Origin of the sequence: Streptomyces sp. NPDC058525, from assembly GCF_042719495.1 — a bacterium.
In the GTDB taxonomy this organism is placed as follows: Bacteria; Actinomycetota; Actinomycetes; order Streptomycetales; family Streptomycetaceae; genus Streptomyces.
The window spans coordinates 1-54,929 of sequence record NZ_JBHXNP010000050.1 but is presented as its reverse complement, the minus strand read 5'-3'; the positions used below and the strand labels follow the sequence as shown (position 1 = coordinate 54,929).

Annotated in this window: 57 protein-coding genes (1 of these 57 running past the window's edge); 36 read left to right on the top strand and 21 right to left on the bottom strand. The window is 73.2% G+C overall.

From position 1 onward, the window contains the following. The 8 genes from hisB to ACFWP3_RS23105 form a co-directional block, all read left to right on the top strand. A protein-coding gene (gene hisB / locus ACFWP3_RS23140) for an imidazoleglycerol-phosphate dehydratase HisB (protein ID WP_384224146.1) crosses the window boundary here: on the top strand, positions 1-166 show its 3' end. It extends 428 nt beyond the left edge of the window; only the last 166 of its 594 coding nucleotides appear in the window; its start codon lies off the left edge, out of view; the stop codon is at positions 164-166. 1 nt (position 167) lies between these two features. Further along, on the top strand, positions 168-335 hold the full coding sequence (locus ACFWP3_RS23135; protein WP_031148344.1) for a hypothetical protein: 168 nt from the start codon (positions 168-170) through the stop codon (positions 333-335). Next, positions 332-982, top strand: coding sequence for an imidazole glycerol phosphate synthase subunit HisH (hisH, locus tag ACFWP3_RS23130; RefSeq protein WP_384224144.1), 651 nt, complete (start codon positions 332-334; stop codon positions 980-982). The genes ACFWP3_RS23135 and hisH overlap by 4 nt, the downstream gene beginning before the upstream one ends. Further along, on the top strand, positions 982-1,719 hold the full coding sequence (gene priA / locus ACFWP3_RS23125) for a bifunctional 1-(5-phosphoribosyl)-5-((5-phosphoribosylamino)methylideneamino)imidazole-4-carboxamide isomerase/phosphoribosylanthranilate isomerase PriA (protein ID WP_384224141.1): 738 nt from the start codon (positions 982-984) through the stop codon (positions 1,717-1,719). Before hisH ends, priA begins: the two co-directional genes overlap by 1 nt. Continuing rightward, positions 1,716-2,105 (top strand): RidA family protein, encoded by a 390-nt coding sequence (locus tag ACFWP3_RS23120; RefSeq protein ID WP_384224139.1) that lies wholly within the window; start codon positions 1,716-1,718, stop codon positions 2,103-2,105. Before priA ends, ACFWP3_RS23120 begins: the two co-directional genes overlap by 4 nt. After that, positions 2,102-2,857: an imidazole glycerol phosphate synthase subunit HisF gene (gene hisF, locus ACFWP3_RS23115; protein WP_384224136.1), complete on the top strand. Its 756-nt coding sequence runs from the start codon at positions 2,102-2,104 to the stop codon at positions 2,855-2,857. Before ACFWP3_RS23120 ends, hisF begins: the two co-directional genes overlap by 4 nt. A 132-nt stretch (positions 2,858-2,989) precedes the next feature. Continuing rightward, positions 2,990-4,192, top strand: coding sequence for a DNA sulfur modification protein DndB (locus ACFWP3_RS23110; RefSeq protein ID WP_384224134.1), 1,203 nt, complete (start codon positions 2,990-2,992; stop codon positions 4,190-4,192). Between the two features lie 155 nt (positions 4,193-4,347). Next, entirely contained in the window at positions 4,348-4,995 is a 648-nt protein-coding gene (locus ACFWP3_RS23105; protein WP_384224132.1) for an NYN domain-containing protein, read from the top strand. A gap of 11 nt (positions 4,996-5,006) precedes the next feature. Here the strand turns inward: ACFWP3_RS23105 and ACFWP3_RS23100 are convergent, their stop codons facing one another. Continuing rightward, a complete protein-coding gene (locus ACFWP3_RS23100) occupies positions 5,007-5,639 on the bottom strand; it encodes a TIGR03085 family metal-binding protein (protein ID WP_384224130.1) in 633 nt (210 codons plus the stop codon). A 92-nt stretch (positions 5,640-5,731) separates the two neighbouring features. Here ACFWP3_RS23100 and hisI point away from each other — a divergent pair, with 92 nt between their 5' ends. The 11 genes from hisI (at position 5,732) to lgt (ending at position 14,841) form a co-directional block, all read left to right on the top strand. Next, a complete protein-coding gene (gene hisI / locus ACFWP3_RS23095) occupies positions 5,732-6,100 on the top strand; it encodes a phosphoribosyl-AMP cyclohydrolase (protein ID WP_384224128.1) in 369 nt (122 codons plus the stop codon). A 15-nt stretch (positions 6,101-6,115) separates the two neighbouring features. Next, the gene (locus tag ACFWP3_RS23090; RefSeq protein ID WP_384224125.1) at positions 6,116-7,606 is read left to right on the top strand and encodes an anthranilate synthase component I; all 1,491 of its coding nucleotides are present in this window, start codon (positions 6,116-6,118) and stop codon (positions 7,604-7,606) included. Between the two features lie 14 nt (positions 7,607-7,620). Beyond that, a complete protein-coding gene (locus tag ACFWP3_RS23085) occupies positions 7,621-8,271 on the top strand; it encodes a TIGR02234 family membrane protein (RefSeq protein WP_384224123.1) in 651 nt (216 codons plus the stop codon). A 121-nt stretch (positions 8,272-8,392) separates the two neighbouring features. Next, the gene (locus ACFWP3_RS23080; RefSeq protein WP_362300106.1) at positions 8,393-8,644 is read left to right on the top strand and encodes an HGxxPAAW family protein; all 252 of its coding nucleotides are present in this window, start codon (positions 8,393-8,395) and stop codon (positions 8,642-8,644) included. Between the two features lie 50 nt (positions 8,645-8,694). After that, positions 8,695-9,174, top strand: coding sequence for a DUF2752 domain-containing protein (locus tag ACFWP3_RS23075; RefSeq protein WP_384224121.1), 480 nt, complete (start codon positions 8,695-8,697; stop codon positions 9,172-9,174). Positions 9,175-9,346: 172 nt separating this feature from the next. Further along, positions 9,347-10,156 carry an indole-3-glycerol phosphate synthase TrpC gene (gene trpC, locus ACFWP3_RS23070; RefSeq protein ID WP_384224118.1) on the top strand — a complete coding sequence of 270 codons (810 nt, stop codon included), beginning with the start codon at positions 9,347-9,349 and terminating at the stop codon, positions 10,154-10,156. 7 nt (positions 10,157-10,163) lie between these two features. Beyond that, positions 10,164-10,388 carry a tryptophan biosynthesis modulator TrpM gene (trpM, locus tag ACFWP3_RS23065; RefSeq protein ID WP_384224116.1) on the top strand — a complete coding sequence of 75 codons (225 nt, stop codon included), beginning with the start codon at positions 10,164-10,166 and terminating at the stop codon, positions 10,386-10,388. A gap of 218 nt (positions 10,389-10,606) precedes the next feature. Continuing rightward, positions 10,607-11,857, top strand: coding sequence for a tryptophan synthase subunit beta (trpB, locus tag ACFWP3_RS23060; protein ID WP_384224114.1), 1,251 nt, complete (start codon positions 10,607-10,609; stop codon positions 11,855-11,857). Beyond that, positions 11,854-12,669: a tryptophan synthase subunit alpha gene (trpA, locus tag ACFWP3_RS23055; RefSeq protein ID WP_384224112.1), complete on the top strand. Its 816-nt coding sequence runs from the start codon at positions 11,854-11,856 to the stop codon at positions 12,667-12,669. The genes trpB and trpA overlap by 4 nt, the downstream gene beginning before the upstream one ends. A 95-nt stretch (positions 12,670-12,764) precedes the next feature. Beyond that, positions 12,765-13,739 carry a DsbA family protein gene (locus ACFWP3_RS23050; RefSeq protein WP_384224109.1) on the top strand — a complete coding sequence of 325 codons (975 nt, stop codon included), beginning with the start codon at positions 12,765-12,767 and terminating at the stop codon, positions 13,737-13,739. A gap of 88 nt (positions 13,740-13,827) precedes the next feature. Then, positions 13,828-14,841, top strand: a complete 1,014-nt coding sequence (gene lgt / locus ACFWP3_RS23045) for a prolipoprotein diacylglyceryl transferase (RefSeq protein WP_384224107.1) — start codon at positions 13,828-13,830, stop codon at positions 14,839-14,841. An 82-nt stretch (positions 14,842-14,923) separates the two neighbouring features. Here the strand turns inward: lgt and ACFWP3_RS23040 are convergent, their stop codons facing one another. The 7 genes from ACFWP3_RS23040 to ACFWP3_RS23010 all read right to left on the bottom strand — a co-directional run bounded on the left by ACFWP3_RS23040 (position 14,924) and on the right by ACFWP3_RS23010 (position 23,598). Then, complete coding sequence (locus tag ACFWP3_RS23040) at positions 14,924-15,739, bottom strand: HpcH/HpaI aldolase/citrate lyase family protein (protein WP_384224105.1); 816 nt, start codon at positions 15,737-15,739, stop codon at positions 14,924-14,926. Continuing rightward, positions 15,736-16,911, bottom strand: coding sequence for a CaiB/BaiF CoA transferase family protein (locus tag ACFWP3_RS23035; RefSeq protein ID WP_384224160.1), 1,176 nt, complete (start codon positions 16,909-16,911; stop codon positions 15,736-15,738). The genes ACFWP3_RS23040 and ACFWP3_RS23035 overlap by 4 nt, the downstream gene beginning before the upstream one ends. Before the next feature lie 227 nt (positions 16,912-17,138). Continuing rightward, positions 17,139-18,089, bottom strand: a complete 951-nt coding sequence (gene rbsK, locus ACFWP3_RS23030; protein WP_384224103.1) for a ribokinase — start codon at positions 18,087-18,089, stop codon at positions 17,139-17,141. Then, positions 18,086-19,984, bottom strand: a complete 1,899-nt coding sequence (locus tag ACFWP3_RS23025; protein ID WP_384224101.1) for an ADP-ribosylglycohydrolase family protein — start codon at positions 19,982-19,984, stop codon at positions 18,086-18,088. The genes rbsK and ACFWP3_RS23025 overlap by 4 nt, the downstream gene beginning before the upstream one ends. Then, entirely contained in the window at positions 19,981-21,126 is a 1,146-nt protein-coding gene (locus ACFWP3_RS23020) for an ADP-ribosylglycohydrolase family protein (RefSeq protein ID WP_384224100.1), read from the bottom strand. The genes ACFWP3_RS23025 and ACFWP3_RS23020 overlap by 4 nt, the downstream gene beginning before the upstream one ends. A gap of 7 nt (positions 21,127-21,133) precedes the next feature. Beyond that, positions 21,134-22,615, bottom strand: coding sequence for an ADP-ribosylglycohydrolase family protein (locus ACFWP3_RS23015; protein ID WP_384224098.1), 1,482 nt, complete (start codon positions 22,613-22,615; stop codon positions 21,134-21,136). Further along, positions 22,612-23,598, bottom strand: coding sequence for an ADP-ribosylglycohydrolase family protein (locus ACFWP3_RS23010; RefSeq protein ID WP_384224096.1), 987 nt, complete (start codon positions 23,596-23,598; stop codon positions 22,612-22,614). The genes ACFWP3_RS23015 and ACFWP3_RS23010 overlap by 4 nt, the downstream gene beginning before the upstream one ends. A 247-nt stretch (positions 23,599-23,845) precedes the next feature. Between ACFWP3_RS23010 and ACFWP3_RS23005 the strand changes: the two genes are divergently transcribed. The 5 genes from ACFWP3_RS23005 to ACFWP3_RS22985 all read left to right on the top strand — a co-directional run bounded on the left by ACFWP3_RS23005 (position 23,846) and on the right by ACFWP3_RS22985 (position 32,218). Further along, a complete protein-coding gene (locus tag ACFWP3_RS23005; RefSeq protein WP_384224094.1) occupies positions 23,846-24,577 on the top strand; it encodes a VIT1/CCC1 transporter family protein in 732 nt (243 codons plus the stop codon). Between the two features lie 394 nt (positions 24,578-24,971). Beyond that, positions 24,972-29,531, top strand: coding sequence for a glutamate synthase large subunit (gltB, locus tag ACFWP3_RS23000; protein ID WP_384224157.1), 4,560 nt, complete (start codon positions 24,972-24,974; stop codon positions 29,529-29,531). Further along, a complete protein-coding gene (locus ACFWP3_RS22995) occupies positions 29,524-30,984 on the top strand; it encodes a glutamate synthase subunit beta (protein ID WP_384224092.1) in 1,461 nt (486 codons plus the stop codon). The genes gltB and ACFWP3_RS22995 overlap by 8 nt, the downstream gene beginning before the upstream one ends. A 212-nt stretch (positions 30,985-31,196) precedes the next feature. Then, positions 31,197-32,033: a helix-turn-helix domain-containing protein gene (locus ACFWP3_RS22990; protein ID WP_384224090.1), complete on the top strand. Its 837-nt coding sequence runs from the start codon at positions 31,197-31,199 to the stop codon at positions 32,031-32,033. Continuing rightward, positions 32,018-32,218 (top strand): DUF397 domain-containing protein, encoded by a 201-nt coding sequence (locus ACFWP3_RS22985; RefSeq protein ID WP_384224088.1) that lies wholly within the window; start codon positions 32,018-32,020, stop codon positions 32,216-32,218. The genes ACFWP3_RS22990 and ACFWP3_RS22985 overlap by 16 nt, the downstream gene beginning before the upstream one ends. On the opposite strand, the gene ACFWP3_RS22980 is transcribed toward ACFWP3_RS22985, so the two are convergent. The 4 genes from ACFWP3_RS22980 to ACFWP3_RS22965 form a co-directional block, all read right to left on the bottom strand. After that, complete coding sequence (locus ACFWP3_RS22980; RefSeq protein ID WP_384224086.1) at positions 32,190-32,747, bottom strand: GntR family transcriptional regulator; 558 nt, start codon at positions 32,745-32,747, stop codon at positions 32,190-32,192. The genes ACFWP3_RS22985 and ACFWP3_RS22980 overlap by 29 nt on opposite strands. A gap of 56 nt (positions 32,748-32,803) precedes the next feature. After that, a complete protein-coding gene (locus ACFWP3_RS22975; protein ID WP_384224084.1) occupies positions 32,804-35,350 on the bottom strand; it encodes an ATP-binding protein in 2,547 nt (848 codons plus the stop codon). Between the two features lie 5 nt (positions 35,351-35,355). Next, positions 35,356-35,691, bottom strand: a complete 336-nt coding sequence (locus ACFWP3_RS22970) for a CU044_2847 family protein (RefSeq protein WP_384224082.1) — start codon at positions 35,689-35,691, stop codon at positions 35,356-35,358. A gap of 240 nt (positions 35,692-35,931) precedes the next feature. Beyond that, positions 35,932-36,357, bottom strand: a complete 426-nt coding sequence (locus tag ACFWP3_RS22965) for a hypothetical protein (RefSeq protein ID WP_384224079.1) — start codon at positions 36,355-36,357, stop codon at positions 35,932-35,934. A gap of 179 nt (positions 36,358-36,536) precedes the next feature. On the opposite strand from ACFWP3_RS22965, the gene ACFWP3_RS22960 reads away from it, so the two are divergent. From ACFWP3_RS22960 to ACFWP3_RS22950, 3 genes are all read left to right on the top strand, one after another. Continuing rightward, on the top strand, positions 36,537-36,761 hold the full coding sequence (locus ACFWP3_RS22960; RefSeq protein WP_384224077.1) for a hypothetical protein: 225 nt from the start codon (positions 36,537-36,539) through the stop codon (positions 36,759-36,761). After that, positions 36,758-37,858 (top strand): hypothetical protein, encoded by a 1,101-nt coding sequence (locus ACFWP3_RS22955; RefSeq protein ID WP_384224073.1) that lies wholly within the window; start codon positions 36,758-36,760, stop codon positions 37,856-37,858. Before ACFWP3_RS22960 ends, ACFWP3_RS22955 begins: the two co-directional genes overlap by 4 nt. Positions 37,859-37,953: 95 nt before the next feature. Beyond that, positions 37,954-39,255 (top strand): DUF1906 domain-containing protein, encoded by a 1,302-nt coding sequence (locus tag ACFWP3_RS22950; protein WP_384224071.1) that lies wholly within the window; start codon positions 37,954-37,956, stop codon positions 39,253-39,255. On the opposite strand, the gene ACFWP3_RS22945 is transcribed toward ACFWP3_RS22950, so the two are convergent. Then, positions 39,248-39,814, bottom strand: coding sequence for a pyridoxamine 5'-phosphate oxidase family protein (locus ACFWP3_RS22945; RefSeq protein WP_384224068.1), 567 nt, complete (start codon positions 39,812-39,814; stop codon positions 39,248-39,250). The genes ACFWP3_RS22950 and ACFWP3_RS22945 overlap by 8 nt on opposite strands. 137 nt (positions 39,815-39,951) lie before the next feature. Between ACFWP3_RS22945 and ACFWP3_RS22940 the strand changes: the two genes are divergently transcribed. Together ACFWP3_RS22940 and ACFWP3_RS22935 are read left to right on the top strand one after the other, a co-directional pair. Next, on the top strand, positions 39,952-40,692 hold the full coding sequence (locus ACFWP3_RS22940; RefSeq protein ID WP_384224066.1) for a glucose 1-dehydrogenase: 741 nt from the start codon (positions 39,952-39,954) through the stop codon (positions 40,690-40,692). Between the two features lie 45 nt (positions 40,693-40,737). Next, the gene (locus ACFWP3_RS22935; RefSeq protein WP_384224063.1) at positions 40,738-41,289 is read left to right on the top strand and encodes a hypothetical protein; all 552 of its coding nucleotides are present in this window, start codon (positions 40,738-40,740) and stop codon (positions 41,287-41,289) included. Between the two features lie 40 nt (positions 41,290-41,329). Here ACFWP3_RS22935 and ACFWP3_RS22930 read toward each other — a convergent pair whose 3' ends face one another. From ACFWP3_RS22930 to ACFWP3_RS22920, 3 genes are all read right to left on the bottom strand, one after another. Continuing rightward, positions 41,330-41,482, bottom strand: coding sequence for a hypothetical protein (locus ACFWP3_RS22930; RefSeq protein WP_384224060.1), 153 nt, complete (start codon positions 41,480-41,482; stop codon positions 41,330-41,332). A 77-nt stretch (positions 41,483-41,559) separates the two neighbouring features. Then, the gene (locus ACFWP3_RS22925; RefSeq protein WP_384224058.1) at positions 41,560-42,546 is read right to left on the bottom strand and encodes an acyl-CoA dehydrogenase family protein; all 987 of its coding nucleotides are present in this window, start codon (positions 42,544-42,546) and stop codon (positions 41,560-41,562) included. Continuing rightward, positions 42,546-43,691, bottom strand: coding sequence for an acyl-CoA dehydrogenase family protein (locus ACFWP3_RS22920; protein ID WP_384224056.1), 1,146 nt, complete (start codon positions 43,689-43,691; stop codon positions 42,546-42,548). Before ACFWP3_RS22920 ends, ACFWP3_RS22925 begins: the two co-directional genes overlap by 1 nt. 105 nt (positions 43,692-43,796) lie before the next feature. Here ACFWP3_RS22920 and ACFWP3_RS22915 point away from each other — a divergent pair, with 105 nt between their 5' ends. The 5 genes from ACFWP3_RS22915 to ACFWP3_RS22895 all read left to right on the top strand — a co-directional run bounded on the left by ACFWP3_RS22915 (position 43,797) and on the right by ACFWP3_RS22895 (position 48,637). Further along, positions 43,797-44,579: an SDR family oxidoreductase gene (locus tag ACFWP3_RS22915; RefSeq protein ID WP_384224053.1), complete on the top strand. Its 783-nt coding sequence runs from the start codon at positions 43,797-43,799 to the stop codon at positions 44,577-44,579. A gap of 12 nt (positions 44,580-44,591) precedes the next feature. Then, positions 44,592-45,242 carry a TetR/AcrR family transcriptional regulator gene (locus tag ACFWP3_RS22910; RefSeq protein ID WP_384224051.1) on the top strand — a complete coding sequence of 217 codons (651 nt, stop codon included), beginning with the start codon at positions 44,592-44,594 and terminating at the stop codon, positions 45,240-45,242. A gap of 18 nt (positions 45,243-45,260) precedes the next feature. Further along, the gene (locus tag ACFWP3_RS22905; protein ID WP_384224049.1) at positions 45,261-46,418 is read left to right on the top strand and encodes an acetyl-CoA C-acetyltransferase; all 1,158 of its coding nucleotides are present in this window, start codon (positions 45,261-45,263) and stop codon (positions 46,416-46,418) included. A 237-nt stretch (positions 46,419-46,655) separates the two neighbouring features. After that, positions 46,656-46,859 carry a cold-shock protein gene (locus ACFWP3_RS22900; RefSeq protein ID WP_030028954.1) on the top strand — a complete coding sequence of 68 codons (204 nt, stop codon included), beginning with the start codon at positions 46,656-46,658 and terminating at the stop codon, positions 46,857-46,859. Positions 46,860-46,960: 101 nt separating this feature from the next. Continuing rightward, a complete protein-coding gene (locus tag ACFWP3_RS22895; protein WP_384224047.1) occupies positions 46,961-48,637 on the top strand; it encodes a DEAD/DEAH box helicase in 1,677 nt (558 codons plus the stop codon). Between the two features lie 63 nt (positions 48,638-48,700). Here the strand turns inward: ACFWP3_RS22895 and ACFWP3_RS22890 are convergent, their stop codons facing one another. From ACFWP3_RS22890 to ACFWP3_RS22870, 5 genes are read right to left on the bottom strand one after another with little or no spacing between them, the layout of a single operon-like run. After that, positions 48,701-49,633, bottom strand: coding sequence for a tyrosine-protein phosphatase (locus ACFWP3_RS22890; protein WP_384224045.1), 933 nt, complete (start codon positions 49,631-49,633; stop codon positions 48,701-48,703). Between the two features lie 30 nt (positions 49,634-49,663). After that, positions 49,664-50,737 (bottom strand): NAD(P)H-dependent flavin oxidoreductase, encoded by a 1,074-nt coding sequence (locus tag ACFWP3_RS22885; protein WP_384224042.1) that lies wholly within the window; start codon positions 50,735-50,737, stop codon positions 49,664-49,666. Between the two features lie 49 nt (positions 50,738-50,786). After that, positions 50,787-51,533: a CoA-transferase subunit beta gene (locus ACFWP3_RS22880; protein ID WP_384224039.1), complete on the bottom strand. Its 747-nt coding sequence runs from the start codon at positions 51,531-51,533 to the stop codon at positions 50,787-50,789. Further along, entirely contained in the window at positions 51,530-52,384 is an 855-nt protein-coding gene (locus ACFWP3_RS22875; protein WP_384224038.1) for a CoA transferase subunit A, read from the bottom strand. The genes ACFWP3_RS22880 and ACFWP3_RS22875 overlap by 4 nt, the downstream gene beginning before the upstream one ends. Continuing rightward, positions 52,381-53,130 (bottom strand): enoyl-CoA hydratase family protein, encoded by a 750-nt coding sequence (locus ACFWP3_RS22870; protein WP_384224036.1) that lies wholly within the window; start codon positions 53,128-53,130, stop codon positions 52,381-52,383. Before ACFWP3_RS22870 ends, ACFWP3_RS22875 begins: the two co-directional genes overlap by 4 nt. 56 nt (positions 53,131-53,186) lie before the next feature. On the opposite strand from ACFWP3_RS22870, the gene ACFWP3_RS22865 reads away from it, so the two are divergent. Together ACFWP3_RS22865 and ACFWP3_RS22860 are read left to right on the top strand one after the other, a co-directional pair. Next, positions 53,187-53,951, top strand: coding sequence for an SDR family oxidoreductase (locus ACFWP3_RS22865; RefSeq protein ID WP_384224033.1), 765 nt, complete (start codon positions 53,187-53,189; stop codon positions 53,949-53,951). Position 53,952: 1 nt separating this feature from the next. Further along, positions 53,953-54,867, top strand: a complete 915-nt coding sequence (locus ACFWP3_RS22860; protein WP_384224030.1) for an SDR family oxidoreductase — start codon at positions 53,953-53,955, stop codon at positions 54,865-54,867. The last annotated feature ends 62 nt before the right edge of the window (positions 54,868-54,929 follow it).

Genomic DNA, 54,929 nt, shown 5'->3' with positions numbered 1-54,929 from the left:
CGTCGCGCAGGCCCAGATCGCCCTGCACATCCACGTCCCGTACGGCCGCAACGCCCACCACATCGTGGAGTGCCAGTTCAAGGCCCTCGCGCGCGCCCTGCGCTACGCCGCCGAGTTCGACCCGCGCGCGGCCGGCATCCTTCCCTCCACGAAGGGCGCCCTCTAGCGTGAACGGGCTCAACACGATCCTGATCGTCCTCGGCCTGTTCCTGGCCGGCGGCGTCTACTCCTTCCAGAAGCAGCAGATGCCCAAGTCGGTCGTCATCCTGCTCGCCATCGGCTCCGCGATGTGCCTGGCCGCCGGAGTCCTGCGAATCCAAGGAATCTGGGAATGAGCGCAGCACGCCCCACCAAGAAGGTCGTGGTCTTCGACTACGGCTTCGGAAACGTCCGCTCCGCCGAGCGGGCCCTGGCACGCGTCGGGGCCGACGTCGAGATCACCCGCGACTACGACAAGGCCATGGACGCCGACGGGCTGCTCGTCCCCGGTGTCGGCGCCTTCTCCGCCTGCATGCAGGGCCTCAAGGACGCCCGCGGCGACTGGATCATCGGCCGCCGGCTGTCCGGCGGCCGCCCGGTCATGGGCATCTGCGTCGGCATGCAGATCCTCTTCGAGCGCGGCATCGAGCACGGCGTGGAGACCGAGGGCCTCGACGAGTGGCCCGGCACCGTCGGCCCGCTCAAGGCCCCGATCGTCCCCCACATGGGCTGGAACACCGTCGAGGCCCCGGCCGACAGCCAGGCCTTCGCCGGCCTGGACGCCGACGCCCGGTTCTACTTCGTGCACTCCTACGCGGTGCGCGAGTGGAGCCTGGAGGTCACCAACCCGGCGATCCGCGCCCCCCGCGTCACCTGGGCCACGCACGGCGAGCCGTTCGTCGCGGCGGTGGAGAACAGGGCCCTGTGGGCGACCCAGTTCCACCCCGAGAAGTCCGGCGACGCCGGAGCCCAGCTCCTCACCAACTGGATCGAGACCCTGTGATGACCGAGCCCGCAGCGAAGCTGGAACTCCTCCCCGCGGTCGACGTCCGCGACGGCCAGGCCGTCCGCCTCGTGCACGGGGTGTCCGGCAGCGAGACCTCCTACGGCTCCCCGCTCGAGGCGGCCCTGGCCTGGCAGCGCTCCGGCGCCGAATGGCTGCACCTCGTCGACCTCGACGCCGCCTTCGGCACCGGTGACAACCGCGCCCTGGTCGCCGAGATCACCCGCGCCATGGACATCAAGGTCGAGCTGTCCGGCGGCATCCGCGACGACGCCTCGCTCGCCGCGGCCCTCGCCACCGGCTGCACCCGCGTCAACCTCGGCACCGCCGCCCTGGAGACCCCCGAGTGGGCCGCCAAGGCCATCGCCGACCACGGCGACAGGATCGCGATCGGCCTCGACGTCCGCGGCACCACCCTCAAGGGGCGCGGCTGGACCAGCGAGGGCGGCGACCTGTACGAGACCCTGGCCCGCCTCGACTCCGAGGGCTGCGCCCGGTACGTGGTCACCGACATCGGCAAGGACGGCACGCTCACAGGCCCCAACCTGGAGCTGCTGAGGAACGTCTGCGCCGCCACCGACCGGCCCGTCGTGGCCTCCGGCGGCATCTCCTCCCTGGACGACCTGCGGGCCCTGTCCGAGTTGGTCCCGCTGGGCGTCGAGGGCGCGATCGTCGGCAAGGCCCTGTACGCCAAGGCCTTCACCCTGGAAGAAGCCCTGAAGGTGGTCAACGCATGAGCAGCCCTTCCGAAGTGCGCCGCATCTCCTCCGGCGGCCCCTACGAGGACGTCATCGGCTACTCGCGCGCCGTCCAGCTCCCCAACGGCCTCGTCCTCGTCTCCGGCTGCACCGCGGCCGACGGCGGAGGCCCGTACGACCAGGCGAAGACCGCCTTCGGCGTGGCCTTCAAGGCGCTCGCCGAGGCCGGTCTGGGCCCCGAGCACGTGGTGCGCACCCGGATGTACCTGACGCACGCCCGGGACGTGGACGAGGTGGGCCGCGCCCACAAGGAGCTGTTCGACGCGGTCCGCCCGGCGGCATCCATGATCATCGTCTCCGGCTTCGTCGACCCCGGCATGGTCGTCGAGGTGGAGGTCGAGGCATACAAGGAGGCGTCCGCATGACCCTCTCCGTACGGGTGATCCCCTGCCTGGACGTGGACAACGGCCGGGTCGTCAAGGGCGTCAACTTCCAGAACCTGCGCGACGCCGGCGACCCGGTGGAGATGGCCAAGCTGTACGACGCCGAGGGCGCCGACGAGCTGACCTTCCTCGACATCACCGCCTCCTCCGGCAACCGCGAGACCACGTACGACGTGGTGCGGCGGACCGCCGAGCAGGTCTTCATCCCGCTCACCGTCGGCGGCGGCGTCCGCACGGCGGACGACGTCGACAAGCTGCTGCGCGCCGGAGCGGACAAGGTGGGCGTAAACACCGCCGCCATCGCCCGCCCCGAGCTCATCCAGGAGATCGCGGAGCGCTTCGGCCGACAGGTGCTGGTCCTGTCGGTGGACGCCCGCCGCACCGCCTCGGGCTCCTTCGAGGTCACCACCCACGGCGGCCGGCAGGGCACCGGGATGGACGCCGTCGAATGGGCCCACCGGGCGGCCGAACTGGGGGCCGGTGAGATCCTGCTGAACTCCATGGACGCCGACGGCACCAAGGACGGCTACGACACCGAGATGATCACGGCCGTACGCAGGCACGTGACGGTCCCGGTCATCGCCTCGGGCGGCGCGGGCAAGCTGGAGCACTTCCCGCCGGCCATCGCGGCGGGCGCCGACGCGGTCCTCGCCGCCTCGGTCTTCCACTTCGGCGACCTGCGCATCTCCGAGGTCAAGGCCACCCTCCGCGAGGCGGGCCACCCGGTGCGCTGAGACCGGCCGGTTCCGCCGCGGGGCTTTCTCAAGATGACGGAAGTCTTTTCTCGAGAAAGCCCTGCGGCGAACTGGAGTTGACCCCTAACCTGGCTCTCATCAGCAACGGTGCCGAGGAGACGGGTGGGGACCATGGCAAAGCTGAGCACCGATGAGATCGACCTCTCCGCAGGGATGTTCATCCGCTGCCTGCCGGTCGACGACTGGACCACGCACATCCAGGTCCCCTTCAAGCACCTGAAGGTGATCACCCACGACCCGGTCGTGCTCCAGTCGGGAAACGCCAAGCAGCGGCCCACCGACGTCACGGACGAGGACATCGAGCTGCACTCGCTGGTGCAGCGCGGCCTGGAGCTGGGGAAGAAGACCAACATCCCCAAGTACGCCGCCTACATCCAGCGCTATGTGACGCGTGAGCGCGCCGCCGTGCTGCCCCCCATCCACCTGTGGACCGAACACCCCCTGTCCATCGTGCAGTCCACGCACCAGGGCGCCCTGCAGAACTTCCTCTGCGTCCCCCACGGCCTGAAGCTGATCGCCATCGACGGGGAGACCCAGCTGGCCAGCCACTACCACCTGGAGCGCTCCCTCACCGGCCGCGAAGAGGCCCGGGAGCAGCACGCCACCGCCTACCTGAGCGCGGTGGTGCACGACAACAGGACCCCGCTGGAGGCCCGCCAGTTCTTCTACGACCTCAACGTGCTGGGGGTCAGGGTGAATTCGGCCATCGCGCTCAGCATGGACACGGCCGACCCGCTGATGGAGGTCGTCGGGCGGCTCTCGGAGGAGATCCCGTTCTTCCGGGGGAAGGTCGAGCGGATCTCCCGCCAGATCAAGAAGAACAGCCCCAAGGTCGTCAAGCTCCAGGACCTGCGGCAGTTCGTGGTCAACATGGTCCACGGCATCGCCGGCGTCCAGTACGGAACCAAGCCCGCCCCCGTCGGCCACGTCGACCTGGCCGACCTGGAATCCGCCGGACGCGACTGGCTGTCGGCCTACGCCGAGGCCTTCGCGGAGGAGATCGCCGACCGCGAGCAGTGCGTGGCCGCGATGGGCAGCGTGCTGGCCGCCGTCGGAGCGATGGGCCGCGTGATCCTGGAGGCCCCCGCCGAGGACCGGGCGGACCGTCTCGAAGAGCTGCTCGACAGCCTCAGGAAGGTGGACTGGCGCAAGGGCGACCACTGGCTGGGCACGGCCCTGACCAAGACCCCGCAGGGCAAGTACACGATCAACGGTCCCAAGCAGTCCGCCTACGCCGTCTTCGGCGCCCTGAGCGATCCGGCGAGCCCCGCCTACGCGGTCGTCCGCGGCGAGCCGTCGTCACCGGCCCTCTGAGCCGCACCCCACGTACCCACGACGCGCACGACGCGCACGGCGCGCACGACGCGCACAAAAAAACGGCCCCGTCGCCGGGGCCGTTCCTGTCGGCGTGACCGCCGAACTCGTATGAAGCCACCGTAACAGGCGGGCCGTCCCCGCCGGGAGAACCTGTGAGCAGCGTCATCGCCTACGTCGACGGGCCCAACCTCGACTACTCCATCCGAGCGACCTACGGCCATCGCTACCTCTGGCTGGACCTCGCCGCGCTGGTGGAGCGGCTGCGGCCCGACGACACCCTCCGGCGCGTCCAGTACTGCACCACCCTGGTCGTCAAGGACCCCGCCGCCCTCGCGGACCAGAAGACGCACCTGGACGCCCTCGCCGCGCACCGCCCCCGCGACGTGCGGACCGAGCTCGGGCACTACACCGTGCAGAAGCCGCGCTGCTCCTCGTGCCGTCAGGGCTACCGGTGCGGCTGCACGCCGCCCCGCCGGTTCCGCCGGTTCGAGGAGAAGCGGACCGACGTGGCCATCGGGGCCCGCCTCGTCGAGGACAGCGCGCGCGGGGCCTCGGACGTCGCGCTGATCGTGTCCGCGGACTCCGACCTCGTGCCCGCGGTCGAGGCCGCCCGGCGCCTGGACCCGCTGCGCAGGATCTACCTGGCCCTGCCGCCCGGCTACGCGAGGCCGAGCCCGCACTTCCACTCGGTCGGCGCCTTCACGATCAACGAGGCCGCGCTGCGGGGCAGCCAGCTGCCCGAGACGGTCACCGAGGCCGCCACGGGCGCCGTGTACAGCCGTCCTGCCGGGTGGAAGTGAGGGCGCCCGGCTCAGATGCCCAGCTTGGCCGCCGTCAGCTTGGCGACGGCCTCCTTCTCGCCGTCCAGGGCGACCGCGGCGGCGTCCTGGCGGCCGAAGCAGAACAGGGTCAGCTCGCCGGGCTCGCCCGTCACCGTGACCACCGGGGCGCCCTTGCGCGCCACCGCCGTCCGGCCGTCCGGGCGGCGCAGGACCAGGCCCACCGGCGAGCGGCGGCCCGTCAGACGGGCCAGCTTCTCCAGGCGCGACCACAGGGAGTCCGAGAACACCGGGTCCAGCTCCCGCGGGGACCAGTCCGGCTGGGCCCGCCGCACGTCCTCCGCGTGCACGAAGAACTCCACCGCGTTCGCCGCCTCGTCGATCTGCTTCACCGCGTACAGCGACAGCTTCGGCGGCCCGGTGCGGATCAGCTGGATGAGCTCCTCGTACGGCTTGGCGGTGTACTCCGCCATCGCCGCGTCCAGCCGGTTCTTCAGCACGTTCAGCAGCAGGCCGCCCGCCGCGTCCGGGCGGCGCTCGCGCACCACCACGTGCGCCGCCAGTTCCCGGCAGGTCCAGCCGTCGCACAGCGTCGGCGCCTCCGGCCCGGCCGCCTCCAACAGGTCGGCCAGCAGCAGTCGTTCGCGCTTCGCATGGGTAGACATGCGGGCCAGCCTACGGCCGGAACGCGGCGCGCGCCCGCCCATCAGGCGGACGGGGATCCGTGCCGGGCACCGCGGCCCGGCACAATGGGCCCATGAGTACGTCCCCCCGCCCCGGCAGCCTCGATCCCGCCATCGCCGCACGCCTCAAGCGATCCGCCGACGGCCTGGTACCGGCCATCGCCCAGCAGTACGACACCGGTGAGGTGCTCATGCTCGGCTGGATGGACGACGAGGCCCTGCACCGCACCCTGACGACCGGCCGCTGCACCTACTGGTCCCGCAGCCGACAGGAGTACTGGGTGAAGGGGGACACCTCCGGCCACATTCAGCACGTGAAGTCCGTCGCCCTCGACTGCGACGCCGACACCGTGCTCGTCAAGGTCGACCAGGTCGGCGCCGCCTGCCACACCGGCGCCCGCACCTGCTTCGACGACGATGTCCTCCTCCGCGACGCCGACTAGGTAGGCCCCACGCACATGGATCTCGATACGTTCCGCAAGCTCGCGGCCGACCGCCGCGTCATCCCCGTGAGCCGCAAGCTGCTGGCCGACGGGGACACCCCCGTCGGGCTCTACCGCAAGCTGGCCGCCGAACGCCCCGGCACCTTCCTGCTGGAGTCCGCCGAGAACGGCCGCTCCTGGTCCCGGTACTCCTTCGTCGGCGTGCGCAGCGACGCGACCCTGACCGTCCGGGACGGCCAGGCGCACTGGATCGGCACCCCGCCCGTCGGCGTACCCACGGCCGGCGACCCCCTGGAAGCGCTCCGCGCCACCGTCGAGGCCCTGCACACCCCCCGCGACCTCGCCGGCGGGATGCCCCCCTTCACCGGCGGCATGGTCGGCTACCTCGGCTACGACATCGTGCGGCGCCTCGAGCGCATCGGCGAGCACACGGCCGACGACCTGCGGCTGCCCGAGCTGACCATGCTGCTCACCTCCGACCTGGCGGTCATGGACCACTGGGACGGCACCGTCCTGCTCATCGCCAACGCGATCAACCACAACGACCTCGACACCGGCGTGGACGAGGCGTACGCCGACGCCGTGGCGCGCCTCGACGCCATGGAGGCGGACCTCGCCCGCCCCGCCCCCTACACCCCGACCCCGCTGCCCGCCTCCGAGCTGCCGGAATTCTCCGCGCTGTGGGGCGGCGAGACCTACCAGGCGGCCGTCGAGGACATCAAGGAGCGCATCCGGGCCGGCGAGGCCTTCCAGGTGGTGCCCTCGCAGCGGTTCGAGACCCCCTGCCAGGCCTCCGCGCTCGACGTCTACCGGGTGCTGCGGGCCACCAACCCCTCCCCGTACATGTACCTCTTCCGCTTCGAGAACGGCTTCGACGTGGTCGGGTCCAGCCCCGAGGCGCTGGTCAAGGTCGAGGACGGGCGGGCCATGGTCCACCCCATCGCCGGCACCCGCCACCGGGGCGCGACCCCGCAGGAGGACAACGACCTCGCCGAGGAGCTGCTGGCCGACCCCAAGGAGCGCGCCGAGCACCTGATGCTCGTCGACCTCGGCCGCAACGACCTGGGCCGGGTCTGCGAGCCGGGCTCCGTCGAGGTCGTCGACTTCATGAGCATCGAGCGGTACTCGCACGTCATGCACATCGTGTCCACCGTCACCGGGCGGGTCGCCGAGGGCAGGACCGCCTTCGACGTGCTCACCGCCTGCTTCCCGGCCGGCACCCTCTCCGGCGCGCCCAAGCCCCGCGCCATGCAGATCATCGAGGAGCTGGAGCCCACCCGCCGCGGCCTGTACGGCGGCTGCGTGGGCTACCTGGACTTCGCCGGCGACTCCGACACGGCCATCGCCATCCGCACCGCTCTGCTGCGCGACGGCACCGCGTACGTGCAGGCCGGCGCCGGGGTCGTGGCCGACTCGGTGCCCGAGCTGGAGGACAACGAGTGCCGCAACAAGGCGGCCGCCGTGCTGCGCGCGGTGGGAGCGGCGAACCGCCTCCACGGCTCCTGAGGGCGTAGGGGATAGTGGGGTACGTGAGTGCCGTACCCCAGCCCCCGCCCCCCGCCGGTCACGCAGCCGAGGCCCCCGACAGCAGGAGCAGCCGCCGCAGCGTGGCCGTCGCCCTGCTGCTCGGCACCCTCGGCTCCACCGTCGTCCTGCTCGCCTCCGGCCGGGTCTGGGCCCGGGGCACGGCCGCCATCGGCGGCGATTCGCTCGCGCTGACCGCCGACGGCCGGGCCGTCACCGGGCTTCCCGCCGCCCTGGCCATCGTCGGCCTCGCCGCCCTGGTCGCCGTCTTCGCCGTACGCGGCAAGAGCCGGCTGCTGGTGTCGGGGCTGCTGGCGCTCAGCGGCCTGGGCGCCGGCCTGTCCGCGCTCCTGGCCGCCGACGGCCGCCGCGCCCTGGACGCGGAGGCCGCCCGTACGACCGCGGACACCGCCGCGCACGTGGCGGGGCTGACCCAGACGGCGTGGCCGTACGTCACGGCCGCCGGGGCCGCCCTGATCCTGGCCGCCGGGCTGCTGGCCCTGTGGTTCGGCCGGGGCTGGCCCGCCATGGGCGGCCGCTACGAGCGCGACGGCAGCCCCCGCCCGCGCAAGCGGGCCGTGGTGGATCCGGACCGGCCGGAGGATCTGTGGAAGGCTCTGGACCGCGGTGAGGACCCGACCAACTGACGGACCCCCGTGGACGGCGGCCCCGCCCGGTGCGGGACAATGGGCACCGAGCGTTCGACTACACACCGCGACACACCGCGCGCTCGACAGAGCACCGCGACAGAGCAACGAGGAGCAACTCATGGCGGGCACAGACCACGGACACACCCCGGCCGCCTGGACCGGTGTCATCATCGCCTTCATCGGCTTCTGCATCTCCGGCGCCTTCATGGTGCTCGCGAACCCGCTCGGCTTCTGGGCCGGCCTGGTCGTGGTCGTGATCGGCGGTGTCGTCGGCATGGCGATGAAGGCTGCGGGCATGGGTGCGCCGAAGGCCGCCCACAAGGACCTCGCCGAGGTCATCGCCGCCTCCAAGGTCCCCGCCAAGGTCTGAGCGGCACCGAGGATCCGAAAGGCGCGGCCCGTCGGGCTGCGCCTTTTGTCATGACCGGTGAGAATCAGCGGGTGGACGCCTTTCGCACCCCCGATGCCCTGCCGCCGCGGGCCGTGCCCGCCGTACCGGTGAGCCGGGCCCGGCGCCTGCGCGCACCGGCGCTCACCCTGGCCGGAGCGGTCGCGGCGTTTGCGTACGTAGGCACCGTGAACCCGAACGAACCGGGCCATTACCCGGTCTGTCCGCTGCTGCGGCTGACCGGAATCCTGTGCCCCGGCTGCGGCGGTCTGCGCAGCGCGTACGCGTTCGCCCATGGTGATCTGATCACCGCTTTCGGGGCAAATGCCCTCGCCGTCGCGGGCTACTTCGTCTTCGCGGGGTTCATGCTCCTGTGGCTGATCCGCGCCTTCCGCGGCGGGCCCGTGCCCCGACTGGCCTTGCGGCCGCTGTACTGGTGGGGGATCGGCGGGGCGGCCCTGGTCTTCGCCGTTGTCCGAAATCTTTCTTTCGGCTCCGCACTGGCCCCCTGAGGCCCTTACGGGGCCTGGATGAAGCCCCGATTCCGAATGTCCAGTTACTGGGACGGCGTCAACCGCGTGCGGAGGGCAAGGCCTCCTGCGGATACCATTTGATTGCTGACCTTGCAGTTGTACGTGTCTGCAAGGCGGCCGACCGTCATCGACCCGGAAGGGGGCCGCTCGCGTGAGTGTGCTCGACGAGATCATCGAAGGGGTCCGCGAAGACCTTGCCGAACGGCAGGCCCGCGTGAGCCTCGACGAGCTCAAGGAGCGTGCCGCCAAGGCGCCCCAGGCCAAGGACGGCGTCGCGGCACTGCGCGGTGACAGCGTGAAGGTGATCTGCGAGGTCAAGCGCTCCAGCCCGTCCAAGGGCGCGCTGGCCGCGATCGCCGATCCCGCCGGCCTTGCCGCCGACTACGAGGCGGGCGGTGCGGCGGTCATCTCCGTCCTCACCGAACAGCGCCGCTTCGGCGGCTCGCTGGCCGACCTCGAGGCCGTCCGCGCCCGCGTGGACATCCCGATCCTGCGCAAGGACTTCATCGTCACGGCGTACCAGCTCTGGGAGGCCCGCGCCTACGGCGCCGACCTCGTGCTGCTGATCGTCGCGGCCCTGGAGCAGGAGGCCCTCGTCTCCCTCATCGAGCGGGCCGAGTCCATCGGCCTCACCCCGCTCGTCGAGGTCCACGACGAGGAGGAGGTGGAGCGCGCCGTCGCCGCCGGAGCCAAGATCATCGGTGTCAACGCCCGCAACCTCAAGGACCTCAAGGTCGACCGCTCCACCTTCGAGCGCGTCGCCCCCGAGATCCCGGCCCACATCGTCAAGATCGCCGAGTCCGGCATCCGCGGTCCGCACGACCTGATCGCCTACGCCAACGAAGGCGCCGACGCCGTCCTCGTCGGGGAGTCCCTGGTGACCGGCCGCGACCCTAGGGCGGCCGTGGCCGACCTCGTCGCCGCCGGAGCCCACCCCGCCCTGCGCCACGGGCGGAGCTGACCGCTCCATGGCCCGCCACCGCCCCTCCGTCAGCACGCTGCACCGGCCGCCGGCATCCCGCCGCGGCCCGGTCGGCGTGCCGACGGCCCACGCGCCCCTGGCGCGCGGCTGCCGCCCCCGCGGCTGCCGCGCCCCGGCCCGGCGCGTGCACGGGCGGCGGGTCCGGTACGTGATCGGCTCCGAGCCCGGTCAGGTCAACGGCATGCGATGGCGCCGCGGAGACGCGCCGTAACGAGGGCCCCGCAGCGGGCGGTACGAGACGTACCGTGCCGCGCCCTGGCGGCCCCGTACGGCCCGCCGCCCGGGCCCGACGGCTCCGGACGACGGGTTCTCCCTCCCGCAGACAGCGCGGACCGACCCCCTGGGGGCGCGTCCGTGCGCGTGTCGCGGGCGGGCGGCGCCATACGGTGACAACCACTCGTCGCATCCCGTTCCCGTAGGAGCACTGGCATGTCCAGCCAATTCTTCATCCCGGACCCGGAGGGTCACGTCCCGAACGCCGAGGGTTACTTCGGTGACTTCGGCGGCAAGTTCATCCCGGAGGCGCTCGTCGCCGCCGTGGACGAGGTCGCGGTCGAGTACGAGAAGGCCAAGGGCGACCCGGCCTTCGCGGCCGAGCTGGGCGACCTGATGGTCAACTACACCGGCCGCCCCAGCGCCCTCACTGAGGTGCCCCGCTTCGCCGAGCACGCCGGCGGCGCGCGGATCTTCCTCAAGCGCGAGGACCTCAACCACACCGGCTCGCACAAGATCAACAACGTGCTGGGCCAGGCGCTGCTCACCAAGCGCATGGGCAAGACCCGCGTCATCGCCGAGACCGGCGCCGGCCAGCACGGCGTGGCCACCGCCACCGCGTGCGCCCTCTTCGGCCTCGAGTGCACCGTCTACATGGGCGAGATCGACACCCAGCGCCAGGCCCTGAACGTGGCCCGCATGCGCATGCTGGGCGCCGAGGTCATCGCCGTGAAGTCCGGCTCCCGGACCCTGAAGGACGCCATCAACGAGGCGTTCCGCGACTGGGTCGCCAACGTCGACCGCACCCACTACCTCTTCGGCACCGTCGCCGGGCCGCACCCCTTCCCGGCCATGGTCCGCGACTTCCACCGGGTGATCGGCGTCGAGGCCCGCCGCCAGATCATCGAGCGCGCCGGCCGGCTGCCCGACGCCGTCGCGGCCTGCGTCGGCGGCGGCTCCAACGCCATCGGCCTCTTCCACGCCTTCATTCCCGACACCGGGGTCCGCCTGGTCGGCTTCGAGCCCGCCGGGCACGGCGTCGAGACCGGCGAGCACGCGGCCACCCTGACCGCGGGCGAGCCCGGCATCCTGCACGGCTCCCGCTCCTACGTCCTCCAGGACGAGGAGGGCCAGATCACCGAGCCGTACTCCATCTCGGCCGGCCTGGACTACCCGGGCATCGGCCCGGAGCACTCGTACCTCAAGGACACCGGCCGCGGCGAGTACCGCGCGGTCACCGACGACGCCGCGATGCAGGCCCTGCGCCTGCTCTCCCGCACCGAGGGCATCATCCCGGCCATCGAGTCGGCGCACGCCCTCGCGGGCGCCCTCGACCTGGGCAAGGAGCTGGGCAAGGACGGCCTGATCGTGGTCAACCTGTCCGGCCGCGGCGACAAGGACATGGATACCGCTGCCCGCTACTTCGGGCTGTACGACAGCGAGAAGGCCGAGGGGGAGTCGAAGTGAGCAACGGCAACATCCAGCTGCTGAGCGACACGCTTGCCAAGGCGAAGTCCGAGGACCGCGCGGCCCTCGTCGCCTACCTGCCGGCGGGCTTCCCGACCGTCGACGGCGCCATCGAGGCGGTCAAGGCCGTCATCGCGGGCGGCGCGGACGTGGTCGAGGTCGGCCTTCCGCACAGCGACCCGGTCCTGGACGGCGCGATCATCCAGACCGCCGACGACATCGCCCTGCGCGGCGGGGTCAAGATCGCCGACGTGATCCGGACGGTCCGCGAGGCGCACGAGGCCACCGGGGCCCCGGTCCTGGTGATGACGTACTGGAACCCCATCGACCGCTACGGCGTCGAGCGGTTCACCGCCGAGCTGGCGGCGGCGGGCGGCGCCGGCTGCATCCTGCCCGACCTGCCGGTCCAGGAGTCCGCGCTGTGGCGCGAGCACGCCGACAAGCACGGTCTGGCGACCGTCTTCGTCGTGGCCCCCAGCAGCAAGGACGAGCGCCTCGCCACCATCACGGCGGCCGGCTCCGGCTTCGTCTACGCGGCCTCCCTGATGGGCGTCACCGGCACCCGCGCCTCGGTCGGCGCCGAGGCGAAGGAGCTGGTCGGGCGCACCCGCCGGACCACCGACCTGCCGGTCTGCGTGGGCCTGGGCGTCTCCAACCCGGAGCAGGCCAGGGAAGTCGCCGGATTCGCGGACGGCGTGATCGTCGGTTCGGCCTTCGTCAAGCTGCTGCTGGACGCGCCGGACCTGCCGGCCGGGCTGGCCGCCGTACGGTCGCTGGCGGGCGAGCTTGCGGAAGGCGTACGCAGGAGCTGACGGGAAACGCACACCTGAACGGGTTCTGTAGCCCGATCAGGTGGAAGTGGGGGCGGGGAGGCACGCGAGTGCCTCCCCGCTTCGTTTGGCCGAACGTGAGCGAGAAGAACGACGGTGCGAACCGCGATGCGACCAAACGATCGGCCCGCGAGCGACTCCAGGTGGAGCGCGACCGGCAGAAGGCCCGGGACAGGCGTCGGCGCACGCTCGTCGTGTCGGCGGCGGTGGTCGGCGTACTCGGCCTGGCCGCCGTCGTCGGTCTGATCGCGGCCAACACCGGCAAGGACGGCGGCGGCAAGGCCGGCCCGGTGGTCGCGCCCTCCGGGGCCACCGGCAAGGACGCGCTGGCCATCCGGACCGGCAAGGACGAGGCCAAGTCCACCCTGACCGTGTGGGAGGACTTCCGCTGTCCCGCCTGCAAGGCCTTCGAGGACAACTACCGGGACACGGTCCACGAGCTCGAGGCCAAGGGCCTGCTCAAGGTCGACTACTACTTGGTCACCCTCATCGACGGGAACATGGGCGGCAGCGGCTCCCTGAAGGGGGCGAACGCAGCGGCCTGCGCGCAGGACGCCGGCAAGTTCGCGGCCTACCACGACCTCCTCTTCAAGAACCAGCCGCAGGAGGTCGACGACGCCTACGGCAAGAACGAGCGGCTGATCGAACTGGCCGGCCAGGTGGACGGCCTGGACACCCCCGCCTTCCGCAAGTGCGTCGAGGACGGCACGCACAACAGCTGGGTGGGCAAGGCCCACGAGGCCTTCCGCGCCGGAAACTTCCGGGGCACGCCGACCGTGCTGCTCAACGGCAAGGACATCTTCTCGGACAAGGCCGATCCGCTGACCCCGCAGAAGCTGAAGGAGCGGGTGGAGGCGGAGGCAGGGGCTTCCGGCAGCGGGGCGGAGGCCTCGAAGGACGCGGGGAAGGCGGCCGGCAAGGGCGCGCCGTCGGCCGGCACGGCGTCCGGGGCCACCCCGGGCGCGACCCCCGGGGTGAAGGCCTCACGGGCGCCGGGGACGGCGTCGAAGACGCCCGCGAACAGCGGATCGGACGGTTCCGCGGGGAACTGAGCGACACCCGTGCCGTGTGTTGATTCGGTATCGGCTTGCCGGGCGGGTTGCGGTGTGCACCGCCCGGCAGGGTAGCGTCGGGTCTGCCATGGACATTGCTTACATCCCCAGTCCGTCGACCGGCGTGATCCATCTCGGACCGATCCCGCTCCGCGGCTACGCGTTCTGCATCATCATCGGCGTCTTCGTCGCTGTCTGGCTCGGCAACAAGCGGTGGGTCGCGCGCGGCGGAAAGCCGGGCACGGTCGCGGACATCGCCGTGTGGGCGGTGCCGTTCGGCCTGGTCGGCGGTCGCCTCTACCACGTGATCACCGACTACCAGCTCTACTTCGGCGAGGGCCGCAACTGGGTCGACGCCTTCAAGATCTGGGAGGGCGGCCTCGGCATCTGGGGGGCGATCGCGCTCGGCGCGGTGGGCGCCTGGATCGGCTGCCGGCTGCGCGGCATCCCGCTGCCGGCCTGGGCGGACGCCCTGGCCCCGGGCATCGCGCTGGCCCAGGCCTGCGGGCGCTGGGGCAACTGGTTCAACCAGGAGCTGTACGGCAGGGCCACCGACCTGCCGTGGGCGGTGGAGATCAGCGCGGGCCCGAACCGGGACGCCGGCACCTACCACCCGACCTTCCTGTACGAGTCGCTGTGGTGCATCGGCGTCGCGGTCCTGGTCATCTGGGCCGACCGCCGCTTCAAGCTCGGGCACGGACGGGCGTTCGCCCTGTACGTGGCCGCGTACTGCGTGGGCCGCGGCTGGATCGAGTACATGCGGGTCGACGAGGCGCACCACATCCTGGGCCTGCGGCTGAACGTGTGGACCTCGATCGTGGTCTTCGTCCTGGCCGTCGTCTACTTCGTCCTGTCGGCGAAGCTGCGACCGGGCCGCGAGGAGATCGTCGAGCCGGACCGCTCCGGCGACGAGGGCGGCAAGGGTTCGGCTCCGGCCGACGCGGACGCGGCCGACGCGATCAAGGAGGCCGAGGCCAAGGACGCGTTGACCAAGGACGCCGCGAGCAAGGACGCCGAGCCCGACGCACCCAAGGCGGACCTCGCCAAGGCGGACCTCGCCAAGGCCGAGCCGGCCGAGGCCCCGGAGGCCAAGAAGCTCTGACCACATCGGTCACACAAGGGGCGCCGCACACCGTGCGGCGCCCCTTCTGCACGCCGTGCTGCCGCAGCAGGGGCTCACACCGTCAGCGCCCTGCCGACCGCGCGGCGAGCGCGAGGGTGCGGTGGGCCGCCGCCACCACCGCCGGGTCGACGAAGCGCCCGTCCGGCAGCGCCAGCGCCCCCGGCGTGGCCCGGGCCGCCGACAGCACCTCCTGCGCCGCGGCCACCTCCGACGGAGCCGGCAGGTACGCCCGCTCGATCACCGGCAGCTGGCGCGGATGGATCGCCGCCCTGCCGAGGAAGCCGAGAGCCCGGCCCCGCGCACAGGAGTCGGCCAGCGCCTCCAGGTCCCGGATGTCGGGGAACACCGACTGGGCCGGGGGCGCCAGCCCGGCCGCGCGGGCCGCCACCACCACCCGGGAGCGGCACCAGTCCAGGCCCGGCTCCGCACTGACGGCCAGGTCGGCCCGCAGATCGGCCTCGCCCAGCGACAGCCCGCGCAGCGCGGGGTGCGCGCGGGCGATCTCGTAGGCGCGCTCCACGCCCAGCGCCGATTCGAGCAGCGCGTGCAGCCCGACCCCGCCGGTGCGGTCGGCGGCGGCGACGACCTGTTCGGGCGCGCTGATCTTGGGCAGCCGCAGACCGGCGAGCCCGTGCAGCCCGCCGAGGGCGGTCAGGTCGGCGCCGCCCCAGGGGGAGTCGAGCGCGTTGACGCGGACGTGGACGGGGAGCGGGGGCCGCTCGCCGAGCAGCTCGGCGGTGGCGGCGCGGGCGTACTCCTTGCGGGAGACCGGTACCGCGTCCTCCAGATCCACGATGACCGCGTCGGCCCCGCAGCCGATGGCCTTGGCCACCACCGCCGGGCGGTCGCCCGGCGCGTACAGCCAGGTCAGGATCACAGCGCCCCCTCCGTGCGCAGTGCGCTGATCTCGGCTCCGGTCAGGCCCAGCTCGGTCAGCACCTCGTCGGTGTCCGCGCCGTGCGGGCGGCCCGCCCAGCGGATCCCGCCGGGGGTCTCGGAGAGCCGGAAGAGGATGTTCTGCATCCGCAGCGGGCCGAGCTCGGGGTCCTCGATCTCGGTGACCGTGTCCAGGGCCGCGTACTGCGGGTCGTCCATCACGTCCCGGACGTCGTAGACCAGGGCGACGGCCGCCTGGGCCTCCTCGAAGGCCGCGACGACCTCCTCGGCCTTGTGGCGGGCGATCCAGCCGCCGACCGCGTCGTCCAGGACGTGCGCGTGGGCGGCCCGCCCCGAACCGGTCGCGAACCAGGGCTCGGCGATCAGCTCCGGCCGCCCGACCAGGCGCATCACGCGCTCGGCGATGGACTGGGCGGAGGTGGAGACCGCCAGCCAGCGGCCGTCCGCGCTGCGGTAGGTGTTGCGGGGGGCGTTGTTGGTGGAGCGGTTGCCGGTGCGCGGCTGGACGTAGCCGAGCTGGTCGTACCAGAGGGGGTGCGGCCCGAGCACGGTGAGGATCGGCTCGATGATCGCCAGGTCCACGACCTGGCCGTGGCCGGTGCGGTCGCGGCCCGCGAGGGCGGTCATCACCGCGTACGCGGTGGTCAGCGCGGCGATCGAGTCCGCGAGCCCGAAGGGCGGCAGGGTCGGCGGCCCGTCCGGCTCCCCGGTGATCGCGGCGAAGCCGCTCATCGCCTCGGCGAGGGTGCCGAACCCGGGGCGGTGGGCGTACGGGCCCTGCTGGCCGAAGGCCGTGACGCGGGCCAGGACCAGGCGGGGGTTGGCGGCGGACAGCTCGGGCCAGCCCAGCCCCCACCGCTCCAGGGTGCCGGGGCGGAAGTTCTCGATGACCACGTCGGCGGTGGCGGCGAGGCGCAGCAGGGTGTCCCGGCCGCCGGGGGTGGACAGGTCGAGGGTGATCGTCCGCTTGTTCCGGCCGAGCAGCTTCCACCACAGGCCGATGCCGTCCTTGGCGGGGCCGTGGCCGCGGGAGGGGTCGGGGCGGTCGGGGTGCTCGACCTTGACGACCTCGGCCCCGAAGTCGCCGAGCAGGGTGGCGGCCAGCGGCCCGGCGAAGAGCGTGGCGAGGTCGAGCACGCGCAGCCCCTCCAGTGGCCCGTGCCCGGGCCGGGCGTCGGCGGGGTGGGGTGCGGTGCCCGTGCCGGGGGCTTCGGTGGGGGCGGTGGCTTCGCCGGGGGCGGTGGCTTCGGTGGGGCCGGGCGCGCGCCGGGGCGTCTCCTCGGGCGCCGAACGGTGCCCGGGGTCGGATAGTTGCGCGGCGGTGCGTTCGGCGCCCTGCGGGGAGCGCCCCCGCACGCTCCCGGCCCCTGCGGAGTGCGTCACGAGGTGGCCTCGGCGCCGCCGGCCGGGGCCGGCCGCCCGTGCCCCGCCTCCCACGAGGCCAGCGCGAAGGCGTCCGTCTCGGCGCGGGTCGGCATCGAGTCCTGGGCGCCGTGCCGCTGGACGGACAGGGCCGCCGCCGCCGAGGCCCAGCGCAGCGCCTCGGGCATCGGCCGGCCCTCGCCGAGGGCCACGGCCAGGGCGCCGACGAAGGTGTCCCCGGCGGCGGTGGTGTCCACGGCCCGCACCCGGGGCGCGGGCACGGCGAGGGGCTCCCGGCCGCGCGCCGCGTACAGCACCCCGGCCGCGCCGAGGGTGATCACCACTTCGGGTACGGCCTCCAGCAGGGCCGCCGCGCACCGGCCCGGGTCGGTGAGCCCGGTGAGGGCGGCGGCCTCGTGCTCGTTGGGCACCAACAGGTCGGTGGCGGCGAGGAGTTCGGCGGGCAGTGGCTGGGCGGGGGCCGGGGTGAGCACCGTACGGACGCCGTGCGCGCGGGCGGCGACGGCGCCGGCGAGGACGGCCTCCAGGGGGAGTTCGAGCTGGAGCAGCAGGGCGTCGGCTGCGGCGATCCGGGACGCGTCGCCCGACTCCAGGCCGGTGACGCGGGCGTTGGCGCCGGGGATGACGATGATGCTGTTGCCGCCCTCGTCGTCCACCGTGATGTGGGCGGTGCCGCTGGCGCCCTCGGCGGTGCGCAGGGCCGCGGTGTCGATCCCGTCGGCCGCGAGGGCGGAGCGCAGCCGTACGCCGAACTCGTCGGCCCCGACCGCGCCGATCATCACCACCCGCGCGCCGCAGCGGGCGGCGGCGACGGCCTGGTTCGCGCCCTTCCCGCCGGGGACGGTGCGGAAGGCGCGGCCGGTGACGGTCTCCCCGAGGCGGGGGGCCTTGGGGACGTAGGCGACGAGGTCCATGTTCGTACTGCCGAGCACGGCGATGGCCGTCATGAGCGTGCTGCCTCCTGTGCGGTGAGCCGGTGGGTGAGGTGGGCGAGGGTGTCGAAGCCGATGCCGTCGAAGCCGGGTACGGAGGTGGCGAGGCGGTTCTTGAGGGGCGCGGCCCAGCGGTGCGGGACCTCTCCGGTGATCAACGCGCAGAGGGCGCCCGCGGTGGCGCCGTTCGAGTCGGTGTCCCAACCGCCGGACACCGTACGGCAGATGGAACGGGTGAAGTCGCCGTCGGCGTGGGTGAGGGCGGCGGCGATCAGCGCGGTGTTGGGGACGGCGTGCACCCAGTGGTAGTGGCCGTAGCGCTCGTGCAGGCGGTCCACGACGCGGTCGAAGTCGGCTTCCTCGTGGGCGGATTGGATCCCGGAGCGGACGGCCTCGGCGAGGCGGGAGCGGGGCGGTACGACGGCCAGCCCGGCCCGCAGCGCGGTGTGCACGTCGGCCCGGCCGGTGGCGGCGGTGGCGGTGGCGGCGGCGACGAAGAGGGCGGCGTAGACGCCGTTGCCGGTGTGGGTCAGGGCGGCGTCGCGGTAGGCCTGGGCCGCGGCGGCGGCCGGGTCGCCGGGGTTGGTCCAGCCGTGGACGTCGGCGCGGATCAGGGCGCCGATCCATTCGCGGAACGGGTTGTGGTGGGTGGCGGTGGCGGGCGGCTCCAGCCCGAGGAGGAGGTTGCGGTAGGCGACGCGCTCGGCGGTGAAGGTGCGGCCGGCGGGCAGCTCGTCGAGCCAGAGGCGGGCGACGTCGGCGGTGGTGAAGGCCTTGCCGTGCCGCTGGAGCAGGAGCAGGCCGAGGAGGGGGTAGTTGAGGTCGTCGTCCTCGGGCATGCCGTCGATGTTCTCGGCGAGGGAGGTGGGGGCGGAGCGGCGGTTCCAGGGGTACGCGGCCAGCAGCTCGGTCGGGACGCCGCGTGCGCTGAACCAGTCGTCCAGCGGCCAGTTCCCGCCGGCCCGGGCCAGCGCCCGGATCCCGGCGAGCGGCAGCTTCTCGACGGGCTTCCCGAGCAGACACCCAACGGCCCGCCCCACCCACGCGGCCTCCAGCCGCCCCTGCGATCCGAGCGCGCGCCCACTGCCCCGGGCGTACTCGGTCCCCTGCGGGCCGGGGCGGGGCGGGGCATACGCCGGCCCATGCGGGCCTTGGCAGGGCTGGGCGGCGTACTCCGGCCACTGAGGGCCGGGGGTGGCGGAACGAACCTCCGTGGGTGGTGCCGGTGCGGGTCCGGCTGCCGCCGGTTCGCGCGGGCCGGGCCCCGCGAGGTGGCCCTCGGCGGAGGCGGCGGGTTCCGGCCCGCCGGGGTGCAGCCCCGCGCACGGGGCGGGGTCGCGCCGGTGGTGGGTGGCGTAGGCGGCGGCTGTTTCGGGTCCGGGAGCAGGGTCCGATCCCGGCGGGTTGGGGGCGGCGGTGGGGCCCGCCGGGGGCCAGGTCGCGCGGATGGCGGGCCAGGACTGCGGCTCGGCGGCGGCCGTCGGGGAGGGCAGGGCCGCCAGCTCGTCCAGCAGGCGCACGGCCAGGGCGCGGAGCTGCGGCGGAGCCGGGACAGGGGAGGCACCGGCCCGGGCCGGCGCCGGGTGGCCGCCCGCGGCCAGCCAGGCCCGCAGCGCGGGTCCGGCGTCACGGCCGTCCTCGGCCGCCTGGCGCAGCTCGTGCCCGACGAGATCCTCGGGCTGCACCCAGGTGAGCCGCACCGCCTGGGCCGGGCCGTCCACGGGTGGCGGGGGCGGCTCGGCGTGGGCGGTGGGGGCTTGGGGTTGACGCCCGGTGGGATGTCCCGGGTCGGCTGCCGGCGGGTGGGGTGGGCCGTTGTCGATGGGTGGGGGTGGCTCCGCGTGGGTGGTGGGGGCCTGGGGGTGGGTGGTCTGCGGGGGGTTCGCCGCAGGCGTGGGGTGGGGGGTCATCGGGGGGTGGTGAGCGTGGTGAAGGCCGCCTCGTGGGCGCGGCGGCGGGATCGGTCCAGGGCGAAGACCTCGCGGGCCACGGCGGCCAGCGCCCCGGCCGGGGCGTGCAGGTCGAGGCGGCTGGCCTCGGCGACCTGCTTGGACCAGGCGGCCGGGATCACCGGCTCGCCGCCCAGGGCCCCGGCAATCGCCCCCGCCATGGTGGCGATGGAGTCGCAGTCCCGGCCGTAGTTGACCGACCCGAGCACGGAGGTCTCGTACGCCCCGTCCGCGATCAGCAGCATCCCGAGCGCGATCGGGAGTTCCTCGATGGAGTGCAGGCGGGAGGGGCGCCGGGCGCCGAGGGAGGGGGCGCGGTAGTCGGTGCCCACGGTGTCGTACGGGGCGACCGCCGCCCGCAGCGGGACCAGCGCCGACTCGAAGTCCCGGTGGCGGGAGGCCACTTCCGCGACGGCCGCGATGGCCGCGCGCGTGCCGTCCTTGGCCAGGGCGAGCGCGGTGTCCACCACGGACGCGGCCGTCGCCCCCGGCAGGCACGCGGCCGCGACCGCCGCCGCGAACACGCCCGCCGCCTCCCGCCCGTACGAGGACTGGTGCGCCCCGGCGACGTCCAGGGCCTCCGCGTACGCGCCCGCCGGATTGCCCGCGTTGACGATGCCGACCGGGGCCATGTACATCGCGGCACCGCAGTTGACGATGTTGCCGCTGCCGGCCTCGCGCGGGTCGACGTGCGCGTAGTGCAGCCGGGTCACGATCCACTTCTCGGCGAGGAAGATCCGCTGGAGCGGGAGGGCCTCGGCCTCCAGCTCCGGGATCCACCGCGGGTTGGTCATCAGGTCCGGGACCAGGTGCTCGGCGACCGCGTAGGCGTCGAGGTGGTCCCGTACGGCCTCGTAGACCCGTACCAGGGCGTGCGTCATGAGGGTGTCGTCGGTGACGTGCCCGTCTCCCTTGTAGTACGGGGCGATCGGGCGGGCCGTGCGCCAGTCCGCGTACCAGGGGCCGACGATGCCGTGCACCCGGCCGCCGTGCCGTTCCACGATCTGGTCGGGGCTCCAGCCCTCCACCGGACCGCCGAGCGCGTCGCCGACGGCGGCGCCGACGAGTGCGCCTGCGGCCCGGTCCTCCAACGTGAGCGTCATGTCTGAATCATCCCTTGTGCGAGGTGAGTTCCGTGCGAGCGAGGAGCGCGGCGAGTTCCACGAGGTCCGTGCCGGCGAGGCGGGGGAGGGCGCAGCCGGAGAGGGTGCGGCAGGCCTCGCGCCAGGCGGCGGGGATCGAGTCGCCGCCGCCGAGCGCGCCGGTGAGGGCGCCGGCCAGGGCGGGGGCGGAGTCCGCGACGCGGGACAGGCAGGCGGCGGCCGGTACGGCCTCGGCCGTCCTGCCGCGGGCGGCGGTCGCGAGGGCGAGTGCGACGGGGACGGTCTCGGCGGCGGCGATGCCGTAGCTGTAGACGTGGTCGACGATCTCGTGTTCGAGGGTGGGGACGATGGCGAAGGCGCCGCCGCCGCCCGTGTGGGTACGGGCGAGCTTGACGGCGTGCCGGGCGTTGCGGCCGATCTCGGTGGCGGCGGGGAGCTGGGCGAGCGCGGCCTCGACGGCGGCGTCGACCCCGGCGCCGGCCAGGGCGGTCGCGAGGGCGGCGGCCATGGCCCGGGCGCCGTGGACGCCGTCGCCGTCCTGGGTGTAGCGGGCGTCGAACTCGGCGAGGTCCGCCGCCGCGTCGGGGTCGCCGGGGTGGACGACGGCGAGCACGCAGGCGCGGACGCAGGCGGCGTCGTCGAAGAAGTGCGGGTTGTCGTGGCCGGTGGCGGGCGGGCGCAGGCCGGCGGCGAGATTGCCGAGGCCGGCGCGGACGGAGATCCGGGCGCGCAGGGGCAGTACGGCGGACTCGACCTCGGGGGCGCGTTCGGCCGCGGCGGCGACCTCGGAGGCGAGGGCGTTCCAGGCGAGGTCGATGGCGGCGCGCATGCGGCGGGACCGGGAGAGGTCGCTGAGCAGCACTCCGGAGGCGGTGAGGACGGACTCGGCGACGAAGGCGGCCCACTCGGCGTCGTCGGACGGGCCCAGGCGCAGGGGTTCGGGGGGCTGGTTGAGGGCGATGGGGACGGGGAGGGTGGTGGTGGCGTTCTGCTCGGCGAAGGTGTCGAGCTCGCGGGTGAGGCGGCGGGTCCACTCGGGCATCCGGCTGGCCCGGTGCCGAGCGGCGGGCCACCCGGCCGCGTCGCCTGCGGCGAGCCCGAGAAGCAGCCCCTCGATCCGCCGGACCCCTGCGGGGGGCTGGGCGGGGACGGGGCCCGTACGGGATCGCGCGCGCTCGGGGTCGGCGAGGGCGCCCGGGGGTTCCGGCGGGGCGGTGAGCTCCCCCACCCCGCCCCTTCCCGGACCGGGGCTGCGCCCCGGACCTCGCGCCGCAGACGCCGGAGGGGCCGAACATGCGGCCCCTCCGGTGTTCGAGGCGCCGGGGGTCCCCGCAGCGGCAGCCGGGCGAGGGTTCGGGGGCGGAGCCCCCGCCGGGTCAGGGGCGGAGCCCCGGGACGGGGGGCCGGCGGCGGAGCCCCGCGCAGCGGCCCCGGCCTGGTCCGAGGGGGAGGCGGGGGCGTGGTCCGGGGTGAACGGGGACGGGGTCATCGGGGGGCCTCGTATTCGGGGGTGAGGAGGTCCGCGATGTCCAGGACGTGGTAGCCCCGCATCGAGGGCAGGCAGCTGCCGCGGACCGGGCCGATCGCCGAGGACCACTCGGCGGGGACCGCGGCGGCTCCGGACAGGGCGCCGGACAGCGCGCCGGCCACCGCCGCCGTGGTGTCCGCGTCCCGGCCCATGTTCACGGCCATCAGGACGGAGGCGGGGAAGTCGCCCCCGCAGGCGGCGAAGGCGCCGAAGGCCAGGCCCACCGCCTCCGGGGCGAGGTCCGTCCACGGGTAGCCGCCGATGACCACCGCCGAGCGCACCGCCCGTTCGCCGCGCGGGGCGGCGGTCACGGCGCGGCGCAGGGACCGGGCCGTCCAGGAGTCGGCGGGGATCACCGACAGGGCGGCGGCGACCACCGACGGGGGACCGGCCCCCGCCATGGCCGCGGCCACGCCCGCGGCGACGGCCTGGCCGCCGTAGATGCCCTCGCCGTCGTGGCTGACGCAGCCGTCGATCGCCACGAGCCGCGCGGCCTCCGCCGGGCGGCCCGCCGCGAACACCCCGAACGGCGCCGCCCGCATGGCCAGGCCGTCGGACCACGCGTGCCGGTGCTGGGCCGAGATGGGGGCCGCGAGCCCCCGCCGCAGGTTCTCCAGGGTGCCGCGCTCGGAGAAGCCCGCGCCGCGGAAGGGGCCCTCGTCCAGGTCCGCGATCCAGTGGTGCCAGGCCCGCTCCACGTGGGAGACGGTCAGCGCGGAGCCGTGCCGGGCCAGCAGCAGCCCGGAGAAGATCGCGTACTCGGTGTCGTCCGTGCCCGCCGGGTCCTCCGACACGAAGCCCTCGATCCGGCCCCACTTCGCCCGGATCTCCGACGGCTTCATGTTCTCCGCGGGGGCGCCCAGCGCGTCACCGACCGCGAGTCCCAGAAGAGCGCCCCTGGCCCGTTCGAGGAGGACCTGCGGATTGCATGCAATCAGCTCCATGGCGCGCCTCTCCACTTGATGGGACTCATATTGAGCCCTTGGGGGATTTGTGCCATGACATGAGGTTTGTCGCTCGGCGCGAAACACCCCGGGCACACCCTCGTCACCCGGTCGCCGACCCGCAAAACCGCAGGTAAGTACGGCCTTCCTTGCTGGCGGGGAGCTGAATTCGTGCGTAGTTTCGAGGTGTTCCGGGGGAGCGGGACGCCGCATGACGCACGTTCGCACAAAAGGGGAGATACACCGCATGTCCATCATCGACATCGAAGCACCGCTGCACACCGCCCACCGCGACAACCACACCCACCGCGACGTCAACGGTGGATGGCTGCGGCCGGCCGTGTTCGGTGCGATGGACGGGCTCGTCTCCAACCTCGCCCTGATGACCGGTGTGGCGGGCGGCGCCGTCGCCCCGCACACCATCGCGATCACCGGACTGGCGGGCCTCGCGGCCGGAGCCTTCTCCATGGCGGCCGGCGAGTACACCTCCGTCGCCTCGCAGCGCGAGCTGGTCCTCGCGGAACTGGACATCGAGCGCCAGCAGTTGCGCAAGCACCCCGTCGACGAGATGGAGGAGCTGGCCGAGCTCTACGTCTCCCGCGGCGTCGAGCCCCCGCTCGCCCGCGAGGTGGCCATGCAGCTGTCCCGCGATCCCGAGCAGGCGCTGGAGATCCACGCCCGCGAGGAGCTCGGCATCGACCCCGACGACCTGCCCTCGCCGCTCGTCGCCGCCGTCTCGTCCTTCGGCTCCTTCGCCCTGGGCGCGCTGCTGCCCGTACTGCCGTACCTGCTCGGAGCCACCTCGCTGTGGCCCGCGCTGCTGCTGGCGCTGGCGGGGCTCTTCGCCTGCGGTGCGGTCGTCTCCCGGGTCACGGCCCGGTCCTGGTGGTACAGCGGGCTGCGCCAGCTCGCACTGGGTGGCGCCGCCGCCGGTGTGACGTACATCCTGGGAACCTGGATCGGCGGGGCCATAGGCTGACCGGGCAGGTAGTGAGACACTATGCACCGCACCACATAAGTAGTCCATTACTCGGCGGTTTCGCTCACGTGTCCGCCGGGTACCAGAACAGGGCTGCGGGCAATGATGCCCGCCCCCGCGCCGGGACCTTCGACCCGTCATCGCGTCTCGAGACTCTTGAGAACCCTTGAGAACCCTGTGAAGGTCCCCCTTTTCTGCCCCGTGCAGTGTCCGCATGTTGGAATGGCATATCCGCTTCGCGGGATTGTCGTCATCATGTAATCTGCACGAAATTTCGCAGAGGGCCAACGTCGTCCCTCGGCTATGCACATATGCCACGACGACGACGGGAGAGCCGATGCGTTCCGCATCCACGCACTCCGCGACCGGCCCCAGCACCACCGCCTGGTCGCCCATGGACGGTCGCCCCGCCCAGCAGGGCATGTACGACCCGCGCAACGAGAAGGACGCCTGCGGCGTCGGATTCGTGGCGAACCTCACCGGCGAGGCCACCCACACGCTCGTTGAGCAGGCCCTGACCGTTCTGCGGAACCTCGAGCACCGTGGCGCCACCGGCTCCGAGCCGGACTCCGGCGACGGCGCGGGAATCCTGTCCCAGGTGCCGGACGCCTTCCTCCGCGAGGTCGCCGGATTCGAGCTCCCCGAGGCCGGCGCCTACGCCGTCGGCATCGCCTTCCTCCCCGCCGACGGCACCGCACAGGCCGTCGCCGTGGAGCAGATCGAGGCCATCGCCGCCCAGGAGAACCTCACGGTCCTCGGCTGGCGCGAGGTCCCGGTCACCCCGGACCTGCTCGGCAACGGCGCCCGCGCCACCATGCCGGCCTTCTCGCAGCTGTTCGTTTCCAACGGCAGCAGCGGCATCGAGCTGGACCGCAAGGCGTTCGTGCTGCGCAAGCGCGCCGAACGCGAGGCCGGGGTGTACTTCCCGTCGCTCTCCGCCCGCACCATCGTCTACAAGGGCATGCTGACCACCGGCCAGCTCGAGCCCTTCTTCCCGGACCTCTCCGACCGCCGCTTCGCCTCGACGCTGGCCCTGGTCCACTCCCGGTTCTCGACGAACACCTTCCCGTCCTGGCCGCTCGCCCACCCGTACCGCTTCGTCGCGCACAACGGCGAGATCAACACGGTCAAGGGCAACCGCAACTGGATGAAGGCCCGCGAGTCCCAGCTGGCGTCCGACGCCTTCGGCGACGGCGTGCTGGACCGGATCTTCCCGATCTGCACCCCCGACGCCTCCGACTCGGCCTCCTTCGACGAGGTCCTGGAGCTGCTCCACCTCGGCGGCCGGTCGCTGCCGCACAGCGTGCTGATGATGATCCCGGAGGCGTGGGAGAACCACACCTCCATGGACCCGGCCCGCCGCGCGTTCTACAAGTACCACTCCACGATGATGGAGCCCTGGGACGGCCCGGCCTGCGTCACCTTCACCGACGGCACCCAGGTCGGCGCGGTCCTCGACCGCAACGGTCTGCGCCCCGGCCGCTACTGGGTCACCGACGACGGCCTCGTCGTCCTCGGCTCCGAGGTCGGCGTGCTCGACATCGACCCGGCCAAGGTCGTCCGCAAGGGCCGCCTGCAGCCCGGCAAGATGTTCCTCGTCGACACCGCCCAGAAGCGGATCATCGAGGACGACGAGATCAAGGACGGGCTGGCCGGCGCCGCCCCGTACGCCGACTGGCTGGAGACCGGCGAGATCGAGCTGTCGGACCTGCCCGAGCGTGAGCACATCGTGCACACCCACGCCTCGGTCACCCGCCGCCAGCAGACCTTCGGTTACACCGAGGAAGAGCTGCGCGTCATCCTCGCGCCGATGGCCCGTACCGGCGGCGAGCCGCTCGGCTCCATGGGCACGGACTCCCCGATCGCGGCCCTGTCCGAGCGCCCCCGGCTGCTCTTCGACTACTTCACCCAGCTCTTCGCGCAGGTCACCAACCCGCCGCTGGACGCCATCCGCGAGGAGCTCGTCACCTCGCTGCTGTCCTCGATCGGCCCGGAGTCCAACCTCCTGGAGCCGACCGCCGCGTCCTGCCGCAGCGTGACGCTGCCGTTCCCGGTGATCGACAACGACGAGCTGGCCAAGCTCATCCACATCAACGCCGACGGCGACATGCCGGGCATGAAGGCCGCCACCCTCTCGGGCCTGTACCGGGTCTCGGGCGGCGCCGAGGCGCTGGCCGCGCGGATCGCCGAGATCCGCACCGAGGCCGACGCCGCCATCGCGGCCGGCGCCCGCCTGATCGTCCTCTCGGACCGCCACTCGGACGCCGAGCACGCGCCGATCCCCTCGCTGCTGCTCACCTCCGCCGTGCACCACCACCTCATCGCGACCAAGCAGCGCACCCAGGTGGGCCTGCTCGTCGAGGCCGGCGACGTCCGCGAGGTCCACCACGTGGCCCTGCTCATCGGCTACGGCGCCGCCGCGGTCAACCCGTACCTCGCCATGGAGTCCGTCGAGGACCTGCTGCGCGCCGGTACCTTCCTGTCCGGCCTGGAGCCGGAGCAGGCCATCAAGAACCTGATCTACGCGCTCGGCAAGGGCGTCCTGAAGGTCATGTCCAAGATGGGCATCTCCACCGTCGCCTCCTACCGCGGCGCCCAGGTCTTCGAGGCCGTCGGCCTGAACGACGAGTTCGTCGAGACCTACTTCAACGGCACCGCCACCAAGATCGGCGGCGCGGGCCTGGACGTCATCGCCAAGGAGGTGGCCGCGCGCCACACCAAGGCGTACCCGGCCTCCGGCATCGCGGCCACGCACCGTGCGCTGGAGATCGGCGGCGAGTACCAGTGGCGCCGCGAGGGCGAGCCGCACCTGTTCGACCCGGAGACCGTCTTCCGCCTCCAGCACGCGACGCGCGGCCGCCGGTACGACATCTTCCGGCAGTACACGGACCGGGTGAACGAGCAGTCCGAGCGCCTGATGACGCTCCGCGGCCTGTTCGCCATCAAGACCAGTGAGAACGGCAAGGGCGACCGCCCGTCGATCTCCATCGACGAGGTCGAGCCCGTCTCCGAGATCGTCAAGCGCTTCTCCACCGGCGCCATGTCGTACGGCTCCATCTCCAAGGAGGCGCACGAGACCCTCGCCATCGCCATGAACCAGCTGGGCGCCAAGTCCAACACCGGTGAGGGCGGCGAGGACCCGGAGCGCCTGTACGACCCGGCGCGCCGCTCCTCCATCAAGCAGGTCGCCTCCGGCCGCTTCGGTGTCACGAGCGAGTACCTGGTCAACGCGGACGACATCCAGATCAAGATGGCGCAGGGCGCCAAGCCCGGCGAGGGCGGCCAGCTGCCCGGCCACAAGGTCTACCCGTGGGTCGCCAAGACCCGGCACTCCACCCCGGGCGTCGGCCTGATCTCCCCGCCGCCGCACCACGACATCTACTCCATCGAGGACCTGGCCCAGCTGATCCACGACCTCAAGAACGCCAACCCGGTCGCCCGCATCCACGTGAAGCTGGTCTCCGAGGTCGGCGTCGGCACGGTCGCGGCGGGTGTCTCCAAGGCCCACGCGGACGTCGTCCTGATCTCCGGCCACGACGGCGGTACGGGCGCCTCCCCGCTCACCTCGCTCAAGCACGCGGGCGGCCCCTGGGAGCTCGGCCTCGCCGAGACCCAGCAGACCCTGCTGCTCAACGGGCTGCGCGACCGCATCGTCGTCCAGACCGACGGCCAGCTCAAGACCGGCCGCGACGTGGTCATCGCCGCGCTGCTCGGCGCCGAGGAGTTCGGTTTCGCGACCGCGCCGCTCGTCGTCTCCGGCTGCGTCATGATGCGCGTCTGCCACCTGGACACCTGCCCGGTCGGCATCGCCACGCAGAACCCGGTCCTGCGCGAGCGGTTCTCCGGCAAGCCCGAGTTCGTCGTCAACTTCTTCGAGTTCATCGCGGAGGAGGTGCGCGAGATCCTCGCCGAGCTGGGCTTCCGTACGATCGAGGAGGCCGTCGGCCACGCCGAGCTGCTGGACACCACCAAGGCCGTCTCGCACTGGAAGGCGCAGGGCCTCGACCTCGAGCCGCTCTTCTACGTGCCCGAGCTGCCCGAGGGCGCGGTCCGCCACGCCCTCATCGAGCAGGACCACGGTCTGGAGAAGGCCCTCGACAACGAGCTCATCGAGCTCGCGGCCGACGCGCTGAGCGCCGAGTCCGCCGAGGCGGCCCTGCCGGTCCGCGCCCAGGTCGCGATCCGCAACATCAACCGGACCGTCGGCACGATGCTCGGCCACCACGTCACCAAGAAGTTCGGTGGCGCGGGCCTGCCCGACAACACCATCGACCTGACCTTCACGGGCAGCGCCGGCCAGTCCTTCGGCGCCTTCGTGCCGAAGGGCATCACCCTGCGCCTGGAGGGCGACGCCAACGACTACGTCGGCAAGGGCCTCTCCGGCGGCCGGATCGTGGTCCGCCCGGACCGCGGCGCCGACCACCTCGCCGAGTACTCCACCATCGCCGGCAACACCATCGGCTACGGGGCCACCGGCGGCGAGATGTTCCTGCGCGGCCGCACCGGCGAGCGCTTCTGCGTCCGCAACTCCGGCGCCCTGGTCGTCTCGGAGGGCGTGGGCGACCACGGCTGCGAGTACATGACCGGCGGCCAGGCCGTCGTCCTGGGCGAGACCGGCCGCAACTTCGCGGCCGGCATGTCGGGCGGCACCGCGTACGTCATCGACCTCGATCCGCACAACGTCAACGTCGGCAACGCGGGCGCGGTCGAGGCCGTCCTCTCCGACACCGACAAGCAGTGGCTGCACGATGTGGTGCGCCGCCACGAGGAGGAGACCGGCTCGACCGTCGCCGCGAAGCTCCTGGCTGACTGGGACGCCGCGGCGGCCCGCTTCAGCAAGATCATCCCGACCACGTACAAGGCAGTGCTCGCCGCCAAGGACGCCGCTGAGCTGGCCGGACTCTCGGAGTCCGAGACCACTGAGAAGATGATGGAGGCGGCGACCCATGGCTGACCCGAAGGGCTTCCTCACCACCCCGCGCGAGACCGCCTGCTCCCGTCCCGTGGCCGAACGGCTGCAGGACTGGAACGAGGTCTACGTCCCGGGCTCGCTGCTCCCGATCATCAGCAAGCAGGCCGGCCGCTGCATGGACTGCGGCATCCCGTTCTGCCACAACGGCTGCCCGCTGGGGAACCTGATTCCCGAGTGGAACGACTTCGCGTACCGCGAGGACTGGTCGGCGGCGAGCGAGCGCCTGCACGCCACGAACAACTTCCCGGAGTTCACCGGGCGGCTGTGCCCGGCCCCGTGCGAGTCGGCGTGCGTGCTCGGCATCAACCAGCCGGCCGTCACGATCAAGAACGTCGAAGTCTCGATCATCGACAAGGCCTGGGACAACGGCAACGTCACCCCGCAGCCGCCGGAGCGGCTGTCCGGCAAGACGGCCGCCGTCATCGGGTCGGGCCCGGCGGGCCTGGCCGCGGCCCAGCAGCTGACCCGGGCCGGGCACACCGTGGTGGTGTACGAGCGCGCCGACCGCGTCGGCGGGCTGCTGCGCTACGGCATCCCCGAGTTCAAGATGGAGAAGGTGCACATCAACCGCCGCATCGAGCAGATGCGCGCGGAGGGCACCAAGTTCCGTACCGGCATCGAGGTCGGCCGCGACATCACCGCCACCGACCTGCGCAAGCGGTTCGACGCGGTGGTCATCGCGGCGGGCGCCACCGTCTCCCGCGACCTGCCGGTCCCGGGCCGCGACCTGAACGGCATCCACTTCGCGATGGAGTACCTGCCGCTCGCCAACAAGGTGCAGGAGGGCGACTTCATGGCGCCCCCCATCACCGCCGAGGGCAAGCACGTGGTCGTCATCGGCGGCGGCGACACCGGCGCGGACTGCGTCGGCACCGCCCACCGCCAGGGCGCGGCCTCGGTCACGCAGCTGGAGATCATGCCGAAGCCGGGCGAGGACCGCAACGCCAACCAGCCCTGGCCGACGTTCCCCATGCTGTACAAGGTCACCTCGGCGCACGAGGAGGGCGGCGAGCGGGTCTACTCCGTCTCCACGACCCACTTCGAGGGCGACGAGGACGGCAACGTCAAGGCCCTGCACCTGGTCGAGGTCGAGTTCGTCGACGGCAAGCTCGTCCAGAAGCCCGGCACCGAGCGGGTCCTCCCGGCCCAACTGGTCACCCTGGCGATGGGCTTCACGGGCACCGACCAGGCCAACGGCCTGGTGGAGCAGTTCGGCCTGGCGATGGACGCCCGCGGCAACATCGAGCGCGACGCCTCCTACGCGACCAACGTCGACGGCGTCTACGTCGCCGGCGACGCGGGCCGCGGCCAGTCGCTCATCGTCTGGGCCATCGCGGAGGGCCGCTCGGCCGCCCGCGGCGTGGACCGCTTCCTGACGGGCACCAGCGCCCTCCCGTACCCGGTCAAGCCGACGGACCGCTCCCTGACGGTCTAACCCGTCACCCCCCTCCCTCCGGGGAGGACCCCTCATACGGTCCGTACAACGACGTGCGGAACTCTGACACCGCGCCCGCCATGTCCCCGACCAGGGATGGCGGGCGCTGTGGCGTTATGTAGTCACATCAATGCGTTCCGTTGTCGCTTCGGCCGGGCGGGGGCTACGCTTCTTCGCAGAGCAAGGGCACTGCGGAAGCGGGGAGTTGGCTCATGGCGAGGCCGGAGGATCTGAGCGGAGCGCAGACGCCGGAGGAGTTCGCCCGCGAGGAGCTGCGGCGGCATCGTGCGGCGGCCCGGCTGAGCCAGGAGGGTCTGGGCGAGCGCATCTTCACGAGCGGGGCGTACGTCGGCCAGATGGAGTGCGGGGCGCGGCGGCTGCGGCCGGAGCTGGCGGTGCTGATCGACAAGGCGCTCGGCACGGGGGACTACTTCACCCGCCTGGCCCAGGCGTTCAAGTCCAAGCACGTAGAGTACTTCGCGATCGCGGCCGAGCTGGAGGGTCTGGCGACGGCCATCTACGACTACGCCCCCACGCTGGTCCCCGGCCTGCTCCAGACAGCGGACTATGCGCGCGCCGTAGTTCGTGCCACTAGTCCCACCGGTCAGGCGGATCGCGTCGACTCCCTGGTTGCGGCTCGTATAGAGCGTGCGCGACTCCTTGATAACCCGATGACGCCCGAATTGTGGGTCGTTCTGCACGAGGCCGTACTGCGTACGGCAGTCGGTGGGCACGCTGTGATGGCTGCTCAGCTGCGGCATATCTCCTCGTATATCCGTGCGCATCGGATCACTGTCCAAGTGGTGCCGTTCGCGGCGGGTGCCCATGGTGCTTTGGGGGCATACGTGCGCATCATGCAGTTCGCCGACGCACCCGACGTGGCCTACACGGAGGGGCCCCACGCAGGACAGCTGCTCGACTATCCGGCTCTGGTGGGGCGTCATTGGAGGTCATACGATCTTGCGAGGGCTGCCGCACTGTCGCCGGAGGTGTCCCTGGCCCTGATCGAGTCGGTGGCGGAGGAGCATGAGGAATGCGCGCAGACGTGAACAGCCTGTCTTGGCGGAAGTCCTTGCACAGCAACGGGGAGGGTGGAGAGTGTGTCGAGGTGTCTGACGACCTGCCCGGCGTCGTCCCCGTCCGCGACAGCAAGCTCGCGGGCGCCGGTCCGGTGCTGGTGTTCCCGGCCGCTGTGTGGGCTCCGTTCATCCAGACTGTGAAGGTTCAAGCCTGATCTCGTACCGCAGCTGCTGGCGTCCGGCGGGCATGACCATCAGGTCCGCCTGGATGGGGCGGTCCGCCGCATCGTAGGTGATGCGGGCGAGCTCTAGTACGGGCTCGCCCACCCCGATGAGCAGTTGCTCCCGCTCCTCGGCACTGGGCATCCTCGCCATCACGTTCTCGATGACCCGCACGCCGATGTGCCCGAGTGCGGCCAGCAGCGTCACGGCGCCACCGCGGATCTTCGCCGTGCAGGCCAGTGCGGTACCGGCTGCGATGTCGGCGGGGTAGTAGGTGTCCGTCAACTCGATCGGCTCACCGTCGAGTTCGATCACCCTGCGGCGGGCCACGACGGTTTCCGCGCCCGTCAGGCCCAGCATCTGTACCACCTCCGCCGGAGCGGTGACCTCCGCGGCGTGGAGGATGCGCTGTCCGCCGCGGCGGCCCGCGGCCGAGGCTTCGTCCGTCCAGGCGTCGGTATCCCCGGGGGAGCGGGGGGTCAGGTACGGCAACGAAGTGCTGGTCCGAACGATCCCGGCCATGCTGCCTCCTGTGCGTCCGATTCGCTGTTGCGTCCCACGGTAGGTGACGGTGCCTTTCACCGTGCTTTCCCGTTCCCGTCGAGCCAGTGGTGGATCAGGGGGAGGAGTTGTTCGCCGTCGTGGGAGGTGGTCGTGTAGTCGGATGCGCCCGCCGTCAGGGCCTTTTCGCGGCCCAGGGGGGTGGTCTTGCGGGCCAGGGCGATGACCGGGCGGGACGTCGGGCCCGCGAGTTGGGCTATGACCGAGGCTGCCGCGGAGGCCGCGGTCATGCCCTGGGTGGGGAGGCGCAGGAGGACGAGGGACACCTCCGGGTCGGCGGTGACGGTGGCGATGGCCTGGGGGACGCGTTCGGACCACAGCACCTCCAGGCCGTGGCGTTCGAAGTCGGTGGTGAGGGCGAAGGCGGCACGGACGTCGTCGTCCACGATCAGTACCTTCTCGCCGCTGAAGCCGTACGAAAGGGCGCGAGAAGTGGGGGCGGCGGTCGGGTGGTCCGGGGGCGCGGCGACGGGGGTGTCCCGTAGGTCGGGGTGGGGCAGCGGGCCGCCCGACACGAGCGGCAGGTAGAGGGTGAACACGGAGCCGAGGCCGCGTTCGCTCGCCACGTGGATCTCGCCGTCCATCAGCCGGGCGATCTCCCGGCTGATGGACAGCCCGAGCCCCGTCCCGACGTGCCGGGTGTCGGCCGGGTCGCCGGCGTGCGTGAACGCTTCGAAGATGGCCTTCAGCCTGCCGTCGGGGATCCCGATGCCCGTGTCGGCCACCGAGAAGGCGATCAGCTCCGCCGCCTTCATGTCGGCGAGCCGGGCGTCGTCGCGATCCGCGGCGACGGGCTGGATGTCGAGCCGTACCTCGCCCCGGTCGGTGAACTTCACGGCGTTGGCCAGCAGGCTCCGCAGGATCTGGAGCAGCCGGCGTTCGTCCGCGTGCAGCGTCTCCGGCAGCTCGGGCGCCACCCGTACGTGCAGCCCCAGCCCCTTCTCCTCCGCCAGCGGCGAGAACGCCGCGTCGAGGTGGTCGGCGACCTGGAGCAGCGGCACCCGGACCGGGACGATCTCCATCCGTCCCGTCTCCGCGTCGGAGAGGTCCAGGATGTCGTCCAGGAGCGACAGCAGGTCGCGGCCCGCACCCTGGATGGCCCGGGCGTACTCGACCTGCTGGGGCGTGAGCGTCCCGCCCGCGTTGTCCGCGAGCTCCTGCGCCAGCAGCTGCAAGGAGCTCAGCGGAGTGCGCAGCTCGTGCGACATGTTCGCCAGGAACTCGCTCTTGTGCCGGATCGACACCGCCAGCAGCTCGTTGTGCTCCTGCAGGGCCTGCCGGGCCTCCTCGATCCGGGCGAACTGGACCTCGATCTCGCTGTTCTCGTGCGCCAGCCGCGCCGCCTTCTCCTCCAGCTGCCGGTTGGCGGCCTGGAGCGCGCCCTGCCGGTTCTCCAGCATCGTCGACCGCTCGCGCCACTGCTCGGTCAGCTCCTGCGACTTGGTCAGCAGTACCTCGTTGTGCCGCTGGACGAGGACCGCGGCCGTGCTGAGCGCGAGCCGGCGGCCGGTGAGCAGCGCGATCCGGGTCGCGACCGGCCAGAACCCCTCTTCGCGCACGGCGCGCGCCCGGCTCTCCAGACGCTCCAGCGTGTGCTGGGCGCGGGGGTCCTCCAGGTCCAGCAGCGCACGCGCCACCGAGTCGTACGGGGTGGAGCCGGGCCGGAAGCTCGCGACGGTCCAGCCGTCGGCGGCCAGCGCCGGTTCCAGGCCGGCCGCGACCAGCGAGGACTTGCCGACGCCCGAGGGCCCGGCCACCACGACACAGGGCTGGTTCCCGAGCATCGCCCGGAGCCGTTCGATCTCCCTCTCCCGGCCCACGAACACCCCCGCCCGGGCGTCGGCCGCGGTGAAGGGCTGCAGACCGCGGTAGGGGCACGGGGGCAGCACGCTGCGCTCCAGCACCTCGGGCCAGGCCGAGGCCATCTCCGACAGGGGGACGGCGTACGCGTCCTCGTGCTCGCCGCCCCGGCTCGCGACGGCCAGCATGCCGATCACCGCGTCCCCCCAGCGGTCCGACAGGATCGCGGGCGCGCCGCTGTAGCCGGGCTGGGCGCGCAGCGCGGACTCGGCGGAGGTGTCGAGCTGGACCAGCCCGCCGCCGACGGCGCCGCGCAGTACGCAGCTGCTCCAGGCGCCGTTGGCCTTGCGCGGGGGGCTGCCCGGGTAGCCGAAGACGGACACCTCGGTGCTCTCCGCGAGGCCGTTGCGCGGATCGACGAGCCGGGCCGGGCCCGCCCCCACCGGCAGGGTGTCCCCACCCACCAGGACGAGGCCCGCGATGTCGCGGCCCGGCCGCCCGGGCCCCGGGGGCGGATCCCAGGCCGCGATCCGGCAGTTGCGCAGCGGGCCTCCCTCGGCGTCGCCGAGCAGCACGAACTCGACCTGGATGCGCGCCTCGTCACCCGGCCGGTCGGCGGTCCCCTTCGGCCGGCCCAGGGCCACGCTGACGACGTGCGCGCAGGTCACGATGTGCTTGTCGCCGACGACGAAGCCGACCCCGACGGGGACGTCGGAGGTGCCCTGCCGGATCTTGACGACGAACCCGTCGCGCCGCGCCCCCATCCGGCTCAGGGGCGGTGCCAGACGAGCCGGACGGCGAAGTTCACCTCTGCCGTGCCCTTGGCGACGATGACCCCGGTCTCGCCGCCCATCTTCAGCCCGAACTCGATCTCGGCCTCGTCCGGGCCCAGTTCGCGCACGGTCCGGGCGACCTTCGCCAGCGTGGGCTTCACCTGGTCCAGTGCGTCCTGCACCGAGACGCGGGCCCGCCCCACCAGCCCGTCCCCGGCCGCCAGCTCCAGGTCGGAGCCCGCCAGGTCCCCGTCGACCTCGAACACGACGGCGGTCTCTTCGCCGCCGTCCTCCAGTGCCATCGCGATCAGCTGTCCTGCCACGTCCGCCACGCCCCCCATGGCTCCGGGACCGCCCGCGGCCCCCCTCGCACCCGACAGGCACATCCTGGGGCACCCCGGACCGGTCGCGCAGGGATATGGCCCAGTTACCGGGGCACGGCCTCCGCCCCCCGGGCCCGCCCCCGCCGCCCCCGGGGCCCGCCCCCGCCGGCCCCGAGCCCGCCCCCGCCGCCCCCCGGGCACGGCCCCCGTCACGCGGGCGCGCCCCCCCGTCACCCGCGCACCGCCCCGCTACTCGGGCTGGACGACCGTGGCGCCCCAGCGCACGGACGGGGACGAGGCCGTCACCGTGGCGACGAAGCCGCCGCGAAGGCCCGTACCGAGCGGGACGGTGACGCGGGTCGGGGTGCTGTCGGGGCAGTCGACCGTGAAGGGGGCCGGGTCGCGGTCCGGATGGTTGACGAGGTGGAAGGCCACCTCGATGCTGCCGCCGTCGGCGCAGCCGAAGTTGACGAACGTGTCCAGGTCCGGCGCGAGGCCGCCCGAGACGAAGCCGCCGTCGCCGGTCTTCTCGGCGATCCAGATCAGCCCGTCGGGTCCCGGGTAGCCGATGATCTCGTCGCCCGGTGCGGCCTGGGCCGGCGCGGCCGCGAGTGCCAGGGTGACCGCCGCGGTCAGCGCGGCGAGGGTGGTGGCCTGCTTCTGCAACTTCTTCATGTGATCCCCCATGTGATCCCCCATGTGATGTCGTGCCGATCGACTCGACATCCGCGACGTTAGCCAGGGGCACTGACAGTCGCCTGAGTAGGCGTACTTACCCGCGAGTATTGACTAATAGTCAATACGGGGCCACGCTCACGGCGAGCCGTCGTCTTCTCTCGTCCGGGAGGTCACCCGTGAGTGTGGATCAGGAACTGGCCCGACTGGCAGCCGAGTTGGGCGGAGTACGGCCGCCCGGATCGTTCGGCGGACTGGACGCCGGGGACGTGGCGCGGCTGGCCGACGCCGTGCGCGGGCAGCGGGAGCGGCAGGCCGACGGGCTGAACGAGGCCGCCGAGGAGGCGCTCAAGCTGGTGCCCGCCCTCGCCCGCGGGGCCGTGCGCAAGGTGCTGTTCCGGTGAGCGCCGCGCGCCGCGCCGAGGTGGAGAAGACCGCCCGGCTGGTGGGCGTGGACGCCGGCGGCCTCGGATTCCTGGCGGGGCTGCCGGGCGAGGACGTACGGGCCTTCCGGGAGCAGGCGGGCGCCGCGCTGAACGACGGCGCCCCCGAGATGCTCGACCGGATCGCCGCCGCCACCAAGCTGGTGCCCGCCCCAGTCGCCGCCGCCATCTCGCAGAAGGCGCTCGGCCCGCGGCTCGCCGCCGCGGTCGCCGGACGGCTGGAGGCCGGCCGCGCCGCCGACATCATCGCGCGGCTGCCCGTGGACTTCACCGCCGAGTCCTGCGCCCACCTCGACCCCAGGAAGATCGCCGGGATCGTGGACCGGCTGGAGGAGGGCCTCGTCGTACGGATCGCCGTCGCCCTCGCCGAACGGCGCGACCACCTCACCATGGGCCGGTTCGTCGGGCACCTGAGGGACGGGGTGCTCGGCCGGATCCTCGAGCGGATCGGCGACACCGACGTACTGCGCGCCGGGTTCTACGTCGACCAGCCGGAGCGGCTCCCGCGCATCCTGGAGCTGATGGACGACGACCGCCTCGGCTCGGTGGTACGGGCCGCCGCGGCCGCCGGGCTCTGGGAGGAGGCCCTCGCCGTGGCCGACGCGGTCGGCGGGGAGCAGCGGCTGCGCATCGCCCGGCTCACCGCCCGCCTTGACGGGGCCGAGCTGGCCTCACTCGTGCGGGTGACGCACGAAGCCGGGCTCTGGGAGACGCTGCTGCCGCTGGTCGCGCTGCTCGGCGAGGAGGACCGGCTCGCCGTGGCCCGGCTGGAACCCCTGCACGATCCCCGGGTGCTGGCCGGGGCGGTACGGGCCGTCGTGGCGACCGGGCTGTGGGGCGCCTTCCTGCCGCTGGCCGGCGCACTGCCCGCCGAGGCGCGCAAGGCGGTGGCCGACGCCGCCGCCGGGCTCGGCGACGAGGAGCTGGACGCGCTGGTCCGGGAGGTCGCGCGGCAGGACCTGTGGGAGCTGGTGCTGCCCCTGGTCGAGCTCATGGACGACACGGGCCGGCAGCGCCTCTTCGACCTGCCCGCCTTCCGGGACCAGCCGGCGCCGTAGGGGGTGCCCGGCCCGCGCACGATGGGCCGTACGGACCATCTGCGGGGCTCCTCAGCCACGTTGAGGGGCCCCGCCGTCTGGTAACTATCCGGATCATGGCCCCCATCCGAACGCTGCTGAGCGGCCTCCTCGGCGCCGCCCTGCTGGTCCCCGTACTCCCGTCGGCGACGACCGCCGCCGCCGACGCGCGCACCGTCGACTACGGCGGTCTGCGCCTGGCCGTCCCCGCCGACTGGCGGGTCGTCGACCTCGACCGCGAACCCGACGCCTGCCTGCGCCTCGACCTGCCCACCCTGTACCTCGGCCACGCCGGCACCCAGAGCGAATGCACCGGCCGGGCCGCCGTCAGCCGCGCCGACACGCTGCACCTCGAACCCCTCGACGGGGCCCCGCGGCGCGCCGACATCCCCACCTTCACCGTGGAATCCGGCACCACGCTGCCCGAGGCCCCGCCGCGGACCGACAGCAACGAACTGCGGTACGCGCTGCTCCGGCCCGGGGTCATGGCCACCGTCTCGTACGGGACCGCGCCCGACGCCGTACGCCGGGTGCTGGCCCGCGCCCGCGCGGTGCCCGCCGGCGCCCCCGCCGTACTCCCCGCCCCCGCCGCGCCCCCCGCCCGGCCCGCCGTCGACGGCCCGGAGCCCCGCAACGCCCAGGAGGCCTTCACCGGCGAGGGCTTCGACGCCTGCACCGCCCCCACCCAGAAGTCCATGGACGCCTGGCACACCGCTTCGCCCTTCCGGGCGGTCGGCATCTACATCGGCGGCCGCGCCCGGGCCTGCGCCCAGCCGCAGCTCACGGCCGACTGGGTACGGCGGCAGGCCGAGGCCGGCTGGCACCTGATGCCGATCTGGGTGGGCCCGCAGCCCTGGAACAGCGCCAGCACCGGCCTGTCCACCGACCCCTCCGAGGCCGACGCGCAGGGCCGGTCCGCCGCCGACGGAGCGGTGGCCGCCGCCGCGTCGCTGGGCCTGCCCGCGGGCACGGTGCTCTACAACGACCTGGAGAACTACTCCGACCGCGCGACCTGGGACGCCCCGGTCGTCGCCTACCTGACCGCGTGGACGGTCCGGCTGCACGAGCTCGGCTACCGCTCCGCCGCGTACGTCTCGGCGGGCTCCGGGGTCAAGGCGCTGAGCGCCCACCACCACCAGGCCCCCGAGGCCATGCCGGACGTGCTGTGGGTCGCCCGCTGGAACGGCGCGGCCTCGGTCGCCGACGCCGACATGGGCCTGCCCGCCGGCACCCCGCAGTGGGCCGGCCGGCGCCGCGCCCACCAGTTCCGCGGCGACCACGACGCCACCTACGGCGGGGTCACGATCAACATCGACCGCAACTGGGTCGACGTCGACCCCTCCGCCCTGGGGACGGGCGGCATCTTCCGCCTCAGCTAGCACCGGCAGGCGGGTCCTGGCGGGGGCCCTCGCGGGGGTCCTCGCGGGGGTCCTCGCGGGGGTCCTCGCGCGGGGGCTCGTCGTCATCGCCCCGGCGGATGGTGCGCAGGCCGCCCGCCGGGGTCCACGACCGCAGCACCAGGTCGTCGCCCTCCACGCCGATGTGGACGACCTCCGCCAGCTCGACGTGGAAGAGGTGGAAGGGGTGCGGGCTCTCCGTCTCCTCCGCGTACCGGTGCAGCTCGGGCGGATCCACCACCTCCACCGCCCGCCCGGAGATCCGCACGTCCCCGTCGGGCATCGTCTCGCCCTCGCCCGGGTTGGTGTGCAGGGCGAACCGGGGGTCGCGCTGGAGGTCCCGGGCCTTCATCGAACCCGGCATCATGCCGAGCCACAACTCCCCGCCGCGGATGTCGACGTTCAGCCCGGCCACGCGCGGAGAGCCGTCCTTGCGCAGGGTGGCCAGGACATGGTGCGGAAACTGCGCGAACCGCGCCTGCACGGCCGCCGCGAACTCCGGCTCCGCCTTCTCGAACGCTGCCCAGTTGTTCGTCGTCATGCGTCCATCAAAGCGCGGCCCACGGGCGCGCGCCGCTCGGAGTCCTTCCCCCGGCCGTCCGGCGCCCTTCCGTCCACCGGATATGACTGTTAGACATATTCCTCATCGCAGGAAGACCGGTCGGAGGGGGTGGAACCGTGTGCGTCTCCCTTGAGGGGAAGGTCGTCGTGATCACCGGTGCCGGGCGTGGGCAGGGGGCGGCGGGGGCTCGGTTGTGTGCGGAGGCGGGGGCGCGGGTCGTCGTCACGGACGTGCGGGAGGACGAGGGGCGGGCGGTGGCCGCGGAGCTCGGCGGGCAGGGGCTGTACGTGCGGCACGACGTGGCCGACGCGGACGGCTGGGCCGAGGTCGTGCGGGCCGCGGTCGCGGCCTTCGGCACGATCTCGGCGCTGGTCAACAACGCGGCCCTGTGGCGCACGGCCCACGTGGAACGGCAGCGGCTCGACGAGTTCGAGACGCTGCTGCGGGTCAACCTGCTGGGGCCCTTCCTCGGCATCCAGGCGGTGGCGCCGGTGCTCAGGGTGGGCGGGGGCGGCTCGATCGTCAACATCTCCTCGACGGCCGGGCTGGTCGGGATACCGGGCCACGCGGCCTACGGCTCCACCAAGTTCGCCCTGCGCGGGCTGACCCGGTCGGCGGCGCTGGACCTGGCGGCGGACCGGATCCGGGTCAACTCGGTGCACCCGGGCGCCATCGACACGCCGATGGTGGCCGAAGCGGTCGCGGGCCGGGACTGGTCGCACGTGCCGCTGGGGCGGATGGGGCGGCCGCAGGAGGTCGGGGAGCTGGTCCTCTTCCTCTGCTCGGACGCGTCCTCGTACGTGACGGGTACGGAGTTCGCGGTGGATGGCGGGATCACGGCCGGGGGACGACGGTGAGGGACCGCCGGGTGATGGCCGCGCCGTGCCGGGCATGATGTGTGCATGTCTGAATTGACGCGGCGGCTCGGCGGCGCACTGCTCCGCAACTGCCTGCTGCTGGCAGCCGAGTTCGGTGCGATCCTGCTGCTGCGGGGCCCCGAGGGACTGTGGGTCGCGGTCCTGCTGGCCGTCTTCGTCGTCGGCGCCGCCGTACCGCACGGCACCGACGCGGAGTTCGTGGCCCGCACCGCCGTCGCGCTCGCCGCCGTCGGGGTCGCGGTGCTCGGCGGGATCACCTGGGAGCGGCAGACCCTCCACGAGCGCGGCCGCGAGGAGACGGCGCTGGTCGCGCAACGCACCATGGTGGAGGACGGCTCCGGCCACTCCCCGTCCCTGCGGCTGCGCACGGAGGCCGGCCGCGACCTCCCCGGCCCCGTCGCGATGGACCTGCCGGTCGGCGCCCGGCTGGCGGTGACCGTGGATCCCGGCAGCCCGGTCTGGGCCCTCGGCACGCGCCCGCCCGAACCGCTCTGGCAGGCGGCGGCCACCGGCGCGCTCCTGCTGCTCCAGACGGCCACCCTCGCCCGCCTCTCCCTGCGCCGCCCCGACCGCTGACCCGGCCGGGCCCGGTCCCGCGGGCCCGGCGGGCGAGCGGCTACTTGATCGTGTACGAGCAGCCCTTGGTGCTCGTGACGCCGTCGCTCTCCGCGACCTTCTTGCCGTCGACCTTGATGACGCAGGGCGCCTGCTGGAGCTTGCCGTCGGCGCCCGTGACCGTGCCCGGGACCACGTTCACCAGGTAGCCCACCTTCTGCTCCGCCGCGGTGAGTTCGACCGCTCCGGCTACCGCCCCCGCCCCCGCTCCGGCTACCGCTCCCGCTCCGGCTACCGCCCCCGCGCCTCGAGCACCGCCGCCCGGCAGGCCGAGGGCGTGCCCCACGCGTCCCGCAGTGGCCGGGCCTTGCGCAGCCACAGCGACAGGTCCAGCTCCTCCGTGTAGCCGACCGCCCCGTGCAGCTGGAGGGCCGTCCGCGCCGCCGCGTACGCCGCCTCGCCCGCCGTGAGCTTCGCCGCGGCCACGTCCCCCGGGTCCGTCGACAGCGCCGCCGCCCACAGCAGGGGCCGGGCGAACTCCAGCCCCAGCAAGGTGTCCGCCAGCCGGTGCTTGACCGCCTGGAAGGAGCCGATCGGCACGCCGAACTGCGTGCGCTGCTTCGCGTACTCCACCGTGGCGGCCAGCAGCGCCTCGCCGACGCCCAGGCACTGGGCCGCCGTCAGCAGCCGCGCCCAGCGGGCGGCCGTCTCCGCCGCCGCCGTCACGGCCGGTCCCGCGGCGAGCAGTTCCCCGTCCGCCGGGACCGAGAGCCGGCGGGCCGGGTCCAGCGAGGCCAGCACCGCGCCGTCCGCGGCGCCCCGCGACAGGCGGAGCTCGCCCGCCGCCGACACCGTGAAGCAGTACGTCGCCGCGTCCGCGTCCAGGGCGTACGCACCGCCGCCCGGCAGCGTCAGCGTCGCCGAGGCCTCGCCCGCGACCAGCCCCGGCACGAACCGTTTCGCCAGCCCCTGGTCCCCCAGCTCGGAGAGGAGCACCGACGCGGCCGCCGTCTCCACCAGCGGCCCCGGCACCCCGGCCCGCCCCAGCTCCACGAACCCGAGCGACAGCTCGACCGGCAGAAGGCCCGCGCCGTCCCACTCCTCCGCCGCGGCCGGCGCGAACAGGCCCGTCCCGGCCAGCCGCGACCACAGCGCCCGCCCGGGCCCGTACGCGCCGCCCGCCCAGGCCCGTACGGCCGCCGGCACATCCGCCGCGCCCAGCAGCGAGCGCAGCGTACGCGCGAAGTCCGACTGCTCGTCGGTCGGCAGGAAGCGCATCAGCGGCGGCCCTTCGGAAGGCCGAGCAGCCGCTCGGCGATGATGTCGCGCTGGATCTCGTTCGTCCCCGCGTAGATCGGCCCGGCCAGCGAGAACACCCACGGTTCGGCCCACGCGCCCTCCGCGAGCTCCGCGTCCGCGCCCAGCAGGTCCAGCGCCGTCTCGTGCAGGGCGATGTCGTACTGCGACCAGAACACCTTGTTCAGACTGGACTCGGCGCCGATCGAGGCGCCCGCCGCGAAGCGCGAGGCGCCGGCCCACGTGAACAGTTCGTAGGCGCGCGCCCCGACCACCGCGTCCGCCACCCGGTCCCGCAGTGCCGTGTCGGACCGGTCCCCGGCCGACTCCCACAGCGCGACCAGACGGTCCGCCGCCGCCAGGAACCGGCCCGGGGAGCGCAGCGTCAGCCCCCGCTCGTTGCCCGTCGTCGACATCGCGATCCGCCAGCCCTGCCCCGGCTCGCCGATCACGTCCTCGTCCGGTACGAAGACCTCGTCCAGGAAGAGCTCCGCGAAGGCGGGCTTGCCGTCCAGGCGGCCGATGGGCCGCACCGTCACCCCCGGCGCCCGCAGGTCGAACATCAGATACGTCAAACCCTGGTGCGGTTTGGGCGCGTCCGGGTCCGTGCGGAAGATGCCGAAGGCGCGGTCCGCGAAGGCCGCCCGCGAGGACCAGGTCTTCTGCCCGGACAGCAGCCAGCCGCCCGCGGTGCGCACCGCCCGTGAGGTGAGCGAGGCCAGGTCGGAGCCGGACTCGGGCTCCGACCAGGCCTGCGCCCAGATCACCTCGCCGCTCGCCATCGACGGCAGCACCCGCGCCCGCTGCTCCTCGCTCGCGTGGTCGAAGAGGGTGGGGGCGAGGAGGCTGATGCCGTTCTGCGAGACGCGCCCGGGCGCGCCGGCCGCCCAGTACTCCTCCTCGAACACCAGCCACGCGACGAGGTCCACACCCCGGCCCCCGTACCGCTCGGGCCAGGACACCGCCGACCAGCGGTCCGCGTGCAGCAGCCCCTCCCACTCCCGGTGCGCCGCGAAGCCCTCCGCCGTCTCCAGCGAGGGGAGCGGGGTCGCGGGGACGTGGTCGGCCAGCCAGGCCCGGGCCTCGGCCCGGAAGGCCGCCACCTCCGCCGTCTGGGTGAGGTCCATCGGGTGCCCGCCTCCTTGAACGCCTTCACGGAACGCCTTCGCGCGCTTCCCTAACAAGTGTTTGGTAGGTTAACGTACGGCCATGAGCAGCGTCGAGGAGTTCGCATGAACGAGCCCCGGTACACCCCCGGCCACCACCTGCTGAAGGACCGCACCGCCGTCATCACCGCCGCTGCCGGGGCCGGGATCGGCGGCGCCACCGCCCGCCGCTTCCTGGAGGAGGGCGCCCGGATCGTCATCGGCGACGCCCATGCCCGCCGCCTCAAGGAGACCGAGGACGCGCTCGCCGCCGAGTTCGGGGCCGGCCGCGTCACCTCGCTGCCCTGCGATGTCACCGACGAGGACCAGGTACGGGCCCTGTTCGCGCACGCCGAGCAGACCCACGGCGGCCTCGACATCGTCGTCAACAACGCCGGCCTCGGCGGCACCGCCGACCTCGTCGACATGACCGACGAGCAGTGGTCCCGCGTCCTCGACGTCACCTTGAACGGCACCTTCCGCTGCACCCGCGCCGCACTGCGCTCCCTGAAGGCGGCCGGCCGGGGCGGGGTCGTCGTCAACAACGCCTCCGTCGTCGGCTGGCGCGCCCAGACCGGCCAGGCCCACTACGCCGCCGCCAAAGCGGGCGTGATGGCCCTGACCCGCTGCGCGGCACTGGAGGCCGCCGGATTCGGCGTACGGGTCAACGCCGTCGCGCCGAGCCTGGCCATGCACCCGCACCTGGTGAAGGTGACCAGCGAGGAGCTGCTCACCGAACTCACCGCCCGCGAGGCCTTCGGCCGGTACGCCGAGCCCTGGGAGGTCGCCAACGTCATCGTCTTCCTGGCCAGCGGCTACTCGTCGTACATGACGGGCGAAACCGTCTCGGTCAGCAGCCAGCGCGCCTAGCACAATGGGCGCGTGCCTACGAACAAGTCGACGAACCAGCCGACGGCCGACCCGGCCCCGAAGAAGAAGCCGCAGGTGACGCCCTCGCCCGAGCGGCGCCGAGAGCTCCTCGGCACGGCCGCCGAGGTCTTCGCCGCGCAGGGCTACAACGCCACCACCGTTCGCAAGATCGCCGACGCCGCCGGGATGCTCGCCGGCAGCCTCTACTACCACTTCGATTCCAAGGAATCGATGCTCGACGAGATCCTCTCCGCCTTCCTCACCGAGCTCTGGGAGGGGTACGACACCGTCCTGGCCGCCGGCCTCGGCCCCAGGGAGACCATCGAGGCCCTGGTCACCGAGTCCTTCCGGGAGATCGACCGGCACCGCGCCGCCGTCGCCATCTACCAGAAGGAGTCCCGCACCCTGTCCGCGCAGCCCCGCTTCCACTACCTCTCCGACTCCCAGCAGAAGTTCGAGAAGGCCTGGCTGGGGACGCTGGAGCGGGGGGTCGCCGCACGCGTCTTCCGCGCCGACCTCGACATCCGCCTCACCTACCGCTTCGTACGCGACACGGTGTGGGTGGCGGCCTCCTGGTACCGGCCGGGCGGCCGGCACAGCCCCGAGGAGATCGCCCGGCAGTACCTGTCGATGGTGCTGGACGGGATCGCCGTACGCCCCTGAAACCGTCAAGGAGTCGCAATGTCCGAGGCCTACATAGTCGAAGCCGTCCGCACCCCCGTGGGCAGGCGGGGCGGCGGCCTGTCCCACGTCCACCCCGCCGACCTGGGCGCGCACGTCCTCACGGCGCTCGTCGAACGGTCCGGGGTGGACCCGGCCGCCGTGGAGGACGTGGTCTTCGGCTGCCTCGACACGGTGGGGCCGCAGGCCGGGGACATCGCCCGCACGGCATGGCTGGCGGCCGGGCTGCCCGAGGAGGTGCCGGGCGTCACGATCGACCGCCAGTGCGGGTCCTCGCAGCAGGCGGTGCACTTCGCGGCGCAGGGCGTGCTCTCCGGCACCCAGGACCTGGTCGTCGCGGGCGGCACCCAGAACATGTCGATGATCCCCATCGCCTTCGCCTCCCGGCAGGCCGCCGAGCCCCTCGGCCTCACCGAGGGCCCGTACGCGGGATCGGCCGGCTGGCGCGCCCGGTACGGCGACGCCCCCGTGAACCAGTTCCACGGCGCGCAGCTGATCGCGGAGAAGTGGGGGATCTCCCGCCGCGACATGGAGGAATTCGCCCTCCGGTCCCACCAGCGGGCGGTCCGCGCGATCAACGAGGGCCGCTTCGCCCGCGAGACGGTCGCGTACGGGGATGTGACGGCCGACGAGGGGCCGCGCCGGGACACCACCCTGGAGAAGATGGCGGGCCTGAAGCCCGTCGTCGAGGGCGGCACCATCACCGCGGCCGTCTCCTCCCAGGTCTCGGACGGCGCGGCGGCGATGCTGCTCGCCTCCGAACGGGCCGTACGCGAGCACGGCCTGCGCCCGCGCGCCCGCATCCACCACCTCTCCGTCCGCGGCGAGGACCCCATCCGCATGCTGTCCGCGCCGATCCCGGCCACCGCGTACGCCCTGAAGAAGACCGGCATGACACTGGCCGACATCGACCTGGTGGAGATCAACGAGGCCTTCGCCCCGGTGGTCCTGGCCTGGCTGAAGGAGACCGGGGCCGACCCGGCGAAGGTCAACGTCAACGGCGGCGCGATCGCCCTCGGCCATCCGCTCGGCGCGACCGGAGTGAAGCTGATGACGACACTGCTGCACGAACTGGAGCGCACCGGGGGCCGGTTCGGCCTCCAGACCATGTGCGAGGGCGGCGGCCAGGCCAACGTGACGATCATCGAGCGGCTATAGGACCGCTGGAGGCGGGCCCGGGACGGACGGGGAGGGACCGGGCCCGGCGGACATTCAGGACGCAGGTCACATCCGCTGATCGACACGCCCGCACGGAGGTGTGCTAGCTTAGAGCTCGTTGCAGTTGTGGTACCCATGAACTTTATGTGCGCCTGACGGGAATGTTCCTCAGGCGCTTTTATTGTTTTTGCCGGAGTCTCCGGATGGGGCCCTTGCCGCCTATTCAGGAGATTCAAAATGGCACTTGGCACCGTGAAGTGGTTCAACTCGGAAAAGGGCTTCGGCTTCATCGAGCAGGACGGTGGCGGTCCGGACGTGTTCGCCCACTACTCGAACATCGCCACCCAGGGCTTCCGTGAGCTCACCGAGGGCCAGCGCGTGTCCTTCGACGTCACCCAGGGCCAGAAGGGCCCCCAGGCGGAGAACATCATCCCCGCCTAAGTTTTTCAGCATGCCGGGGTCCGCACCGCGAGGTGCGGGCCCCGGCTTGTCTGCTGTCTCGACCTTTGTTGTACCTGCCGGTTTCAGGAGGGCTTTCTCGCATGACCAGCTCCAGCTCCGCACGACCCAGCCGCCGCCCCACCCGGGGTCGAGGTGCGGCTCAGGGACGTCCGAAGGCTGGCGCGGGACGGCAGAAGTCCGCCCCCGCCCCCCGGCCCCAGGAATTCACCATGCCCGAGCCGACCGAGCCGGCGCTGCCGCCGGTCGCCGCGTTCGAGGACATGGACATGCCCGAGGCGCTGCTGAAGACCCTCGCCGCCCAGGGCGTCACCGAGCCGTTCCCGATCCAGGCCGCCACGCTGCCGAACTCCCTCGCCGGCCGTGACCTGCTCGGCCGCGGCCGCACCGGCTCCGGCAAGACCCTCGCCTTCGGCCTCGCGCTGCTGGCCCGCACCGCCGGCCACCGCGCGCAGCCCAAGCAGCCACTCGCCCTGGTCCTCGTACCGACCCGTGAGCTCGCGCAGCAGGTCACCGACGCCCTGGCCCCGTACGCCACGTCCGTCAACCTGCGCATCGCGACCGTCGTCGGCGGCATGTCGATCAACCGGCAGTCCGGCGCCCTGCGCCGCGGCGCCGAGGTGCTCGTCGCCACCCCCGGCCGTCTGAAGGACCTCATCGACCGCGGTGACGCCGATCTCTCCCAGGTCGCCATCACGGTCCTGGACGAGGCCGACCAGATGACCGACATGGGCTTCATGCCGCAGGTCACCGCCCTGCTCAAGCAGGTGCGGCCCGAGGGCCAGACCATGCTGTTCTCCGCGACCCTCGACAAGAACGTCGACAAGCTCGTCAAGATGTTCCTGCACGACCCGGTCGGCCACTCCGTCGACCCGTCGGCCGGCGCCGTCACCACCATGGAGCACCACGTCCTGTACGTCCTGGACGAGACCGACAAGAAGGCCGTGGCCACGCGCATAGCCGCTCGCGACGGCCGGGTGATCATGTTCGTCGACACCAAGCGCGGGGTCGACCGCATGGTCAAGAAGCTCCTGGCGGACGGCGTGCGCGCCTCCGGCCTGCACGGCGGCCGCTCGCAGCCGCAGCGCAACCGGACCCTCGACTGGTTCAAGACCGGCGAGGTCACCGCGCTCGTCGCCACCAACGTCGCGGCGCGCGGCATCCACATCGACGACCTCGACCTCGTCGTCAACGTGGACCCGCCGACCGACCACAAGGACTACCTGCACCGCGGCGGCCGTACCGCCCGCGCCGGCGAGTCCGGCAGCGTGGTCACCCTCGTGCTGCCCGACCAGAAGCGCGACATGACCCGCCTCATGTCGGACGCCGGGATCTCCCCGCGCACCGCGCAGATCAAGTCCTCCGACGAGGAGCTGGCCCGCCTGACCGGCGCCAAGGAGCCCTCGGGCATCCCCGTGGTCCTCGAGGTGCCGCAGCCGGCCGCGCCCAAGCAGCGCTCCGGCTCCGGTTCGGGCTCCGGCTCGCGCCGCCGCTCGGGCGGACCGCGCACCGGCTCCGCCACGGGCGGCGCCCCGGCGGCCGGCGGCCGCGGCCGCCGCTCCGGCGGCGGCTCCGGACAGGCCCCCGCGGCCTCCGGTGCGGGCCAGGCCCGTCGCGGCCAGGGCGGCGGCGCCGGCGGGGCCTCCGGCTCCGCCGGACAGGGCCGGCGTACCGGGGGCGGCGCCTCCGGTGGCGCGGCCGCCGCGTCCGCGCGCAGCCGGGTCGGCTCCGGCGGCCAGGGCCGGCGCCGCGCGGTCTGACCGTACGCGTACACCCCGCGCCGGGCCGTGCTTCCCGCACGGCCCGGCGCAGTCGTGTTCCCGCTAGCGGACCATCTTCTTCTGGAGCCGCGCCAGCGTCCGCAGGTCCAGGCCGAGGCCGTCCGTCAGGTAGCCGTAGAAGCTGCCGTAGTCGGCCTCCAGCTGGGCCGTCGCGGAGTCCAGGTAGTCCTGGCGGACCTCCTGCAGCGGGATCAGCAGGTCCGGGTTCTGCATCCGCCCGGACTGCTTGAGGCCCGCCCGCAGCTGGGCGTCGTACGCGGCGCGGAACGTGTTCGACGCCAGGTAGTCGCGCTCCGCCGAGGCCTCGGGCACGGCCAGCGCACGCAGCAGGACGTAGCTCACCCAGCCGGTGCGGTCCTTGCCCGAAGTGCAGTGGTACAGCAGCGGGCCCTGCCCGCCGTCCGCGATCTCCCGCAGCGTCGCCGCGAACTGCGCCCGGTTCTCGGGGCTGGTCACGAAGGTGCGGTAGATGTCGCGCATGTACGTCTCGGCGCGGCCGCCGCCGAGCATCTGCTCCTGCTTGACGGGATCGCCGCTGGAGATCGCGCCGACCAGGGTCCCGTACAGGCCGAGGTCGCTGACCGGGCGCGAGGTGGGGGAGAGCCCCGGCGGCAGCTTGTCGGCGCCGTCGTACTGGAGCTCCATCGGAATGCGGAAGTCGACGACCTTCGTGAGGCCCAGACCGGAGACGGCGGTGACGTCCGCGGCGGTCAGCTTGCTCAGTGCGTCGGAACGGTAGACCAGCCCGTGGCGGACCTGCCCGCCGGTGTAGGTGCGGTAGCCGCCGATGTCCCGGACGTTGACGGCTCCCTGGAGGGGAATCTGGCGGATCGTTTCCGCACCCCACGGGTGACCGAAGCCCGCGCTGGACGCGGGCGCCGGGGTGGCGGCGGAGGCGGAGGCTGCGGGCAGGGTCCCGATGGCGAGGGCGGCGGCTGCCGCCGCGGTCGCCAGGCGGATTCGGGCACGGCTCATGGAGTCAACTCCCGTGACGGAGAAGGGGGATCACCCTGGTGGTGGCAGGGTGCGGAGCGAGTGCAGTGCTTCGAGTGCCTGTTGTGCCTCGGCCATGACGCGGGAGACGAGCTCCGCACAGGACGGGAGATCCTCGATCACGCCCGCGACCTGGCCCGATGCCATGACGCCGAGGTCCGTACGGCCCTCGACCATGGACGCCTTGAGGAGCATGGGGGTGTTCGCGGCGAGCAGCACCTGGCTCCAGGACAGGTCCTTGCCGTGCTTCATCGCCAGGCCGTCGCGCACCATCTGCGGCCAGCCCAGACCGGACAGCTTCCGGAAGCCCGCCGCGTGCCGGACCGCCCGCGCCAGCGCCCGCGCCCGCCCGGCCCGCTCCAGGGAGTCGACCAGCTCCGTGCGCAGCATCCGGTGCGGCAGCCCGTCCACGGCCGTGGTGACGGTGACGTCCTTGACCGTGGCCTTCAGGTACTCGGCCTTGACCGCGTCCGGAACGGTGGAGTCCGAGGTCAGCAGGAAGCGGGTGCCCATCGCGATGCCGGCCGCCCCGTACGCCAGCGCCGCGACCAGACCGCGGCCGTCGGCGAAACCGCCCGCCGCGACCACCGGGATGTCCACGGCGTCCACGACCTGGGGCAGCAGCACGGTCGTGGCCACGTCCCCCGTGTGCCCGCCGCCCTCCCCGCCCTGCACGATCACCGCGTCGGCGCCCCAGGCGGCCACCTTCTCGGCGTGCCGCCGGGCCCCGATCGAGGGGATGACGACCACCCCTGCGTCCTTGAGCCGCGCGATCAGCTCCCTGGACGGCGCGAGGGCGAAGGACGCCACCCGCACCCCCTCATCGATGATCAGCTGGGCCCGCTCGGCCGCGTCCCCGGCGTCCGCCCGCAGATTGACCCCGAAGGGAGTCCCCTCCGGCACCCGGGACCTGACCTCCCGGACCGCCGACCGCAGCTGCTCCACGGTCATCGTCGCCGAGGCCAGGATCCCCAGGGCCCCCGCGTTGGCCGCGCCCGACACCAGCCGGGGCCCGGCGACCCAGCCCATGCCCGTCTGCACGATCGGGTGCGCGACCCCGACCAGCTTCGTGAACGCCGTCTCCATCCGAGGCCCCTCCGTCCGCGGTGTCTGCGTCCGAGCCGTCCCCACCGGATCAGGCCCGCACTTCGCGGTCGCGCAGACCCTTGGGGTCGATGACCTCGCGGATCAGCCGCAGCTCCTCGGCGGTCGGCTCCCGCGTGAACGGGACCTGGCCGTCGACGGCCAGGTCGAAGCCGGTGGCCGCCCGGACCTCGTCGACACCGCCCCCGGGATGGACCGACACCAGGCGCATCGAGTGGCCCGGCCCCGTGAAGTCGAAGACCCCCAGATCGCTCACCACCCGCGGGAGCCGGTGGTAGCGGGTCACCCCGGCCGCCTCGGCCCGGTCGTAGCCGACACCGCTGACCATGTCGACCCGCTCCACGAACACCCGGGTGGAGTGCTTCGGCACCCAGTAACTCACCGGATTGTTCAGGGTGTTGACCGGCGCACCGCGCACCCCCAGCAACTGGCGCGAGGGCCGCGCCCAGTCGCCGATGCACGAGATGTTCTGGTTGCCGAAACGGTCGATCTGGCTGGCGCCCATCATCACGTGCCGCCTGCCCCCGGTGACCATCGTCAGATGCCGCCGGTACGGGAGCCACCCCTCGGCCGTGCCGTCCAGCCCGACGAGCATCGCCTCCCCGTCGGTCAGCAGCAGGTCGGGCGAGAAGGTCCGCTTCGCCAGCCGGGCGCCGAAGGAGGGGATCAGACCCATCGGGCTGGCCAGGATCTCGCCGTTGTCGCGCCAGGCCTCGGCGCACGCGATCACGCAGTACTCGGCCCGGGTGGCCGGGAGAACAAGGGAAGGAGTGGTCACCGCTGCTGCTCCTCGTGCCAGGTCCGGACAGCGGACTGGTAGTCGTGCTCGCTCGCCCCCGAGAGGAAGCGCTCGGCGAACTCGGGCCAGGGGGTGGTCGCGTACAGCTTCTGGAAGGCCTCGTCCCGGCCGTAGTCGGGGACGCAGGAGGTGAAGTGCGCGCCGCCCGGGGTCTCGACGACCCCGGTGACGGAATGGCGGCTGACCAGCAGCGACTGCGGGGGGCCGGCCTTGGTGAGCTCGGCGGTCTCCACGAGCTGCTCGCACGCGACGTACGCGGCGTCGGCGGCCTCGCAGAACAGGTCGTCGAAGTACGGGTCCGGGCCCAGGTACTGGGCGTTGCCGAGGCGGTCGGCGCGGCTCAGGTGGACCAGGGCGGCGTCCATGCGCAGCGCGGGCACCGCGACGAGCTCCTCGCCGTCCTCGTACGGGGAGGTGACGGTCCGCAGCTCCGGGTTGACCCGCATCACGTCGGAGCCGAGGCCGGCCCGGACGGGCAGGAAGGGCAGCCGGTTGGCGGCGGCGTGCAGGCCCCACATGAACATGGCCTCGTCGAGTTCGGTGAGGGTGAAGGCGGCGCGTTCGCGGGCGGCCCGGAAGTGCGGCTCGAGCGGGATCGAGTCGAGCGTGGCGAAGGGGGCGATGAGCCTGCGGATCCGGCCCGCGGCGGCCAGCAGGCCCACGTCGGGGCCGCCGTACGAGATCACCGTGAGATCGGTGATCTCGGACCGGAGCAGCGCTCTGACCAGGGCCATGGGCTTGCGCCGCGAGCCCCAGCCGCCGATGCCCAGGGTCATCCCGCTGCGCAGCTGCCCGACCACCTCTTCGGGGGTCATGCTCTTGTCGGTCATGAACTCGCTTCCTTCCCGAAGGTGTCGCGGACCCGGTCGGCGACCCCGCTGAGGTTGGCCTCGAAGGTGAAGCCCTGCTCGAAGCGGTAGCTGCGGCGCACGTCCACCGGGTCGATGCCGTTGATGGCCGCCTTGGCCAGCCGGATCAGGGAGCCGTCCTTGCGCGCGATCTCGGCGGCCAGCTCCAGGGCGGCGGCCCGCAGCTCCGCGCGGGGGACCACCCGCCAGACCGAGCCGTGCGCGTGCAGTTCGGCGGCGGTCGCGGTGCGCGAGGTGTAGTACAGCGCGCGCATCAGGTGCTGGGGCACCAGGCGCGCGAGGTGGGTGGCGGCGCCGAGCGCGCCCCGGTCCAGCTCGGGCAGGCCGAAGGTGGCGTCGTCGCTGGCCACGATCGCGTCGGCGTTGCCGGCCAGGCCGATGCCGCCGCCCAGGCAGAAGCCGTGCACGGCCGCGACCACCGGCACCTCGCACTCGTACACGGCGGCGAAGGCCTCGTAGCAGCCCCGGTTGGCGCCGATGAGGGCGGTGTGGCCGGTGTCGCGCTGCATCTCCTTGATGTCGACTCCCGCGTTGAAGCCCCGGCCCTCGGCGGCGAGGACCACGCAGCGGACCTCGGGGTCGCGGCCGGCGGTCCGCAGGGCGTCGGCGAGGTCGTACCAGCCCTGCACGGGGAGCGCGTTGACGGGTGGGAAGTCGACTGTGACGAGTGTGATGCCCTTGCCCGGGCTGGAGGTGGAGACACCCATGAGAGGATCAGCTACCTTTCCACCAAACATTTGTTAGGTGAGGAAGGTAGCAGCCCATGGAGCTCGACGGGAGGGTCGTCGTCGTCACCGGTGGAACCCGGGGCGTCGGTGCCGGGATCGCCCGGTCGTTCCTGGCGGCCGGCGCGGAGGTCGTCGTCTGCGCGCGCCGCCCGCCGGAGGAACCCGTGTCGGCGGACGGCCGCAGCGCGTCCTTCACCGCCGTCGACCTGCGCGATCCGACGGCCGTGCAGGGGTTCTTCGGGGCGGTCGCGGGCCGGTACGGGCGCCTGGACTGCCTGGTCAACAACGCCGGCGGCACCCCGTACCGGCTGCTGGGGGAGGGTGAGGCGCAGCGGCACGCCAGGGTCGTCGAGCTCAACCTGCTGGCGCCGATGACGGCCTCCCTCGCCGCCTACCCGTGGCTGCGGGAGGCCCGCGGCTCGGTGGTCATGATCGGCAGCGTCAGCGGCACCCGGCCCTCGCCCGGCACGGCGGCGTACGGGGCGGCCAAGGCGGGCCTGGAGAACCTGGCCCGCTCCATGGCCGTGGAGTGGGCCCCCGAGGTACGGGTCAACTCGCTGGTGCTCGGCATGGTGCGGACCGAGCTGGCGCACCTGCACTACGGCGACGAGACCGGGATCGCGGCGGTCGGCGCGACCGTACCGCTGGGGCGGCTCGCGGAACCCTCGGACGTGGGGGAGGCGGCGGTGTTCCTGGCCTCCGGCCGGGCCGGGTACGTGAGCGGGGCGAGCCTGCTCGTGCACGGGGGCGGGGAGCGCCCCGCGTTTCTGGATGCGGCAACCGTCAACAAGGAGGGCTGAGATGACCCGTATCGCCGAGGGGCGTGTCGTGATCGTGACGGGCGCGGGGCGGGGGCTGGGCCGGGCCCACGCGCTGGCGTTCGCCGAGCAGGGGGCCAAGGTCGTCGTCAACGACCTGGGGGTCGGCCTGGACGGGGTGCCGGGGCCGGAGTCCCCGTCCGGGCGGGTCGTCTCCGAGATCCTGGCGCTGGGCGGGGAGGCGGTGGCGCACGGCGGGGACATCGCGACGGGCGAGGGGGCGTCCTCGCTGGTGGAGTGCGCGCTCTCGGCGTTCGGACGGCTGGACACGCTGGTCAACAACGCCGGGTTCCTGCGGGACCGGATGCTGGTGAACCTGGAGGAGGACGACTGGGACGCCGTCATGCGGGTGCACCTGAAGGGGCACTTCCTGCCGCTGCGGGCGGCCGCCGCCTGGTGGCGCGCGGAGGCGAAGGCCGGCCGGCCGGTGGCCGCGCGGGTGGTCAACACCTCGTCCGGGGCGGGCCTGCTGGGCTCGGTGGGGCAGGGCAACTACAGCGCGGCCAAGGCCGGGATCCTGGGGCTGACGCTGGTCGCGGCCGCGGAGATGGGCCGGTACGGGGTCCAGGTCAACGCGATCGCCCCGGCGGCGCGGACCCGGATGACGGAGCAGACCTTCGCGCAGACCATGGCCGCGCCGGCCGCCGGGGCCTTCGACGCGATGGCCCCGGAGAACGTCTCCCCGCTGGTGGTCTGGCTCGGATCCGAGGCCTCGGCCGGGGTCACGGGCCGGGTCTTCGAGACGGAGGGCGGCCGGATCACGGTGATGGAGGGCTGGCGGCCCGGCCCCACCGCCGACCGGGGCGCGCGCCGGACCCCGGCCGAGGCGGGCGAGGCCGCGCTGAAACTCCTCGCGTGCGCGGAGCAGCCGCTGCCGGTGTACGGGGCGGGCGGCTAGGCCGTCCGGCGGGGTGCCGGGCCGGCGGCGCGACCGGCCCGGCGCGACCGGCCCGGCGCGAC

Bases quoted from the DNA above. Each gene is read 5' to 3' on its own strand.
- hisH (WP_384224144.1), top strand. From the start codon at position 332: ATGAGCGCAGCACGCCCCACCAAGAAGGTCGTGGTCTTCGACTACGGC.
- priA (WP_384224141.1), top strand. From the start codon at position 982: ATGACCGAGCCCGCAGCGAAGCTGGAACTCCTCCCCGCGGTCGACGTC.
- ACFWP3_RS23120 (WP_384224139.1), top strand. From the start codon at position 1,716: ATGAGCAGCCCTTCCGAAGTGCGCCGCATCTCCTCCGGCGGCCCCTAC.
- hisF (WP_384224136.1), top strand. From the start codon at position 2,102: ATGACCCTCTCCGTACGGGTGATCCCCTGCCTGGACGTGGACAACGGC.
- ACFWP3_RS23110 (WP_384224134.1), top strand. From the start codon at position 2,990: ATGGCAAAGCTGAGCACCGATGAGATCGACCTCTCCGCAGGGATGTTC.
- ACFWP3_RS23100 (WP_384224130.1), bottom strand. From the start codon at position 5,639: ATGTCTACCCATGCGAAGCGCGAACGACTGCTGCTGGCCGACCTGTTG.
- hisI (WP_384224128.1), top strand. From the start codon at position 5,732: ATGAGTACGTCCCCCCGCCCCGGCAGCCTCGATCCCGCCATCGCCGCA.
- ACFWP3_RS23090 (WP_384224125.1), top strand. From the start codon at position 6,116: ATGGATCTCGATACGTTCCGCAAGCTCGCGGCCGACCGCCGCGTCATC.
- ACFWP3_RS23080 (WP_362300106.1), top strand. From the start codon at position 8,393: ATGGCGGGCACAGACCACGGACACACCCCGGCCGCCTGGACCGGTGTC.
- ACFWP3_RS23075 (WP_384224121.1), top strand. From the start codon at position 8,695: ATGACCGGTGAGAATCAGCGGGTGGACGCCTTTCGCACCCCCGATGCC.
- trpM (WP_384224116.1), top strand. From the start codon at position 10,164: ATGGCCCGCCACCGCCCCTCCGTCAGCACGCTGCACCGGCCGCCGGCA.
- trpB (WP_384224114.1), top strand. From the start codon at position 10,607: ATGTCCAGCCAATTCTTCATCCCGGACCCGGAGGGTCACGTCCCGAAC.
- lgt (WP_384224107.1), top strand. From the start codon at position 13,828: ATGGACATTGCTTACATCCCCAGTCCGTCGACCGGCGTGATCCATCTC.
- rbsK (WP_384224103.1), bottom strand. From the start codon at position 18,089: ATGACGGCCATCGCCGTGCTCGGCAGTACGAACATGGACCTCGTCGCC.
- ACFWP3_RS23025 (WP_384224101.1), bottom strand. From the start codon at position 19,984: ATGACCCCCCACCCCACGCCTGCGGCGAACCCCCCGCAGACCACCCAC.
- ACFWP3_RS23020 (WP_384224100.1), bottom strand. From the start codon at position 21,126: ATGACGCTCACGTTGGAGGACCGGGCCGCAGGCGCACTCGTCGGCGCC.
- ACFWP3_RS23015 (WP_384224098.1), bottom strand. From the start codon at position 22,615: ATGACCCCGTCCCCGTTCACCCCGGACCACGCCCCCGCCTCCCCCTCG.
- ACFWP3_RS23010 (WP_384224096.1), bottom strand. From the start codon at position 23,598: ATGGAGCTGATTGCATGCAATCCGCAGGTCCTCCTCGAACGGGCCAGG.
- ACFWP3_RS23005 (WP_384224094.1), top strand. From the start codon at position 23,846: ATGTCCATCATCGACATCGAAGCACCGCTGCACACCGCCCACCGCGAC.
- gltB (WP_384224157.1), top strand. From the start codon at position 24,972: ATGGACGGTCGCCCCGCCCAGCAGGGCATGTACGACCCGCGCAACGAG.
- ACFWP3_RS22995 (WP_384224092.1), top strand. From the start codon at position 29,524: ATGGCTGACCCGAAGGGCTTCCTCACCACCCCGCGCGAGACCGCCTGC.
- ACFWP3_RS22990 (WP_384224090.1), top strand. From the start codon at position 31,197: ATGGCGAGGCCGGAGGATCTGAGCGGAGCGCAGACGCCGGAGGAGTTC.
- ACFWP3_RS22985 (WP_384224088.1), top strand. From the start codon at position 32,018: ATGCGCGCAGACGTGAACAGCCTGTCTTGGCGGAAGTCCTTGCACAGC.
- ACFWP3_RS22980 (WP_384224086.1), bottom strand. From the start codon at position 32,747: ATGGCCGGGATCGTTCGGACCAGCACTTCGTTGCCGTACCTGACCCCC.
- ACFWP3_RS22975 (WP_384224084.1), bottom strand. From the start codon at position 35,350: ATGGGGGCGCGGCGCGACGGGTTCGTCGTCAAGATCCGGCAGGGCACC.
- ACFWP3_RS22965 (WP_384224079.1), bottom strand. From the start codon at position 36,357: ATGAAGAAGTTGCAGAAGCAGGCCACCACCCTCGCCGCGCTGACCGCG.
- ACFWP3_RS22950 (WP_384224071.1), top strand. From the start codon at position 37,954: ATGGCCCCCATCCGAACGCTGCTGAGCGGCCTCCTCGGCGCCGCCCTG.
- ACFWP3_RS22945 (WP_384224068.1), bottom strand. From the start codon at position 39,814: ATGACGACGAACAACTGGGCAGCGTTCGAGAAGGCGGAGCCGGAGTTC.
- ACFWP3_RS22935 (WP_384224063.1), top strand. From the start codon at position 40,738: ATGTCTGAATTGACGCGGCGGCTCGGCGGCGCACTGCTCCGCAACTGC.
- ACFWP3_RS22925 (WP_384224058.1), bottom strand. From the start codon at position 42,546: ATGCGCTTCCTGCCGACCGACGAGCAGTCGGACTTCGCGCGTACGCTG.
- ACFWP3_RS22920 (WP_384224056.1), bottom strand. From the start codon at position 43,691: ATGGACCTCACCCAGACGGCGGAGGTGGCGGCCTTCCGGGCCGAGGCC.
- ACFWP3_RS22915 (WP_384224053.1), top strand. From the start codon at position 43,797: ATGAACGAGCCCCGGTACACCCCCGGCCACCACCTGCTGAAGGACCGC.
- ACFWP3_RS22905 (WP_384224049.1), top strand. From the start codon at position 45,261: ATGTCCGAGGCCTACATAGTCGAAGCCGTCCGCACCCCCGTGGGCAGG.
- ACFWP3_RS22900 (WP_030028954.1), top strand. From the start codon at position 46,656: ATGGCACTTGGCACCGTGAAGTGGTTCAACTCGGAAAAGGGCTTCGGC.
- ACFWP3_RS22895 (WP_384224047.1), top strand. From the start codon at position 46,961: ATGACCAGCTCCAGCTCCGCACGACCCAGCCGCCGCCCCACCCGGGGT.
- ACFWP3_RS22890 (WP_384224045.1), bottom strand. From the start codon at position 49,633: ATGAGCCGTGCCCGAATCCGCCTGGCGACCGCGGCGGCAGCCGCCGCC.
- ACFWP3_RS22885 (WP_384224042.1), bottom strand. From the start codon at position 50,737: ATGGAGACGGCGTTCACGAAGCTGGTCGGGGTCGCGCACCCGATCGTG.
- ACFWP3_RS22875 (WP_384224038.1), bottom strand. From the start codon at position 52,384: ATGACCGACAAGAGCATGACCCCCGAAGAGGTGGTCGGGCAGCTGCGC.
- ACFWP3_RS22870 (WP_384224036.1), bottom strand. From the start codon at position 53,130: ATGGGTGTCTCCACCTCCAGCCCGGGCAAGGGCATCACACTCGTCACA.
- ACFWP3_RS22865 (WP_384224033.1), top strand. From the start codon at position 53,187: ATGGAGCTCGACGGGAGGGTCGTCGTCGTCACCGGTGGAACCCGGGGC.
- ACFWP3_RS22860 (WP_384224030.1), top strand. From the start codon at position 53,953: ATGACCCGTATCGCCGAGGGGCGTGTCGTGATCGTGACGGGCGCGGGG.